Source organism: Streptomyces sp. NPDC002787, from assembly GCF_053592095.1.
The window spans coordinates 114,572-171,410 of the sequence record NZ_JBSFVC010000014.1 but is presented as its reverse complement, the minus strand read 5'-3'; the positions used below and the strand labels follow the sequence as shown (position 1 = coordinate 171,410).

Below are 56,839 nucleotides of genomic sequence, written 5' to 3'. Positions count from 1 at the left end.
CTCCGCTTGGTCGCCACGAACAGGAACTTGTTCTCCCAGTCGAAGGCGAAGCTCTGCTGGACCCGCGCTCCGTGCGTGTCCTTGGACCGGAACAGGTCGTACGACGGCTGTGTGAGATCGAACCGCTTGGTGGCGGCCACCGCGGCGGAGGCGGTCTGCGCGCCGACGCCCAGCCCGAGCGCCGCGAGCGAGGCGCCGGCGCCGGTGCGTATGAGGCCGCGGCGGGAGAGAGGGAAGCCGGGGGTGCGGTTCACGGGGGGACTCCAAAAGCGTAGGTGGGGGGCAGGGACAGGAGATGCTATCCACCGCGGGGGCCGTGGGACGTGCCGGGTCCCGGGGACAGCTGGGTCTCGGCTTCCCAGGGCCACGGGAGCGAAACGGTGTCGTCCGGGACCGTGCGCAGGTCATCTGCCGCCTGCCGAACGGTTCCTAGCCGCGCAGGTCCACCCGTACCGTCAGCAGCCGTGACCCCAGCACCCGTACCGCCGCGCTGTTCATACGGGGCAGCGTCCGCAGGCGGGCCACCGGGTCGTCGTCGGGGAGCAGGTGGGCCGTGCCCTCGTGCCAGCGGCCCCGGATACGGAGCCGCACCGAGGGGTCGGCTTTGATGTTCCGTACGTACTGGGACCTCTCGCCGTACTCCGAGACCAGCCAGAACGTGTCGCCGACGCGGCGCCCGCCGATCGGGGTGCGGCGGGGGAGGCCGGAGGCGCGGCCGGTGGTCTCCAGGACGGTCTGGAGCGGGACGCGGCGCAGGACCGGGTTGGCGACGTGGCGTTGGAAGGCCGTGACGACCCGTTGCTTGAGGTCCGTATGGCGGGACATCGGAGTGGTTCTCCTCGGGGTGTGGGAGGTACGGGTTACAGGATCGGGTACGCGGTGAAGGCGGTGGGTGGCCGGTGCGGGTCGTGACGTGGAACCTGTGGTGGCGGTTCGGGCCGTGGCAGGAGCGGCAGAAGGCGATCCTCGCCGTGCTGCGTGAACTGCGGCCCGACGTGGTCGGGTTGCAGGAGGTGTGGGAGCAGGACGGCGAGGACGGGGCGAACCTGGCCGCGTGGCTCGCCGGGGAGCTCGGCATGCACTGGGCCTGGGGCGCGTACGGCGATCCGGAGCGCTGGCAGCGGCGGATCGGGGACCCGACCGTCGGGATCGGCATCGCCGTGCTGAGCCGGTGGCCCGTCCTGGAGCGGGATGCCATCGGGCTGCCGACGGGAGAGGGACAGAGCGGGCGCGGCGCGCTCTACGCCCTCCTCGACGTGCCGGACGCGCCCGTCCCCTTCTTCACCGCCCACCTCAGCTCCGAGACCGGCGCGTCCGCGCTGCGCTGCCGCCAGGTCACCGCGCTGGCCGGGTTCGTGGCCCGGCACCGGGGCGGGGGCATCCATCCGCCCGTGATCACCGGGGACTTCAACGCCTGGCCCGACTCCGACGAGATCCGGCTGTTCGGCGGCTACAAGACCGCGCCCGTCGTGCCCGGGCAGTGCCTCTTCGACGTCTGGGAGTATGCCGAACCGGGCGCGCCGTCGGCCACGTGGGACAAGGGGAACCCGTACGTCGCCGGGACGTTCGGGCCGAGCGTACGCGTCGACTACATCCACGTCGGACCGCCCGGCCCCGGCGGGATCGGCCACGTCCGTGCCGTACGGCGTGCGGGCGACGGCCCCGTGGACGGCGTATGGCCCTCCGACCACGCGGCGGTCGTCGCCGACCTGGCGGCCGGGACCAGCCCGGAGAGGGCGGCCGGGACCGCCCCGGAGAGGGGGGCCGGAGCCACCTGAGGTCCCGGCCGCCCGCCCACGTGGCCTACGGCTTCCGGCCCACGCCCCCGTGCTGACCGATCGGCTTCGGCTCGCCCTGGGCCGTGTCGTCCGGGTGCCACAGCGGTACCGACACGATGCCCGGGGCGATCAGGTCCAGGCCCTCGAAGAACCCGGCGATGTGGTCGACCGGGCGGAGGAAGTACGGGACGGCGCCGGTCTCGTTGTAGGCGTCCTGGGCGCGCTCGTAGTCCGGGTCGGTGCCCCGGGAGCCCTCGTTGATGTTGAGGTAGCTGCCGGAGGGGAGACCGGCGAGGAGACGGCGGACGATGTCGCGGGCCTCCTCGTAGTCGCCGACGTGGCCCAGGATGCCGCTGAGGATCAGTGCCGTGGGCCGGGACAGGTCCAGCGTCTCGGCGGCGGCCTCCAGGATGCGGTCCGTGTCGTAGAGGCTGGCGTCGACGTACGCCGTGGCGCCCTCGGGGGAGGAGTAGAGCAGCGCGCGGGCGTGCGCGAGGACCATCGGGTCGTTGTCGACGTAGACGATCCTCGCCTCCGGCGCGCTGCGCTGGGCGACCTGGTGGGTGTTGTCGGCCGTCGGCAGCCCGGTGCCGACGTCCAGGAACTGCCGTACGCCCTCCACCTCCACCAGGTGCCGGATGCTGCGCCGCAGATACGCGCGGCTGCTGCGGGCGATGGTGACGATGCCGGGGAAGGCGCCGGCGTACGCGTCACCGGCCGCCTCGTCCACCGGGTAGTTGTCCTTGCCGCCCAGCCAGTAGTTCCAGATGCGGGCGGAGGCGGGCACCGAAGTGTCGACCTTCTCCTTCGCCGCCGGAGCCGCCGCCGGGTCTGGCGTGGTCGCGTGATCGGTCATGGGCGCCGTCTCCTCCACCGTGCCTGTGCGTCACACATACGTACGCACGTGTCGAGCCAAATTTAAGCCCCAACCGGCTTGTTCCGTACGCCGGTTCCCGCAGGGCTACCGCCGCCCCAGGAAGATCGGGTTCGTGAAGGCCGCCATCGGGCCCGGGTAGCCCGGGATCACGGGCGGCCGGCGGACCTCGGCGCGTACGTACGCCGCGTACGAGGCCGTCGTACGCCACTGAGCCGAGCCGGTGCCGGACGCCGGGATCTCGGCGGAGGTGAACAGGACGCCCTGGTCGGTGACGAAGCGGATGGTGCAGCCGGCCGAACCCGTCGCCTCCAGACGGACGGTGACCGGGGTGTCCGGGGCCACCTTCAGCCGTTCGCCGATGCCCGCGTGCTCGCCGCGCGCCCCGGACGCCGTGAAGGTCACGGAGACGTCCTTGGACTCGGCGACGTACGAGCGGCCGGCCCGCAGCCCCTCCTGGATGGCCTCCCTGGTCAGATCGTCGGCGAGGACGACCGTCTGGGGGCGGCCGACGGGGTCGGGGTCGCGGTGGGCGTCGCTGTTGCCCATCGCCGGGATCCAGTCCTGGCGGCCCTCGCGCACGGCCGCGACGAGCATGCCGTCCCAGTCGGCGAGCGCCACCTCGTCCTCCGGCGAGTACGCGCCGTTCCACACCTCCACCGCGTCCGCCTCGCCGAAGCCGAACTTCCAGTTGCAGCCGATGCAGGTGGCGTGCGGGTGGGCCGGGACGACGAGACCGCCCGCGCGGCGGATCTGGCGGGCGTACTTGCCGAAGCGGTTGTCCCGGGCGCGGTAGCGCCAGTCGACGAACGTGCCCGGGTCGACACCGAGCGCCACCACGTGACCGTTGCGGGTGGTGACCTCCTCGCCCAGCAGGATGAGGAGGTCGTCGCCCGCGTGCTCGGCCCAATGGGCGTGCGCGGACTGGGTGTTGTGCTCCGAGCTGTTGATGAAGTCCAGACCCGCCGCCCGCGCCAGCGCCGCCAGCTCGGCGAGTGTACGGCGGCCGTCGGAGTACCAGGAGTGCAGATGGCAGTCGCCCCGGTACCAGGCCCGGCCCCGCCCCTTGGCCCGCTCCGGCGGGTACACCGGCTTCACCGCCGCGGCCGGCCTGCCGTAGGTGAGGGTGATCGTGATCTCGTACGGCAGCCCTTCCGGCGCCACCGTGTACGGGCCCAGCGCGATGTGCCAGGTGCCCGGGCGGACCGGGCCCGGGATGTAACCCGGGGTCGCCTCCTCCGCCCGGATGAAGAACTCCGTGCGGGCGCCGCCCGACCAGCCGCGGAAGCCCTTGCCGCCGAGGTCGGTGCCGCGCTCGTCGAAGACACCGATGTCGAGCGCGTTGCCGGCGGTGCCGGCCGGGACGGTCGGTCTCCCGTAGCTGTACGAGACCCTCAACTCCCGTACTCCATACGGCACTTCGACCGGCAGATACACGAAATCGGGGGAGCCGGTGGGCAGGGTCCCCCGGATCGTCTTCGTCTCCTGGTCGCCGTCCGCGGCCTCGGCGCCGCTCGTCCCAAAGGTCACGCTTCCCAACGTAAGCGCAGCCGCCGCCGACGTCACGAACAGCGCGCGCCTTCCCATTCCGTTCCCGTCACCGTGGTGGTCGTCGCACATGCTGCTGCTCCCCAGGTCGGTCGTGAGTGACATGGCGTGGGTGGTGCGGGGTGGTGCGGAGTGGTGCGTGGGTGGTGCGTGCCACTTTCGTATTCGGTTGTGAACTGCGGGGCAAGGGAAGGGAATCGCCAGATTTCCGCACGGCGTTGCTTACGGCGTGCGGAGACGGCCGCCAAGTCGTCGGCGGCCGCGTCGATCTGTCCGCTACACGTCGTCCCGTCGTCCTGGTGTCCCGGTGTCGCCGTACGGTGATCATTTGTGACGGGCGGGACCTCGCCCTGACCCGAACTCGTCCGACAGGAGAGAAAGAACGTGCGGACACCGACCTGCCTGCTCGGCGGAGCGGGCATCGACGACCGGGTCGCCCACGGCCACGACGCGGACCGGTACGTGGAGATCGGCTCCGTCACCAAGGTGTTCACGGGCACCGTCCTGGCGCGGTTGGCGGCGGAGGGGGCCGTCGGGCTCGACACCCCGCTGGAGGAGTACGTCGACGTGGTGCCGAGGGGGACGGGCATCACCCTGCGGCACCTCGCCGAGCACACCTCGGGTCTGCCCCGCCTGCCCGCCGGGCCGACGGGTCCCCCGGACGACCCGTACGCCGACTTCACGGAGGCCGCCCTGAGGGAGACGCTGCGCGAGCTGGACCGGCTGGCGGCCGGGCGGCTGGGGCAGGAGGAGTACTCCAACCTCGGCTACGCCGTCCTCGGGCACGCGCTCACGACGGTCACGGGACGCTCGTACCAGCAACTGGTGGACACGTACGTCCTGTTGCCGCTCGGGCTGGAGGCGGGGGTGGTGACGGCGTGTCCGCCGGAGGACCGACGCCTCGTGCCGCGCGGCCTGTTCGGCCGGCCGCGGCCCCTGTGGACGCTGACCGGGCCGATCCTGCCGGCCGGCGGGCTGTGGTCCACGTGCCGGACGCTGGCGGACATCCTGGTCGCCCTGCTCGTCGAACGCCGGCTCGGCGAGCCCGCGCCCTCCTGGCAGCGCGGCCCCTCGATCCTGTGGCAGAACGGCGCCACGCGCGGCTCCTCCGTCGTGGCCGCCGCGCACGACGACGGCCGGTGGATCCTCCTCCACCGCCTCGGCGACAGGGACCGCACGGACCGCCTGGCCAAGCGGGCCCTCCTCGCTGCCGCCCCGCCGGAGGGCGGGTTGAGAGGGGAGGGGGTGAGCTGAGGGCGGCGTCGAGAGGGGCGACTTGAGGGCGGGCTTGTGGACGCCCTTTGACGGGGCGTCGTCGTGGGGCGGCGTGTTGAGCGGAGGCGTCGCGAGGGGTGTGTTTTGAGGCGCGTGCTTTGAGGGGCGTGTTTTGACGGGGTGTCTGGAGGGCGGTCTCGAGGGGCGGGGACTTGAGGGGCGGGGTCTTGAGGGGCGGGGTCTTGAGGGGCGGGGTCTTGAGGGGCATCGTCGTTGGGCGGCGTCTTGAGAGGCGGCGTTGTGAGGGCCGCGTTTCGACGGGGGCGTCTGGGGGCGGCGTCGCGTGGGCGTGCCTTGAGAGGTGGTGTCGAGGGGGTGCCTTGAGGGCCGCGTTTGAGGGGCGTGTTTTGACGGGGGTGTCTGGAGGGCGGCGTCGAGAGGGGCGACTCTTGAGGGGCGGCGTAACAAGGGCAGCGTCTTGAGGGGCGCGTTTCGACGGGGGCGCCTCGACGGGGGCGCCTCGACGGGGGCCCCCTTGAGGGCCGCGTTGCGTGGGTGGCGTCCGAGGGGTGCGTTCGGTGGGCATGCCGACCGGTCGGTATGGACATCCTCGTTCCGAGCGGCTACAGATGACCCATGCGCATCTCCGTGACGATCTTCCTCACCGACGAGACGATCACTCCGACCCGGCTCGCCCGCGAGCTGGAGCAACGTGGTTTCGCGGGGCTCTACCTCCCCGAGCACACGCACATCCCCGTCGAGCGGACGACCCCGTACCCGGCCGGCGGGGAGCTGCCGCGCGAGTACGGCCGTACGCTCGACCCCTTCGTCGCGCTCGGCCAGGCCGCCGCCGTCACCGAGCGGCTGGGGCTCGGCACCGGCATCACGCTCGTCGCCCAGCACGACCCGATCGACCTCGCGAAGCAGATCGCGACCGTCGACCACCTCTCCGGCGGGCGCCTCACCCTCGGCCTCGGCTACGGCTGGAACGTGGAGGAGGCCGCCGACCACGGGGTCGAGTGGCGTACCCGGCGGGAGCTGGTGCGGGACCGGATGGCGCTGATGCGGGCGCTGTGGGCGGAGGAGCCGACGGCGTACGACGGGGAGTTCGGGAGCGTACGGGCCAGCTCCGCGTACCCGAAGCCGGTGCGGAAGGCCCGTGGGCCGGTGGTGGGGCCGCGCACGCTGATCGGCGGGGCCGCAGGGCCGAAGCTGTTCGCGCACATCGCCGAGTACGCGGACGGGTGGCTGCCGATCGGGGGGCGGGGGCTGAGCGAGGCGTTGCCGGTGCTGCGGACGGCCTGGGCGGACGCGGGGCGTGACCCGGCGGCCCTGCAGGTCGTGCCGTACGCGGTGCAGCCGAGTGCGGGGAAGCTGGCGTACTACGCGGAGTTGGGGATCGAGGAGGCTGTGGTGCAGTTGCCTCCGGCGGGGGAGGCCGAGGTGTTGGGGCTGCTGGACGAGTACGGCGTGTTTTTGGGGGAGGGCGCCTGACAGCTCGGGGGTGCGGGGGTCTTCGGCGGGTGCGGGTCCGGTGGGGCTTCTCGCGCAGTTCCCCGCGCCCCTGAAAAGCAGGGGCTGCGCCCCATGCTTTCCAGGCCCCCGGAGCCGTCGCCTTCCAGGCCCGCGGAACCGTCGCGCTTCGAGCCCGCGGACCCATTGCCCTCCGCGCCCCGGAGCCGTCGCCTTCCAGGCCCGCGGAACCGTCGCGCTTCGAGCCCGCGGGCCCATCGCCCTCCGCACCCCCAGAACCGTCGCCTTCCAGGCCCGCAGGGTCTGGTTTTTCAGGGGCGCGGGGAACTGCGCGGCCAGCCGCACACCACCCGCGCCCGCCGACGAAACCCGCACGCCCGAGCTGTCAGGCGCCCGGACCACGCCCGGCCCGTTCGCGGAGCCAAGCCGCTCGTATGCTCGAAGGATGACGACTTCCGCGACCTCCGGGACCGGCCCGACCGAGAACTCCATGCGGCGTGCTCTCAAACGCGCGCGGGACGGCGTGGCGCTCGACGTGAGCGAGGCGGCGGTGCTGCTCCAGGCGCGCGGCGCGGATCTGGAGGATCTGGCCGCGTCGGCGGCGCGGGTGCGGGACGCGGGGCTCGCGGCGGCCGGGCGGCCCGGAGTGATCACGTACTCGAAGAGCGTTTTCATCCCGCTCACCCGGCTGTGCCGGGACAAATGCCACTACTGCACCTTCGTCACCGTGCCCGGCAAGCTGCGCCGGGCCGGGCACGGGATGTTCATGTCGCCCGACGAGGTGCTGGACGTGGCCCGCAAGGGCGCCGCGCTCGGCTGCAAGGAAGCACTGATCACGCTCGGCGACAAGCCGGAGGACCGCTGGCCGGAGGCGCGCGAGTGGCTCGACGCGCACGGGTACGACGACACGATCGCGTACGTCCGGGCGATCTCGATCCGCATCCTGGAGGAGACGGGGCTGCTGCCCCACCTCAACCCCGGCGTGATGTCCTGGACGGACTTCCAGCGGCTCAAGCCGGTGGCGCCCTCCATGGGCATGATGCTGGAGACGACCGCGACCAGGCTGTGGTCCGAGCCGGGCGGCCCGCACCACGGCTCCCCCGACAAGGAACCGGCCGTCCGGCTGCGGGTCCTGGAGGACGCGGGCCGGTCCTCCGTCCCCTTCACCTCCGGCGTCCTCATCGGCATCGGGGAGACGTACGAGGAGCGCGCGGAGTCCCTCTTCGCCCTCCGGAAGGTCTCCCGCGCCTACCACGGCATCCAGGAACTGATCATCCAGAACTTCCGCGCCAAGCCGGACACCGCGATGCGCGGCATGCCGGACGCGGAACTGGACGAGCTGGTCGCCACGGTGGCCGTCGCCCGGCACCTCATGGGCCCCGCCGGCTGCATCCAGGCCCCGCCGAACCTCGTCGACAGCGAGTACGAGCGGCTGATCGGCGCCGGGATCGACGACTGGGGCGGGGTGTCCCCGCTCACCATCGACCATGTGAACCCCGAGCGCCCCTGGCCGCAGATCGAGGAACTCACCGAGCGCTCCCGGGCCGCAGGGTTCGAGCTGCGCGAACGCCTGTGCGTGTACCCGGAGTTCGTCTCGCGCGGCGAGCCCTGGCTGGACCCGCGTCTGCTGCCGCACGTGCGGGCCCTCGCCGACCCCGAGACGGGCCTCGCGCTGCCGGACGCGGTCGTCGAGGGCCGTCCGTGGCAGGAGCCCGAGGAGGTCTTCGTCGCCGCCGGGCGTACCGATCTGCACACCTCCATCGACACCGAGGGCCGTACCGGCGACCGCCGGGAGGACTTCGACTCCGTCTACGGCGACTGGGGTGCCCTGCGCGAGGCGGCGGCACCGGGCATGGCCCCCGAGCGCATCGACACGGACGTACGGGCGGCGCTGGCCACGGCGGCGGACGACCCGACGAAGCTGACGGACGCCGAGGCCCTCGCCCTGCTGCACGCGGACGGACCGGCTCTCGACGCCCTGTGCCAGATCGCGGACGACGTCCGCAGGTCGGCCGTCGGTGACGACGTCACGTACATCGTCACCCGGAACATCAACTTCACCAACGTCTGCTACACCGGCTGCCGCTTCTGCGCCTTCGCGCAGCGCCGCACGGACGCCGACGCGTACACCCTCTCCCTGGACCAGGTCGCCGACCGGGCGCAGCAGGCGTGGGAGGTGGGCGCGGTCGAGGTGTGCATGCAGGGCGGCATCCACCCCGACCTGCCGGGGACGGCGTACTTCGACATCGCACGGGCGGTGAAGGAGCGGGTGCCGGGCATGCACGTCCACGCCTTCTCGCCGATGGAGGTGGTGAACGGCGCGACCCGCACCGGGATGTCCGTCCGCGAGTGGCTGTCGGCCGCGAAGGAGGCGGGCCTCGACTCGATCCCCGGCACGGCGGCGGAGATCCTCGACGACGAGGTCCGCTGGGTCCTCACCAAGGGCAAGCTCCCCACCGCCACTTGGATCGAGGTGGTGACGACCGCCCACGAGCTGGGCATCCGCTCCTCCTCGACGATGATGTACGGCCACGTCGACCAGCCCCGCCACTGGCTCGGCCACCTGCGCACCCTCGCCGGAATCCAGCAACGCACCGGCGGCTTCACGGAGTTCGTGACGCTCCCCTTCATCCACACCAACGCGCCCGTGTACCTGGCGGGGATCTCCCGCCCCGGCCCGACGATGCGCGACAACAGGGCGGTGACGGCGATGGCCCGTCTCCTCCTGCACCCGTGGATCCCCAACATCCAGACCAGTTGGGTGAAGCTGGGCACCGAGGGAGCGGCGGAGATGCTCCGCTCCGGCGCAAACGACCTGGGCGGCACCCTCATGGAGGAGACGATCTCGCGGATGGCGGGGTCGTCGTACGGCTCCTACAAGTCCGTGAAGGACCTGATCGCCGTCGCCGACGCGGCCGGCCGCCCGGCCAGGCCGCGTACGACCCTCTACGGCGAGGTCGCGGAGGAACGGCAGCGGGCGGCGGCCGTCTCGGACGGCCATCTGCCGCAGCTGCTGCCGGTGTTGGACTGACGTGCAGGAGGGCGGGGGCCCGGCCTCACCGCTTGTCGCGACGGCTGAGGGGTCGCCCGGGGGAGCGGTGCGCCGGTGCACGGAGGTCTCGTCGCGTCAGTGCGGGCCGGCGGGACATGACCCGGGCTGGGCGACCAGGCCCGGTCATGTCCTGCCGTGAACTCACCAGGCGCGGGCGCCTGCCCGGACCCCCGGTCTGCCAGGCGACCTTCCCGCCCGCACCGCGAATCAGCCGCTGGAGCACCTTTTCAACCGGCCGTCGGCCCGGCACCCGTGAAGTCGTACGTGGCCCAGTTCGTGAGGGGGCGGTAGCCGAGGCGTTGGTAGAGGGCGTTGCTGGTGGGGTTGGACAGGTCCGCGAAGAGGACGACGTCCTTCGCGCCGGCGGTCAGGGCGGCTCGGCTGACCTCCGCCGTCACGGCGGCCGCGTAGCCGTGACCGCGCAGGTGGGCCGGGGTGTAGACGACGTCCACCTGGATCTGGCCGCCGATCAGAGGGTTCATGCCCGCGACCGAGACGGCGGTGCCGTCCGGGGTCTCCCAGAGGGTGTAGCGCTTGTCGGCGTAGCGGGTGTGGGGCCAGGAGCCGGCGTCGATGGTGATGTCTTCGCCGACGGCCTTGGCGAACTCGCCGCACCAGAACATGACTTCCTCATGGTCCTGCTCGCCCAGGAGGCGGGCCCGGCCCGCCGGGGTCGGCTCCGGTGGGGTGAGCGTGTCGAGGCGGTACAGACAGAGCCGGGTGTCGCGGAGTTTCGGCGTCGCGCCGGTGTGCCGCTGCCAGGCCTCGGCGAACACGGTGGCGGTGTCGTGGTCGGCGCTGACGGAGGGAAGGGCGTGCCCGAGGGCGGCCAGGTGGGCGGCGAGACCGTCGGCCTCCTCGGGCGTGAGCGGGGTGGGGGACAGAGCGCGGGGCGAGAGGCGGTGGAAGGTGGCGCGGACCTCGCCCGCCCGCTCCAGCACACCGAAGACGGCGGTTTCGGCGCCGAACGCCTCCGCCCCCCGTGTGCGTACTCTCTCGGCCCACGTCAGCGCCATGACGTGCGCGCCGGGCCGCGAGCGCAGGAAGTCTCCGGCGCGGGCGAGGAAGTCGCCGACGTCTTCGGTGAGGTGCCAGTCATCCAGGGGCATGGCGCGTCATCCTTCCCGACGGACTCGGCCACGGGCAACGCGGAAACGGAGATGAGCCACCGGCCCGCCTGACGTGGCCGGATGAGCCCGTTCGCCCTTCGCCCCGCGTCCACGTGCGCGCCTGCTGCGGTACCGCCAGGGCCTGTTGCGAAAGTGGCGCGGCAGCCTGAAGAGCGGGCCACGCGGCAGGCGCCGCTTGGTATCAGGCTCTGGAGGGTTGCTGTCCCTGGGAGCCGTCGGCCGCGAGCGGGAGACTGCGCAGCGACAGTGCGCTCGGCGCCGGCAGCGCTCCGTGGGCCGCCTCGGCGCGGAACGACTGGAGCAGGTACGCCACCAGACGCCGGGACGCCGCACGGTCACCCGGCAGTGCGGTGACCAGACCGCAGTGGGACAACAGGGCTACGGCGAGGTCGGAGGGGTGGAAGTCGGCCCGCAGCGCGCCCGCCGCCTGAGCCCTGCGGACCAGGGTCATGAAGTCCCGCTCGGCCTGTTCCCGTACTCGCGCATGGTCTCCCGTGCTGTCCGGAAAGGCCGCGACGAACGCGGCCGGGAAGCCCCGTTCCTCCCGTTGCAGTTCGCAGACCGTCTCGACCAGCCGCTGGAAGCCGTGCCACGGATCGGGGTCGGCCAGCGCCTCGGTGAGCGCCCGAGCACAGGTGTCCATCTGGTGCGCGAATGTGGCCCGCACCAGGGCGTCCCGCGTCGGGAAGCGCCGGTACAGCGTCGCCACACCCACCCCCGCCCGTCGGGCCACGGTCGCCATGGGCGCGTCGATGCCGTGCTCGGCGAAGACCACGCGGGCAGCCGAGAGGATGCGCCGCCGGTTGCGCCGGGCGTCCGCACGCAGACCGTCCTGCCCCGCGATCCGAGAGGAATCCCCCACCGTTGTCTCTCACCTCCGGTCAAACGGACGATCTCGTCCGTTTGCCAGCCTACGCTCGGCGCCACGATCCCCCGCACGGCCACTGGTGGTGAAGGTGAGAACGCAGGCGATGGACGACCGCACGATGAAAGCCGTACTGTTCGACCGCTTCGGCGGCCCCGAGGTGCTGTATGTGGGGCGGGTGCCACGCCCCGGACCGGCACCCGGCGAGGTCCTCGTGCGCGTGCGCGCGTTCAGCGTGAACGGCGGCGAACTGGCTGCCCGTTCCGGTCGGGTCCGCCTCGTCACCGGCCGAAAGTTCCCGCAGCGCATCGGGTTGGACTTCACCGGCGAGATCGCCGCACTCGGCGCCGGCGCGACCGGCGTGGCGGTCGGCGACCAGGTGTGGGGCGTCCTGGGCCGCGGCTCCGGATTCGGCAGCGCCGCCGAGTACGTGACGGTACGGCCCGAGCGGCTCGGCCGGGTCCCGGCCGGGCTGGACCTCGTGGCCGCCGCCGCGCTGCCGGTGGCCACCACGGCCGTCACGGCCCTCCGCGACAAGGCCGCACTGAGCCCCGGCGAACGGCTGCTCGTACGGGGCGCGGCGGGCGGCGTCGGCAACGCCGCCGTCCAGCTCGGACAGGCGTACGGCGCCGAGGTCACGGCCCTGGCCCGCGCCGCCAACCTCGACTTCGTCCGTACGCTCGGTGCCCACCACGCCGCCGACCACCGGACCGTGTCCCCCGCAGAACTGGGATTGCTCGACGTGGTCCTCGACACGGCGGGCACCGACCTGCGTACCGTACGGCGGATGCTGAAGCCCGGCGGACGCATGGTCACCATCGCCCTCGACCTGACGCGGCCCGTCGCCTCGCTGGGATACATCGCGGCCAGCGCCGTCCACGGACGCGGCCGGGTGCGCTTCTTCAGCGGCAACCCCGGACGGGCGCTCTTCGACGACCTCGCCCGCCAGGTGACGGAGGGGAATCTGCGACCGGCGGTGGACACGGTCTTCCCGCTGGAGGAGACAGCGGCGGCACACCGGGCACTGGAGGCGGGCGGGGTGCGGGGCAAGTACGTGGTCAGGGTCGACTAGGTTTTGTTGGGAAGGTGCTGGTCACAGCCACTCGTTGAGGACTGCGACCAGCACGGTCGCCCCGTGGCGGACGGCGAGACCACGACAAAGATCCACTTTCCCGGCGGGCCCTAGCCGGCCGCCCGGTCGTTCGTCGGCAGGTAGGTCACCACGAGCACCACGCCGCTCAGCAGGAAGACGCGGAGCGCGGCGTCGAGGCCGTTCCAGTCGGCGGACTGCCACATGACGAACCACTCGCCGCCGATGGCGATGAAGCCGGCGCCGAAGAGGAGGAGGACCATCAGGAGGCCGAGGGTGCTGTAGCGGCGTGCGGTGTGGAAGGCGCGGTCGCGGAGGGCTCTGGCCCAGAAGTAGGTGGCCGCGACGAGTATCAGGGCGGACACGGTCTCCCAGATGATGATGAGGACGTAGGCCGCGTCCTGGATGCCCTTCGACTCGATGGCCCGCCACATGAGGTCCTCGTCCTTGAACGTGGTGTCCATGGCGAAGACATGGCGGACGAACTGCTGGTTCGTGCCGAAGTCGGTGATGTTGCTGAACGCGACGAGCGCTATGTAGAGGGCGACCGTGCCGACGAGCAGCGTGGAGGCCAGGGGGAGGAGTGAGCGGGGGGTCCGGTTTTCAGCCATGGTCCAACTATGTGCATGAGCATGGGTCAACCCCAGGTGTTTTTCGGCGTGTTGGATCACAATGAGAGCCGCGATGGCGGAAAACCGAGGATGGCCGGAGGGGTACGCATGGGGCGCGCGCAGTCGTCGAATCCGCCGATTCCGTCGATGCAGGAGCTGATCCTGCGGCGTACCCGCCAGGGCTTCGTCGGCCGGAACACCGAGCGGGCCGCCTTTCGAGCCAACTTCGATCTGCCCGTCGAGGACGAGCGGCACCGCTTCCTCTTCCATGTGCACGGCAACGCGGGGATCGGAAAGACCTTCCTCGTGAGGGAGTTGGAGCAGATCGCCCGTGAGCGCGGGGCGCTCACCGCGTACGTCGACGACGGCGTCGGCAGCGTGCCGGAGGCCATGGCGGTGATCACCGACCGGTTCGCCCGGGAAGGGCGCCGGTTCAAGGAGCTGGAGCGGCTGCTGGCCGCGCACCGCGCGCGGCGGTACGAGGCCGAGCTGGCGGCCGTGGCCCTGTCCGAGCCGGAGGCGGAGCCGGGGGTCACCGGCGCCGCCGAGCCGTCGGCCGCGAGCATGGTCGCCGCTCGGGCCACCCTCGTCGCGCTCGGGCTCGTCCCCGTGGTCGGGCCCTTCGCCGGTGCCGTCGATCCGGCCCCACTCGCCCGCAACGCCGACCGGTTGCGCACGGGGCTCGCCTCCCGTGCGCGCGGTGGGCCGGAGGACGCCGAGCTGGTGCTCGCACCCGAACTCGTCCTCACCCCCGTGCTGTTGGAGGAGCTGGTCCGGGCCGCGACCGAAGTGCCCTGGCTGGTGCTGTTCTTCGACACGTACGAGCGGACGGGCGCCTTCCTCGACCCGTGGCTGCGCGACATCGTCTCCGGCGACCGGTACGGCCCCCTCCCCGGCAACCTCGTCCTCGTCACCGCCGGACAGCACCCCTTCGACGCCGCCCGCTGGGGCGGTCTCACCGACTTCGTCCTGGACATGCCCCTCCGGCCGTTCACGGAGGTCGAGTCACGCGGGCTCCTCGCGGCCAAGGGCGTGCTCGCCCCGCCGGTCGTGGAGGAGGTCCTGCGGCTCACCGGCGGGCTGCCCGTCCTCGTCTCGACCCTCGCCGAGGCCCGCCCCGGTGACCTCGACGACCTCGCCGAGGCGGGCGACCCCAGCGCCACGGCCGTCGAGCGCTTCCTGAAGTGGGAGGGGGATCCGGTACGGCGGGCCGCGGCACTGACCTGCGCGCTGCCCCGGTGGCTGGACGCGGACGTGTTCCGGGTGGCGGTGTCGGGCACGGCGGCCAGCGGCGGGGACAGGGCGGAGGGTGCGGGCACGGCTGGGGGCGCGGCCTCAACCGACGATGCGGCCTCGGCTGTCGGTGCCGACCCAATCGCCGGCGCGAGCTCGGCCGCCGGGGACGTCGAAGGGCTGGTGCGCGGTGCCGGGGACGTCGAAGGGCTGTTCGGCTGGTTGCGGGCCCTGCCGTTCGTCACCGATCGCGGCGACCGGGTGGTGTTCCACGACGTCGTACGGGCGCCGATGGTGCGGTTGCAGCGGCTGCGGTCGCCCCGGTCCTGGAGCGAGCGGCACCGGCTGCTGGCGGAGGCGTTCGCCGGGTGGCGGGCGGAGGTCGAAGCCGACGTGGCGGACGCGGAGTTGTGGGGCGACGAGCGGTGGCGGGAGCTGCGGCTCGCCGAGGCGTACCACCGGCTGTGCGCGGGGGAGCGCGGGGCGCTCGCCGAAGTGCTGCGGGATGTCGTGGACGCGTGCGGGGAGGGCACGGCCGTGGCCCGGCGGTGGGCGGAGGCCCTGGCACAGGCCGGGCAGGACGCCGACGACGACGCTGCGGGCCGGTGGGGGCGCGAGCTGCTGGGCGCGCTGGAGCGGGGCGGCGTCCACGACGTGCTGGGGGCGCTGCTGCTCCGGGCCGGCTTCGACGCCCGGCGGGAGGCGTACGCGCGCGCCCTGCGGGGGCGGGCGCTGCACCGGGACGGGGCGCACGAGCGGGCGGTGTCCGAGTACGACCAGGCCCTCGCCCTGGACCCCGGGCTGGCCACGGCCTGGCAGGGCAGGGCGGTCACGCGGGCGCGCACCGGTGACTACGCGGGCGCCGTCGCCGACCTGGACCGGGCGGACGCGCTCGCGCCCGACGACGCCACCACCCTCGTCCTGCGCGGCGACTACCACCGGCTCCTGGGGAACGCCGACGCGGCGGTCGCCGACCTCGACCGGGCGGTCGCCCTCGACCCCGTACGCCGCTCGACCTGGGCCTCCCGCGGCGCCGCCCGTCACGCCCAGGGCCGCCTGGACGAGGCCCTCGCGGACCTGGACCGCGCCCTGGAACTGGACGGGAAGTACATCTGGGCCCTGATGCGCCGGGCGCGCGTACGGCGGTCGAGGGGCGAGCACGAGCGGCAGTTGGCCGATCTGCACCACGCCGTCGCCCTCGACCCGGACGACCCCTGGGCGCGCTGCGAACGCGGCGACGCCCTCCGCGCCGCCGACCGCGACGAGGAGGCCCTCGCCGACTACGACCGGGCCCTCGAACTGAATCCGCTCTACGCCTCCGCGTACGCCAGCCGAGGAGTCTCCCGCTTCAAACTGGGCCGCCACGACGGAGCCCTCGCCGACCTCGACGTGGCCCTCACCCTTCTCCCGGACTACCCCTGGGCCCTGCGCCACCGCGCCGCCCTCCACCTCGAACTCGGCGACCCGGCCAAGGCGTTGGCCGACGCGGAGAGGGCGCGAGCGCTGAGCCCGGGCGACCCGTGGATCGCGGACGTACACGACCGGGCCGCGGGGGCGGCGGCCCGGCACCCGGACCGTACGGAATAGGCGGCCGGGGCAGGGAGCCCTGTGCGCGGACTCCCCGGCAGTTGCCTGGAATCCGTTGCCTGTTCACATCCGATCGTTTGGCGGTCAAAGTGTCATCACGGGTGTGTCCGAAGAGACGTTTGGCGCTCGTCAAGAGCTCTGAACCGACCGTTCCCATTCGATTACAGTGCTGGACTGTCGAGCCGTACGGGCGTACGGATGTGCTGACGTACTGACGTACTGACGTACGGGTCGGGTGGGCTGTGAGGAGGCCGGGGTGGGTGCGACAGCCGGTGCTGTCTGGGGGCGGGCCGAGCAGCAGGACTTCCGCAGCCGGGTGCGCGGCACGCTGCTGGGCGCTGCCGTCGGCGACGCGCTGGGCGCGCCGGTCGACCAGCTCACCCTGGCGGAGATCGGCGAGGCGTACGGCCCGGAGTGGCTGACCGATCTGGCGCCCGCGTACGGCAGACGCGGCGCCATCACCGACCTCACCCAGCTCACCCTCTTCACCGTCGACGGCCTGATCCGGGCACAGGTCCGCCGTGACACCGGTGTCTGGCACCCGCCGACCGATCTGCACCGGGCGTATCTGCGCTGGGCGGCGACCCAGCGGGACTGGGGCCCCGACGAGCGCCGCAAGGACGACGGCTGGCTCGCCCGCGAGGAGTGGCTCTACGCCCGCCGCGACCCCTCCCACACCTGTCTCCTCGGCTTCGCCGACGAGACCATGGGCACCCTCGACGCCCCCAAGAACCCCGGCGACGCCGGCGCGGAGGCCGCCGCCCGCTCCGCCCCCTTCGGCCTCCTCGTCGGGTGGGAGCCCCAACTCGTCTTCCAGCTCGCCGTCGAGTGCGCCGCCCAGACCCACGGCCACCCCACCGCGTACCTCGCCGCCGGCTCCTACGCCGTCATCGTCCACAGCCTCGCCCGCGGCGAGAGCCTCGACGCCGCCGTCCAGAAGACCCTGGTCCTGCTGGCCGCCCGACCCGGCCATCAGCCCGTCGCCGACTCCCTCCAACAGGCCGTCACCGCCGTCCGCCAGGGCACCCCCTCCCCGGCCGTCGTCGAGCGGCTCGCCGGCGCCGGCACGGCCGAGGGCATGCTGGCCGTCGCCGTGTACTGCACCCTGGTCGGCGAGGACGTCCGCCACGGCCTGTGCCTCGCCGTCAACCACGGTGGCACGTCCGGCGCGACGGGCGCCCTGACGGGCGGCCTGCTCGGCGCCCTCCACGGCGAGACGGCCCTGCCACCCGCCTGGCTCGCGGAACTCGAAGGCCGCCCCACGATCCTCGTCCTCGCCGACGACTTCGCCCTGGAGATGACCCAGGGGCCCGCCCTGCACGGCCCGGGCGGAGCGGTCCCGGGATGGCTGACCCGGTACCCACGGGCCTGACCGCCGCCAGAGAGGCAAGGAGGGGCGGAGGGGCGCGGAGGGGCGGAGGGGCGAGGAAGAACGACCAGAGAGAAGCGGAGACCATGGCGGACTGGACCCTACGACCGGCCTCGACGGCCGACATCGAACCCGTGGCCGAACTGCGCGCCGTCGTGATGCGCCCGGACCTCGAACGCCTCGGCCGCTACGACCCCCACCGCGTCCGCCAACGCCTCCGCGACGCCTTCGACCCGTCCCACACCTGGGTCATCGAGCTCAGCGGCACCTTCGCCGGCTGCGTCGCCCTCCGCCCCTCCCCCGAGGCCCACTGGCTGGAGCACTTCTACCTGGCCCCGCACCTCCAGGGCAGCGGCATCGGCACAGCCGTACTGCGCGACCTCCTCGACCGCTCCGACCGCGACGGCGTCCGGATCCGCCTGAACGTCCTCCAGGGGAGCCCGGCCCGGCGGCTGTACGAGCGCCACGGCTTCACCCTGGAGAGCGAGGACCCGGTGGACGTGTTCCTGGTGCGCGAGCCCGGCGGCGGATGAGACGGTCACCGCTCCGCCTACGTGGGCAGCGCGCCGCTCTGTGCCGCCTTGTGGTGGCGGGCGGACAGGCGGGAGCCGGACTCACGGCGGGCGGTGCGGCGCAGCAGGGGTACCGCGAGGAGGAACCCGAGGACCGCCCAGGCGGCCAGGACCAGGGCGACCATGGGCAGCTCCCACGAGCCGGCCGGCTCGGCGGCACGGGCCGCGTCGGGGAGCAGCGCCGAACGCAGGCCCTGCGCCATCCACTTGAGCGGGAAGACCGCGGCCACCTGCTGGACCGGCACGGGCATCGAGGTGATCGGGAACGCGATCCCGGAAATCACCAGGAGCCCCATCACCGGCAGCATGATCAGCCCCAGCGCCTCGCGCGGGTTGGGCAGGACCGCTCCGATGGCCGCGCCCAGCGGTACGACGGCGAGCAGTCCGAGCGTGGTGACCCACAACAGCGTCAGCCAGGCGCCCGGCCCGTGCGGCAGTGGCCCGTCCACCAGCAGCGCCCCGGCCGCCAGGAGCAGAGCCAGGGTGCCGACCGCCAGGACGACCACCAGCACGCACTTGGCGACGAGGTAGGCCGGTATCCCGCCGGGCGTGGCACGCAGCCGCAGCAGGGCACCCTCCTCCCGCTCGGTCACGAGAATCTGCGGGAGGTTGAGCAGTCCGACCTGGAACAGCAGGTAGGCGGCGAAACCGGCCAGCACCAGATGGGTCATCGGGGTGTGGGTGCCGGGCACGTCGTCGTCGATGTAGGCGGCGACGAGCAGCGCGACGACCACGTTGGTCAGATGGCCGGCCATCTCCTTGCCGTTGCGCAGGAGGTGCCGGATCTCGATGACGCCGCGCTGGAGCCCGGCGCGCCAACTGTTCGTCAGCGGTGTCCTTTTCATGCGGTGCGTGCCTCCTCGTCCGTGCCCGTGCCCGTGCCCGTGTTCGCGTCCGAGGCCGCGCCGGCGCCCTCGTCCGTGCCGTCGGCCGCCCGGTTCACCATGTGCAGGTAGGTGTCCTCCAGCGTCGGGCGGCGGACCTCCAGGCCGGCGATCGGGCCGTCCGCGTGCCGGTGGAGTTCCCAGACCAGCCGTGAGGGGTCCTCGGTGCGTTCGCGGCGGGCCGTCCCGTCGTCGGCCGTCCAGCGGACCTCGGCCCGGGCGGCGGCCCGCCGGGCCAGTTCCGCGGGCGTGCCGCACGCCCGGATCCGGCCGCCGACCAGCATGGCGATCCGGTCGGCGAGCCGCTCCGCCTCCACCAGGTCGTGGGTGGTGAGCAGGACGGTGACGCCCTCGTCGCGGGCCAGCCGTTCGACCAGGACGTGGAACTCGTGCCGCGCCTCCGGGTCGAAGCCGGTGGTCGGCTCGTCCAGGAAGAGGAGTTCGGGGCGGCCGACGATGCCGAGCGCGACGTCCAGGCGCCGGCGCCGGCCGCCGGACAGCCGCTCCACCTGCCGGTCGGCCTGGTCGGTGAGACCGACCAAAGCCAGCAGTTCAGCAGGGTCGCGCGGATCTGGGTAGTACGTGGCGAAGTGCGTCAGCAGCTCGGCGACCCGCCAGCGGCGGTGGTCGCGCCAGGACTGCAGGACCAGCCCGATCCGGCCGCGCCACGCGTCGTCGCCCCGCTCCGGGTCCATGCCGAGGACGCTCACCTCCCCGGCGGAACGCCGCCGGAAGCCCTCCAGGATTTCGACGGTGGTGGTCTTCCCGGCGCCGTTGGGTCCGAGCAGCGCGAAGACCTCGCCGCGGTGGATGTCCAGGTCGACGCCGTGCAGGACGTCGATGTCGCCGTACGCCATCGTCACGCCGCGCGCGTGGACGACGGGTTGGGCGGATATGCGCGTCGGTGTCATCGTCCTGCCCCCGAGTGGTGTGACGGTCGTGGCGTCGTCCCGGCCGCCGGGGGACCGGCGCCCTCGACGATCGCCCGGAGTGCCGCGACGTGCCCCTCGAAGGCGGTGCGGCCGCGGTCGGTCAGCCGTACCCTGGTGCGCCGCTTGCGGCCGCCGCCCTCCTTGTGGAGCTCCAGGTATCCGGCCTCCTCCAGGGTGTGCAGTTGCTTGGAGAGCGCGGAGTCGCTGAGCGAGAGGCTGTCGCGGACGAACGCGAAGTCCGCCCACTCGGTGGCGGCGAGCAGCGCGACCACCGACAGCCGGGTGGCGGGGTGGATCAGCTCGTCGAAGCCGGCGGGGGTGCTCATCGGTCCGCCTCCTCGTCGACCGCCGGTTCGCCGCCGCTCCGCACCGAGTCGGCCGCCCAGCGGTTGGCGGGACCGAGGGAGAGCAGGTAGACGGCCACCGCGGCCGTGGCCTGGATGGGGCCGGCGTAGATCGGCTCCAGTGGCTCGGTCAGGTGGTCCGACAGCACGATCGTCCCGCCGACCAGCACCGCCGCCGCACCGAACGCGGCCCACGTACGCCCGGGGCAGCGAGTGTGGTGCAGTCGCATCCGGCTCCTGCGGCTGCTCATCACGACCAGCACGCTCAGCAGGCCGGCGTAGGCGGCCATGAACAGTCCGACGCCCCACGGGGGCAGGTCCATGCCCACGCCGGCAAGGAACACCCACATGAGCGCGGCGATGCCGTAGGTCATGCCGCGCCCGCCGGACACGGAGCGCTCGAACTCGTCGTACACCCGCTCCTGCGGCACTCGGATGCGCTGGAGATCCTTCCATGCCTGTTCGGCATCCACCGGCGTGCTCATGGCCGTTGCCTTCCTGTGCCCCGCTTCACTTTCCTGGAAGGAAAGTTATCGCTGACTTTCCTCCCAGGCAAGTCAAAGGGGCGTACGCCGGCGTCAGCCCCCGCCCCGGAGCATGTCGAGGATGTGGGGCCAGGCGGTCGCGCCCAGGCGGGCGTCGGCTTCGGGGGTGCCGCCGTACCGGAAGCGGGGGGACGCCGGCGCGGGGCTCTCGCCGGGGAGGCGGGGGCGGTGGCCGGCCTCGGGGTGGGTGATGAGCCGCACGGGGACTCCGGCCGAGCGCCGGCGTTCCGCCAGGTGTGCGGCGAAGGGCAGGGAGGGCCACATCTCGTCGTCGCCGCCCGCGACCAGCAGGAGGTCGGCGCGGGCCCTGTCCACGGGGATGTCCGCGGGAGGGAGCGACTCGGCGAACGTACGCTCGCTGCGTTCGTACCACCCCCGCACGGCGACGGGCCCGCCGTCCGACTCCTCGGGTGTCCAGGCGTCGTCCAGCGGGACGAAGGGCAGTGCCCGCCCGCGCCAGGTCCAGGACGACCGATAGGGCCACGCGGCCCCGTCCCGTCCCGGCCCGACGTTGCACCAGACCCGGGACGTGGGCGACAGCGCGACGACGGCGTCCACGCGCGGATCGCGTACGGCGGTGAGCAGGGCCGCCTCGGCCCCCTTGGAGGCGCCCAGAACGCCCACGCGCGCCGCCGCGCCGTGCGCGCGGAGGAAGTCGACCGCGGTGGTGAAGGTCTCCAGGGGGATCTCACAGATGCCGGGCGACTGCCCCGCCCCACCGAACCACCGGATCGCCAGCGCGATCACCCCCTGCCGGGCGAGGAGACACGCCCTCTCCCGTTCGACGCGCCCACTGGACCCCGCCAGGACGAGAACACCGACATCACCGCCCCGGGCAGGAGCGACAAGGACCCCTTCCCAGGGTTCGGCCACCTCGTGCTCGATGACATCTATGCCGTCCATGCCGTCCGTCCCGTCCATGCACTCCATGCACTCCATGCCGCCAAATAAGTTTCGTGCCGTGTGCGGGGCGCCGTACCGTGCCCCTCGTGGCGACTCAGATGATCATTCTCAACGGCGGTTCCAGCGCGGGGAAGTCCGGGATCGTACGGTGTCTGCAGGCCGAACTCCCCGACCAGTGGCTGGCGTTCGGGGCGGACTCCCTCATCGACGCGATGCCCGCGAGGATGCGGACGGGGGACGGCGGTATCGAGATCTCCGACGACGGCGAGGTGACCATCGGCGCGGACTTCCGCGCGCTGGAGCAGGCTTGGGCCCAGGGCGTCGTGGCGATGGCCCACGCGGGCGCGCGCATCATCATCGACGACGTCTTCCTCAGCGGAGCCGAGGCCCAGGAGCGCTGGCAGAAACTCCTCGGCGGCCTCGACGTCCTCTGGGTCGGCGTCCACTGCGACAGCACCGTCGCCGCCGGCCGCGAGATCGCCCGAGGAGACCGTGTTCCGGGAATGGCCGCAGCCCAGGCGGACATCGTCCACAGGGGTGTGCGGTACGACGTGGAGGTCGACACGACCCACAGCGAGTCCCTGACGTGCGCCCGCGACATCGCGGCCCACCTCGGCATCGACTGAGGGGTTTCCTTGAGCTGGAGTCCGGTGATCCTCAAGTTCGTCGACGGCGGTGAGGTGCCCGTCCGGCTGGACTTGGCGCTGATACGGGCCGTTCTGGAGCCTCACGATGTCGGCGACCCGCGCCTCACGGTGGGCGAGGACGGAAGCCTCGCGTTCTGGGTGCGGGCTTCCGACGGCAGCGAGGCGGAGATCTTCGCCGGTGGGCAGGACATCGCGGTGCACCGTCCGCACGCCGGAGGCGTCTGGGACATCGTCGCGGAGCTGGTCTCCCGGCTCGGCGCCGTCGTCTTCGAGCCGAGCCGGGGCGGGATCGTGTGCCGGGCGGAGGAACACGCGCACCTTCCCGCGGACATGAGGGACGACGCCATCGTGATCGAGACGATGACGGGTGAGGCCCTGGAGGCGGCCCTCACGGGGAGATGACGGCGAACCGAACCCATGGCGCCCTACCGGCCCGATTCCAGGTCGTACGGCTGGACCGTCGCTCAATCCAGGAACGCCGCGAGGGTCTTTACGAAGCGGTCGGCGTCGTCGAGCCATGGGTAGTGCCCGGCTCCGGGCTGGATCACGAGCCGGGCATCTGAGAACAGCTTCGCGTACTCGGCGATCGCGGGGGGAGGGGAGTTGAGGTCGTACTCGCCGGCGAGGAGCAGCACCGGCCGGCCGAAGTCCGTGAGCCCGGCGCGAGTGGCGTCCGGCACGAATGCGCCCTCGGCACCGAAGACGGCGGCGGCCTCGTCGTTGCGCTGCCCGTCCTCCGCTGCCTTGTGGGCCCGCGCCGCCTCGTCCCAACGGCCGTAGTAGAACGGCGCGATGGCCTGCCACGAGGCGGCGGTCGCCTGTCCGGCGGTGATGGCTTCGAGGGCCGCGAACGCCTCCGGGAACCACGGCTCGTTCCGGCGGAGCCGGGCTGTCTCCCGCCGCGTGTCCCCGGTGATCGTGATGCCGACGGCCATGGTGCTGGGCGTGATCAGCGCGAGCCTGCCGACCCGTCCGGGATGGTGTTCCAGGTAGCGCGCGGCGAGGTTGGCCCCGCCGGAGTGCCCGAGCAGGTCCATCCGGTCGAGGCCCAGATGCTCGCGCAGGGCTTCGACGTCGGCGACGAGCCGATCGCAGCGGTAGGAGGCCGGGGTGTCGGGCACCGCCGACCGGCCTGTGCCCCGGAGGTCCAGCCTGACCACGCGCCGGTGCGCGGACAGACCACCGAGGTCGCCGAGGTAGGCGGAGTCCTGCATCGGCCCACCGGGCACGCAGATCAGCGGTGGACCGTCTCCGGACACGTGGTAGGCGAGCTTGGTTCCGTCAGGAGCGGAGAAGATCGGCATGCCCCAGACCCTGACAGGCACACGAAGGCCGAGCAACAGAGTTGATCCGACGACCAGCCGCGCTTTCGCGCAGGGCGGCGCGGGAATTCCCGGGTGCGCCGACGTCATTCTGTCGCGCCGGTCTGGCCGTACGATCCCCCTGCTCTCAGTCCTCGAACAGCGGATCGTACGGCTGGTTCTCCGGTGTGAAGACGAGGACGTAGTCCTTTCCGGGGCCGACCGCCACCTCGTGAAGGCATGTCAACGCCTCGATCGTGGTGGGCAGTTCGAGACGGAGGGCCGCGGCGGCGGAGTCCCGGTCGGCCACAGGTCCGGGTGGTCCTCCAGGTACTCGGCGGCCAACTCCCGGCTCCTCCGCCGTGAAGGCGTGGCAGTCACGCCACCACGGGGCCACCAGGAGGAGGCGCAGGAGTTCGGGCAGGCCGATGGCCATGAGGGCGGCGCGGCCTTCGGAGTCCGCGTAGAGGACGGGGCGTTCCTCGCCGCCCTCGCCGAAGAAGAAGAACGTGCCGCCGGCGTCGTCCCCCGCGAAGCTGTCCAGCGCGGCGCCCGACGCGAGGTGGACCTCCTCGCCGTGGTCACCCAGGCCCAGGTCGGGCCCCCGCCCGCTGTCCGCAACCTGCGGCCTGCCCTCCCCGGGAGCTAAGGACTGTTGAGCGCCGAAGCCAGGGCGCTCAGCTGCCCGGACACCGGGCCCAGCGTGAGCAGGCCGCTGCCCGCACCGGCCAGTTCGGCGGAAGCCGGTTCCAGCTGGGCGTGGGCCCGCCGCATTGTCGCGCGGTCGCCGACCTGGATCGCCGCCTTGGCCACGAGGCACCACAGCGCCTCGAAGAGAAGGTCGCGTGGTGGGGAGACGAGGGAGCGCAGGGCTTGGCGGGCGGAGTCGTGGGCGCCCTGGGAGGTGAGCAGGAGGGGGCGTACCCAGGGGGCGTAAGGGCCCCAGTCCGTCTGGGGGGTCAGTACGTCGTCGGGGGCCGGGCGGTCGTGGTGGGTGTACAGCGTCAGCCGGGCCAGGGGGAGCAGGCCGTTCCGCAGGCCGGGCATGCCCGCGTCCTCCAGCGTGGCGGAGGCCTTCTCGTAGGCGGACTCGGCCGCCGGCAGGGGCTGGGTCAGCGCGGTGCGCAGCGCTTCGTACCACGTCGTGAAGACCTGGACGAGGGGGAGTTCGTGGCGTTCGGCGAGGGTGTTCGCGGCGGCCGCGTGGTGGTCGGCTCCGGTGAAGTCGGCGAAGGCGCAGTGGGACTGGAGGCGGATGAGGTGGCCGAGGACCTCGTACGTGACGAGGTTGTGGCGGCTGGACAGGGCGACCACTTCGGCGCCGATGGCGTCTCGGGCGGGGGCGAGGCCGGCTCTGTGGAACGTCTGCATGAAGAGACCGTTCAGGGCGAAGGCGAGGAGTGAGGCGTCGTTGAGCCGACGGGCGATGCGTACCGCCTGCCGCGCGGCCTGGAGGGCGCGGATGCCGGGTACACCGGGTACGGCGGGTGCTCCGGACACCACCGGCTCGGTCGGCAGGGTGCCACGGGACTCCACGGCGATGGTGGCCAGCAGCCGCCCGTACATCGCGCCCTGAGGTGCCGGTGCCGGTGTTGGTGCCGGTGCCGGTGCCGGCAGCCGCCGTAGCGTCCGTTCCGCCACCCCCACCAACCACTCCGCCTGGCGGGGGTCGTCCGAGCGGGTCCAGATCGCGGGTACGTCGTAGATGCCGATGACGCGGGCCGTGAGTTCGGGGTCGCCCAGTTGTTCCGCCGCGGCGACGGCGGCGACGCGGTGGCTGCGGGCGGCCCGCAGACCGCCGCCTCCGGTGACGGCCAGGTCGCGCATGAGACCGGCGGTGGATTCCAGGCGTGTGCGGGCACGGGAGGCCACGGCACCCTCGTAGGCCGCCGCGGCCTGTGCCCAGACCTGGTCGGCGGTGCCACCGGGGCCGGGGTCCAGGTGTTCCGCGTGGCGCAGTACGTCCGCTTCCAGGCGGCGCAGCCTCGGGCCGGGGTCCACGCCCAGGTGCTCGCGGAGCATCCGCTCCGCCCGGCGGACGACGGAGAGCGCGTCGGCCTGCCGCCCGGACCGGTACAGGGCCAGCGCCAGCAGGTGCCAGGCGTCCTCACGCCAGGGGTGTTCGGCCACGTGCGCGTCCAGATCCGGTACGGCTTCTGCGGCCGCGCCCAGCGCGATCCGTGCCTCGGCACGGCGCTCCACGGCGTGGAGGCGGAGTTCCGTGAGGCGGGAGCGTTCGGCGCGGGCCCAGGGTTCGTCGGCGAAGTCGGCGTAGGCGGGGCCTCGCCACCAGCCGAGGGCTTCGGTGAGCCGGGCGACGACGTCCGCGGGGCGGAGAGCGGCCGTAGGAGCCTCCACCGCCGCCTCGAACCGCCACGCGTCGACGTCCTCGGGCGCGGCCCGGAGCGCGTATCCGGGGCCCTCGGTGACCAGGAGGCGGGCCGGGGCACGGGGTGGCCGGTCGGGTTCGAGGGCGCGGCGCAGGCCGCCGACGAAGGTACGGACAGTGCCGACCGCGACCGCCGGCGGGTCCTCCCACAGGTCCTCCACCAGCCGCGACACGGGGACGACGCGTCTGCGGGCCAGGATGAGCCGGGCCAGTACGGCACGATGCCTCGGTCCCTTGAGCGGGACGGTCTCCCCGTCCTCGTCCCAGGCCTGGACGGACCCCAGGACCCCGAACTCCACGCGCATGCAGCCGCCGTTCCGCTGTCCGTCCACCCCGGTCTCTGCCACCCCGCCTCAACGTACAGCGGGTCCGCCCCCGTCGTTCATCGGCCGCTGATCGGAAGCCCGCACGGTGGAACCACCACCACGACCGACCGGAACGAGAAGAGAGCGGCCATGAAACCCACGATCCCGGCTGCGGCATCCGCGACGCCCACCACCCCCGCCGCGGAACCCGCCATCCCCGCCGGAGCACCTGCCATCCCCGGCTTCGACCGCCGCCGCGTCGCAGTCGCCGACGGCGTATCCCTCAATGTCGCCACCGGTGGCTCCGGAACCCCCGTCGTCCTCCTCCACGGCTTCCCCCAGACCCACCTCATGTGGCGCCACGTGGCCGTGGACCTCGCCGCCGATCACGCCGTCGTCTGCCCCGACCTGCGCGGATACGGAGCGAGCGACAAACCCGCGGCGGACGGCCCCGGCGGCCCCGACACCTACTCCAAGCGGACCATGGCCCAGGACATCGTCACGCTGGCCCAGAGCCTGGGCCACGACCGCTTCGCCCTCGCCGGTCACGACCGCGGCGCACTCGTCGCCTTCCGCGCGGGCCTCGACCACCCGGACGTGATCACGCACCTGGCCTGCCTCGACGTCCTGCCCACGCTCGACATGTGGGACGTCCTGCGCGGCACGACCGCCGCCGTCGCCTTCCACCTCTACCTGATGGCCCAACCGCCCGGCCTGCCCGAGGAGTTGATCGCCGGCGCGCCGGACGCGTTCTTCGGCCACTTCCTCGACACGTGGACCGACGACCCCGAGGCCATCCCGGACGACGTCCGCGCCGCCTACCTCGGGGCCTCCCGCGCCGCCGTCCCTTCGATCGTCGCCGACTACCGCGCCTCCGCCGGCATCGACGTCCGCCACGACCAGGCCGACCGCGCCGCCGGCAACCGGCTGGCCATGCCCGTCACCGTCCTCCAACAGGACTGGGGCGCCGCCCTCGGCCACGACGCCGGCGCGGTCTGGCGCGCCTGGGCCCCCGACCTCCGGCACTCCACCGTCCCCTACGGCCACTTCATGGCGGAGCAGGCCCCGGCCGACATCACCAAGGCCATACGGGACCTCCTCACCCGGTAACCACGCAGCCGCCCGACAGCCGTGAGGGCCGCCCCCGGTCACCCGGGCGCGGCCCTCACCGCCAAGTCGGAGCCCCCAAGCCGGAGCCCTCAAGTGGGGGCCCTCAAGTCGGAGCCCGTGGGCTCACAGCCCCGTCGGCCCCGCCCCTCACACCCCCGTCGGGCTCGACGCGTCCTTCTCCGGAGTCGGCACCGCGGCCGCGGCCCCCGCTCCGCCCTTGCCGTCGTCGTCGCCGTCCGTGTTGATCTTTTCGATGATGGCGAGTCGCTCAGGCGTGTCCTCCGGCTTGATGAAGCCGATGACGATGTAGAGCACGAGCGAGACGGCCAGCGGGATGGAGACCTGGTACTGCAGGGGCACCCCGCCCTCGACGTTCCAGTGGATCGGGTAGTTCACGAGCCAGAAGGCGAAGAGCCCGCACGCCCAGCTGGTGAGCGCGGCGGTCGGCCCGGAGCGGCGGAACGGGCGCAGCAGACCGAGCATCATCGGGATGGCCATCGGGCCCATGAGCCCGGCGACCCACTTGATGACGACGGTGATGATGTCCTTGAAGGCAGGGGAGTTGACCTGGGTCGCCGCCGCCATCGACAGGCCCAGGAAGACGACCGTCGTGATACGGGCGACCCGCAGCCCCTGCCCCTCGCTCCACGACCGTGCCCGCCGCCAGATCACCGGCGCGCAGTCCCGCGTGAAGACGGCGGCGATGGCGTTCGCGTCGGAGGAGCACATGGCCATCGTGTGGGAGAAGAAGCCGACGATCACGAGGCCCAACAGGCCGTGCGGCAGCAGCTGTTCGGTCATCAGGGCGTAGGTGTCGGAGCCGTCGCCCTTCTCCGACGTCACCAGCAGAGGCGACATCCACATCGGGAAGAACAGCACCAGCGGCCAGACCAGCCACAGGATCGCCGAGAGCCGGGCGGAGCGCTCGGCCTCGTAGGGGGTGGCCGTGGCCATGTAGCGCTGGGCCTGGTTGAGCATGCCGCCGTTGTACTCGAAGAGCTTGATGAAGAGGAACGCCAGCAGGAAGACCGTCCCGTACGGGCCGACGAGGGGTTCTTCGTGGCCTTCCAGCTCCGGGCGGTCCCAGACCCCGAAGAAGCCGCCGTAGTCGTCGAGTTTCACGAAGACGGCCACGAACATCGCGATTCCGGCCAGCAACTGGATCACGAACTGGCCCAGCTCGGTCAGCGCGTCCGCCCAGAGGCCGCCGATCGTGCAGTAGACGGCCGTGATGCTGCCGGTGATGAGGATGCCCTGGTTCAGGGAGACGCCCGTGAAGACCGACAGCAGCGTCGCGATCGCGGCCCACTTCGCGCCGACGTCGACGATCTTCAGCAGCATGCCCGACCACGCCAACGCCTGCTGGGTGCCCAGGTTGTAACGGTTCTTCAGGTATTCGAGCGGCGAGGCCACATGCAGTCGTGAGCGCAGCCGGTTGATGCGCGGCGCGAACAGCTTGGAGCCGATCGCGATGCCGAGGGCGATGGGGAAGGACCAGGTCACGAACGACGTGACGCCGTATGTGTAGGCGATACCGGCGTAACCGGTGAACATCACCGCGCTGTAGCCCGACATGTGGTGCGAGATGCCGGAGAGCCACCAGGGCATCTTGCCCCCGGCGGTGAAGAAGTCGCTGACGTTGTCCACGCGCTTGTGCGACCAGACGCCGATCGCGACCATCACACCGAAGTAGCCGATGAGCACGGCCCAGTCGAGACTATTCATGGGCCCCCTTCCAGGGTCCGCCGCCAGGTTCAGACTTGGGTCAGGCATGTGAACTCTGAGTTCGGCGGCATGTCCACGGCAAGGAAGTGGAAGGTCAAGAGGGGGTAAAATAGTTCCGAGCGATGACTTTGGTTTATGTATGTGAATCGGGAGTTGGCCGAAAAGGATCACCTCCCGCCCGTCGAGAGGCCGGCTGGCCGTCTCGGTTCCCCGGTGCTCAAACGACCCGGTTCCCCGGCGCTCAGCGCATCAGCTCCCCGGCGTTGACCAACAGCGACTGGCCGGTGATCGCCCGCGCGCGGTCGGAGGCCAGGAAGGTCACCGCATCGGCGACATCCCCGTCCGTGGCCAGCTCGGGCAGCGCCATCCGCCGGGTGAGCCGGGCCAGCACCTCCGCCTCGGACACGCCCTCCCCGTGCGCCGTGAACCGGACGTACGCCTCCACCGGCGGCCCCCACATCCAGCCCGGCAGAACGGTGTTGACCCGTATCCGGTGCGGGCCCAGCTCCCTGGCCAGCGAGTACATCGCGCTCGTCAGCGCCCCCTTGGACGCCGCGTACGCCGCCTGCCACACCTGTGAGGGCGCGGCCACCGACGACTGCGTGCCGATGATGACGACCGATCCCCCGCCCGCCGCCTTCAGGGCGGGCAGACAGGCCCGGGTCATCCGCAGGGTGCCCAGCAGGTTCACGTCGAGGACCGCCTGCCAGGTGGCGAAGTCGGCGTCCTCCAGGCCGCCGAAGTAGCTGTCCCAGGCCGCCACATGCACCACCGCGTGCACGCCCCCGAACCGCTCCCGCGCGAGCGCCGCCAGCTCCGCGCACTGCGCCTCGTCGGTGATGTCGGCCGCCCGGTACGCCGTACGCGCGCCGCCCGGGTCCACCTCCGCCGCGGCCTTGGCGAGATTCGCCTCCGTGCGCGCCCCCAGCACGGCGTTCCCGCCCTCCCGTAAGACCGCCGCGGCGACCCGGTGACCCAGCCCGGCCCCGACTCCCGAGACGACGACGGTCTTGCCCGTGAGCAGTGACATCGGAAGCCTCCCGGCTCTGGCGCATTATCTGACGGAGCGTCAGAGTATGGGCGACCGCAGGTGGACGGAAGGGGAAGACGCATGAGCGAGGAGACCCGCAGCGCCACGTACGCCGAACTGGCCGCCCTCGGCCCGTACGGCGTCCGCCCGGGGCACGCCCTGATCACCATGGTCGAGCCGCATCCAGGCCACGAGTACGCGTACAACCGCTGGTACGAGGACGACCACTACTACGCGGGCGCGATGGCGATGCCCTGGATGTTCGCGGGCCGCCGCTGGGTGGCGACCCGTGACCTCCAACTCCTGCGTACGCCCGAGAAGTCGGCGATCGCCCAGCCGGTCACCGCCGGCTGCTACCTCTCCACGTACTGGATCACCGACGGCCGCTACGACGACCACATGCGCTGGACCGTCGCCATCAACAAACGGCTGAATCGCGACGCACGCGTCTACCAGGACCGTACGCATGTCTTCACCGCGTTCCAGGACCACGAGGTGACCGTCTACCGCGACGGGGCCGCCGGGCCCCGCGACTTCCACGCCCTCGACCACCCGTACGCGGGCCTCGTGCTGGAGGTCGTGGACGCCGAAGGGCCGGCCGAGCGGGGTGAGTTGCTGGAGTGGCTGCGGGCCCGGCACCTGCCCAAGCGGCTCGCCGGGTCGCCGGCCGCCATGGTCACGGTCTTCCGCCCCACCTCGCTGCCCCTGGACCGTATGTCGTACGTGAAGCAGGTCGAGGGCGTCGACACCCGCCTCACCCTGCTGTGGTTCCTGGAGGCCGACCCGCGCGAGCACTGGGAGGCGTACTTCGGCGGGCTAGGGGAGGCGATCGCCGAATCGGGGCTGGGGAGGCAGGAGTTGCTGGCGCCGTTCGTTCCCACGGTGCCGGGGACGGACAGGTACGTGGACCGGCTGAGGTGACCCGCGGGGTGAGGTGAGGACAAGGCCGAGCCCCCTCGGCCAGGACGGCGGGCCGGTCGAGAGGGCTCTGTCAGTTGGTGAGTGTGAATTTGTCGTGGTGGTGATGATGGTCGGGGTGAACCATGGTCACACGAGGTCGAAGGCTCCCCGGCTGACCTGCGCCACGAACGCGTTCCACGAGTCGGCGGGGAACGCCAGCGTCGGACCGTCGGAAACCTTGGAGTCACGCACGGACAGGGCCGCGACGACGGGGGACTTGACCTCGACGCACGCGCCGTTGCCCGTGGAGTAAGAGGACTTGACCCACGTGTCCGTGGCGCCTTGCTGAATTGCCATTTCTGCTCCGCTTGCCGGTTGGTCGTTGAGTTGCAGTCACCGAGCCGTGGACGTTGCTGACCCCGTTTCCGGAATCCACGTTCGGATTGCGCCAAGGTCGTTGATTTCCTTGGCGTGATCGACGCTACTCGCCAACATCGGCCGACGAAGCGACTATTCACTCGAGTGGGTGGCATATTCCATGCGGGTCTTCCCTTCGAGTGTGTCGAGGGTGTATCTTCCCGCCCCTTCAGCCCCCGCTGGCGCTTGAGGCAAGGGTTTCAGTGCGGCCGGAGGTCGGCGTACTCCTTGGCGATGCCCGCGATGAACTGGCGGGATTGATCCACGTTCAGCGCCTGTGCCCTCAAGTGCTCGTACATGACGCTGTACTTCTGGACGTCGGCCGGCTTCTCCAGATACAGGTCGCTGGTGACGCCCTCGATGTAGACGACACTGGAATCCGACGCGTCCGGGAACTCCAGAATGGCGTACTGCCCGTTCAGACCGGGATGCGCGCCCAGATCGAAAGGGATCACCTGCACGGTGACGTGCGGGAGTTGGGACTGCTCGACCAGGTACTCCAACTGCTCCCGCATGAGCGAGCGATTGCCCACGACCCGGCGCAGCGCGGCCTCGTCGAGGACCGTCCACAGCCGCAGGGGGCTCTCCGGCGCGGAGATACGTTCCTGTCGCCTCATCCGTACCTGGACCCGTTTGTCGATGTCGCCGGGCGTCGTCTCGGGCAGCGCGCCCGCGATGAGCGCCTCGGCGTACGGGCGGGTCTGCAGCAGCCCGGGGACGACCTGGGGGTCGTAGACGCGCAGGCTGGCCGCGTCCGTCTCCAGGCCGATGTAGACGCTGTACGGGACGTCGCCGAACGCGTGCCACCAGCCCTGCTGGCGCGAGTCCTTGGCCATCTGCATCAGGGAGTCGACGACACGCTGGTCCTCGACCTCGTAGACCCCGCAGAGGTCGCGGACGTCGCGCTGGCTGATGCTGCGGCGGCCGTTCTCCAGGCGGCTGATCTTCGACTGGGAGACCAGCAGCCGCTCGGCGACCTCCTCGGCGGTCATGCCCTTGAGCTCGCGGAGCCGACGCAGCTCCTGGCCCAACCGGCGTCGCCTGACAGTGGGATTGACATTGGACGCCACGGGACGTGCACCTCCGGCTGCGTGCCTCTACTTCGCGTATCTGCTGTTGAGCAGATTGCCACCAAGGTGCCGAGTACCGCTGGAAAACAGCGGATATGCGCTGCGCATGCGCCGTTTGCGCCGGTGTTTTTCCGCCGTGGAGGGATCTCCGCCGGATGTACGGCCCTTGAGGGCCCCGGCGGGTGTCCCCGTCGCCCGTCGCCGGGCATGCGGCCGCGCGGGGCGGTGCGGTCGTGTCGTACGGGCCGCGCCGGTCTGTCGCCGGTCGGTCGTACGTACGGCCGCACGCGCCCCGCGCGAGCCGGCGGCTCCCGAACCGGGTCCTTGGGGTCCCTACGGCGGTCCGGTGCCGGCGGTGCAGGCGGTGCGTGCGGTTCACGCGCCGCGGCCCGCTCGCCGCGTGCCGTCCCGGCGGGCCGCGCATGCGCTGCGAGTGGTGGTGCGTGCAGCGTGTGCGGTGCCGCTGTGGAGCGTGCGCAGCGGGTGGAACTCATGCGGTGCGTGGAGCGTTTGAAGCGTGTGGAGCGTGTGGTGCAGGTGGAACGTTCGAAGCGGTCGAAGCGGTCGAAGCGGTCGAAGCGGGTGACGCGCGTGGTGCGGTGGGTGTCGGGGCCCGCGGCTCTGGGGCCCGGCGCCCACACGCACCTCGGTGCCCCGGCGCTCCGTGCTCCGCGATCCTCAGTGCGCCACGACGCGTGCCATGGAGCCGCGGCGTGGCTGCATCGGAACACCGCGTGCGGGTTCCGGTGCGGGTGGCCTGGCGCCGGGGGCGGCCTGACGGCCGGCCGGTGCCGGGCTGCGACGCGGCTGTGCGGCCACGCCGTTCTGCACGTCCATGACGGCGTGGGCCACCAGGCCGCCCATGGGGTCGTGCCGGATCAGGTCCCGCAGCCGGGATCGGGACGAGCGTCCCTCGTTCCCCGGATACAGGTGCTTGCCGAGGCCGACCGCGTGCGCCAGGGCGGCGAGCGCCGCGGTCCGCGGGTCCGGCGGTACGCCGGTGCGGATCGCGGAGTCCAGCCGGGCGCGTATCTCCCGGCTGATCTCGGTCTGACTCGCCTGATAGCGAGTCGTCGGCAGCACTCCGCACATCTGGCCCGCCACGGCATGCACCATGCCGCACCGCTCCAGATGCGAGAGGTAGGTCTGGCGGAGCCCGAGACGGGGCCCGCCAATCCAGTGGACCGCCCGTACGGGAGCGCCACGCCTTCGCAGCAACTCCAACGCGCAGTCCAGCGTCGGATCTCCAGTCGGCCGTGGGGACACCACGGCGATACGATCCCCGTCCGGGGCTATCCGTCCGGCCAGCGCCAGCTCCACTAGCTGTGCTCCGGCCAGACCAAGGTCGAGCGACTGCGGCTGTGCGGTGGTACCCGTGGCCGGGTCCAGCGCCAGCAGTAGAAGCTCTTCCGGAATACTTCTGCGGCTCCTGCCCATCCATGCCTCCCCGCGTGGATGAATGACAGGGTGACCCCTCTCACATTGGTCTGTCGAGAGTGCGTGACCGGAATGTAGTGGAACCAGTAGGTATGTCGTTCTCGTCTACCGCAGGGGTTAAGCCCGCACACAGGACACTGGTACATGGTTCGGACAGCGGCGCGGCGCGGTGATGCGTGCGGTGGCTAGTGTCCGGGCGGCGGGTTTCACGGATCCACGGTTTCACGGATCCACGGTTCGGTTGGGCGCGCGCTCCGAGGACGGGCGGCGCGCGGGAGGAGGCATCGGTGGCGGGCACGTCCCCCGACAGGTCGAAGCGGTACGAGTCGTCGACGGAGTCGACGCCGGGGAACGAGCCACCGGTTCCGGACGCCGGCGCCCTCCCGGGGCAGTCCTCCGGCTCCACCGCGCCGTCCCAGGACCCGCGCGTCGCGATGTCCCGCGACCGCTCCCCGAAGCCCGACCAGGCGACGGCGGTCTTCTCCCGCCGGGCGCTCCTCGAGGCGGCAGACGCGGAGGGCCTGAAGCGGGACACGGAGGATCCGGAGGGGACGGGCAACGAGGCGGCGGATACTGCCGGTTCCGGGGCGGCGGCTTCGGGGGCCGGTGGCTCGGGCCCGACTGGTGGTTCGACGACGGCTGGTTCGAAGGCTGGCGGTTCGAAGGCTGGTGGTTCGGGAGCCGGTGGTTCGGGAGCTGCCGGTTCGGAGGCCGGGGGCTCGAAGCTGGCCGGCCCGAAGACGGTCATCCTGCGGACATCCGGTTCGGAGGATGGCGGTTCGGAGACTGCCGGGGCAGCGAGCGACGAGCCGGAGGCCGACGCGGAGGACACCGGTGTGGCGGACACCGGTGCGGCGGACACCGGTGCGGCGGATGCCGAGGGCTCGGACGCCGCTGGGGCGGACGCCGGCTCCGATGCCGGCTCGGGCGGCGGTGACGGGCCGGACGAGGCCCCTGAGGGCCCTGCAGAGGCCCAGGCCGACACCGACGACGCCGAGGACGAGCCGAGCGCGGACGTCGACCAGGCGGCCGACACGGAGCCGGAGGCCGGGGCTGGGGCGGAGGCCGAGGGCGGTGACGCCGGCCCGCGTCGCGAGCGGAGTGCCGCAGGGGAGGACGCGAGCCCCGAGACCGACGACGGCAAGGCTGCCGCAAGTACTGGCGCTACCGCTGACGCCGATGTCGACGCCGAGCCGAGTGCCGAAACCGGCGACGGCAAGGCTGCCGCAAGCTCTGACGCCGATGCCTACGCCGACGCAGCGGGCACGGAAGGCAACGCCGACCCCGACGCGGCCGCAACGGGCCCGGTAGGCGACGCTGACCCCCACGCCCGCGCCGACGACGGCAAGCCTGCCGCAAGCGACGCCGACGCAGCCGCAGGGGGCCCCGCGGCGGGCCCCGAAGCCGAAGCCGAAGCCGACCCCCAAGCCCGCGACGGCAAGGTTGCCGCAAGCTCCGGCGCCGATGCGGCCGCAGCGGGCCCCGAAGCCGAAGCCGACCCCCACGCCCGCGACGGCAAGGCTGCCGCAAGGTCCGACGCCGACGCAGCGGGCCAGGACGCCGACGCCGACGCCGACGCAGCGGGCCCCGAAGCCGAGGCCGCCGTCGACGGCGACGACGCGTCCGGGTCCTCCGCAGGCCGCGGTGACTCCGGCTCGGCGGAGAGCGATGCGGCGGAATCAGCCGTCGCCCCGCATGTCGATCAGCCGACCGCGATCTTCCGGGCCCCGCGCCCGCCCGCTGTCGATCAGCCCACGACCATGCTCAAGCTGGGCGGGGCCGCCGCCAAGCCGGTGGACGACGCCGATGAGGAGGCGCCCGAGGGGGACAAGGCGACCCCCGAGCCCCCTGTCGAGCGCACCAGCAAATTCGTGGCCTTGAAGCCGTTGGACGAGCCGGCGCCGGCCAAGGCACCGGCGGCGGACGCCGACGCGCCCGCCATCAGCCCGGCGGAGGCGACGCGGGCCATCCCCCAGGTGGGGCCGGAACGGACGACGCAGCAGCCGTTGCCGCCCAAGCCGCCGCTGGATCTCCTGGCGGAGCTGACGAACACACCACCGCCGCGCCAGACCCCGGTGCGCACGATCATCCGCCGGGTCAAGATCTGGACCCCGCTGGCGATCCTGCTCGTGATCGTGTTCGCGATCGCACAGGCCGTACGCCCGCTCCCCACCCCGACGCTCGCGCTGACCGCCGAGGAGTCGTACGCCTTCGAGGGCGACAAGGTCTCCCTGCCGTGGCCCGACGAGGGCCAGGGCTGGATGGACGTGAACGGCATCGGCACGATGGACAGCTTCGGCGAGCAGAAGCCCGTGGCCATCGGCTCCGTCGCCAAGGCGATGACCGCGTACGTCATCCTCAAGGAACACCCGATGAAGCCCGGTTCGAAGGGCGAGACAATCCCCGTCGACGCGAAGGCGGAGACCGAGGGCGGTTACGACAAGGACGGCGAGTCCACGCTCAACACCGTCAAGGAGGGCGACCAGCTCTCCCAGTACGACGCGATCGCGGCCATCATGATCCCGTCCGCGAACAACATCGCCCGGCTGCTCGCCCGTTGGGACAGCAACGGTTCGGAGGAGGAGTTCGTCAAGAAGATGAACGCCGCCGCCAAGGACCTCGGCATGAAGAACACGACGTACACCGACCCGTCCGGCCTGAAGGAGACGACCGTCTCCACCGCCGAGGACCAGGTCAAGCTCGGCAACGAGCTGGTGAGGATGAAGGCCCTGACGGACATCACCAGGCTCCCCGAGTGGAAGGACCCCTCCGGTCTGAAGCACCGGAACTACAACACCCTCGTCCCCTACAACAACGCCATCGGCATCAAGACCGGCTCCACCACGGCCGCCGGCGGCAACCTGCTCTTCGCGGGCACGAAAGAGGTCGGCGGTGAGACGGCGATCGTCGTCGGCGCGATCCTCGGCCAGCACACGCCGCCGATCATCGACACGGTCAACGCGGTCAGCAAGACGGCCATGCTCGCCGCCCAGGACGCGCTGACGTCTAACACGGTCCTGAAGAAGGGCGCCGTCGTCGGATACGTCGACGACGGGCTCGGCGGACAGGCCCCGGTCGTCGCCACGAAGGACGTCTCGGCGGTCGGCTGGGCCGGCAAGACCGTCAGGCTCGAACTCGACGCGAGCGAGGCCGTGCCGCACGAGGCGAAGGCGGGCACGAAGGTCGGCTCGCTGATCGTCGGCGACGGCTTCGGTGAAGGCGTCGAGGTGCCGGTCGCCCTCCAGAACGACCTCACCGAGCCCGGCTTCGGAGCGAGGCTCACGCGGGTGAGCTGACCGAGTGAGCCGGTGGCGGCCCGCGCGGGCCGCCACCGTCGGACGACCGGCGGACGACCGGTCCCTCACGAACGAAAGCGCCCCTTCCGACCTCACGGACGGAAAGGGCGCTTCTCATCGGTTCTCGGTATTCGCCCGGCCTACGGCTCGTCCTGGTCCGGCGCCTTCTCGTCCGCTTCCTTCTCGCACTCCAGCGCCGTAGTCCGCGAAGGCCCGCCGTACTGGGAGCTGATGCGGACGTCGCCCGCCTCGTGGACGGTCAGGCGGGTGAACTCGGTGAGGTCGCCGTTGGACTCGCGGTCGGCGGTGAGGCAGCCGTTGTCGGCCCAGAGCCAGGGGGAGTAGGCGACACGGACGATGACCTCGCCGGGCTTCGGCATGCGGACGACGAGGTTGGCGCCGTCGGCGCTGACGACGGAGGCCGGCTCGTCGACCAGCGGGGTCGCGTTCTTCACCCGGTAGATCTTCCAGTTGGCGTCCTGCCAGACACGCTCCAGATAGTCCGGCTCGCTGCTCACCAGCGCGTGTTCGAGCTCGGCGGGCCCGTCCGGCTCGCCGTTGACGAGGACGACGAAACCGACCGCCCACTGCGAGAGCCAGGCCTTGTACGCGGCCGGGGTGAAGGCCCCCTCGGGCACCTCGGTCCCGCTGTGACCCTCGTAGAAGAGCCGGCCGCGCTCGACGTCGGCCTGCCGGTTCCAGCCGCGCGCCATGTTGATGTACGGGGCGAGGATGGCGGCCTCGCGGTGGTCGCGGGCCGGTACCACCTCGACGCGGGTCTTCCAGGCGCCGAGCCGCTTGAGCTCGTTCACCACACCGTCGGTCTTCACGGCCCACTCGGGCACCTTGGTGTTGGTGACGATGTCGGCGGTCGTCTTGCCGGTCAGCCAGGTCACGGAGAGCACCAGGGCCACCGCGCCCGCCACCGTGCGCCGCCGGGCGGTGAACCAGGACAGGGGGAGACGGGAGCCGGCCGTACGCTCCTCACCCCGGTACAGGCAGATCGCCAGGGCCGCCGCCGGGCCCGCGAGCTCCAGGAGGCGTTCGACGTTGGTGCCGATGGGGGTGGGGATCAGATAGCAGAGGACCACGCCGAGCGCGTAGATCGCGGCGCTCAGGCGGAGCACCCGCCAGGCGCTCGGCGCGACCAGCACCACCACCGCGCACAGCACGACCGGCGGCCATATCCGGCTGAATGCCATCGGCTGCTCGCCCTCGAAGGGGAACAGCAGCGTGGTGACGGCGACGACCGTCACCGGCGGCACGAGCAGCGCCGCCGCCCGGCCCCACTCACGGCACAGCAGGTACGCGGCGCCGACCACGAGGAGGAAGAGACCGGAGACGGGGCTCCCCAACGTGGACAGCGTCGCGCACACCGCCGCGACGGCGAGCTGCCGCCCGCCGCGCCCGCTCACCACCGCCAGCAGGGCCCCCATCGCGAAGGCCGTGCCCAGCATGAACGTGGAGCGCCCCGACACCACCTGACACCACAGCGAGAACGTCGCCGCCAGCGCGACCGGCACCGGGGCACGTACGCCCGTTCGGGTGACGACCTCGCCGGCCAGCCAGGAGGCCGCGAGTCCCGAGACGAGCGTGACGGGTACGACGCCGAGCGCGGCCATCAGATACGGCGAGAGCACGCTGTAGTTCGCCGCGTGCAGCCCTCCGTACCAGAACAGGTTGACCGCGGAGTCCGGGTACGTCTTCGCGAACTCCGCCCACGCCACCTGGGCCGCCAGATCGCCGCCGCCGGTCGCGAAGACCGCCCACCACACGATGTACAGCGGCACGGCGCACAGGGCGGCCGTGAGCGGCACTCGGTGGCGCTGCCGCCACGACTCTCGCGGGGGCGACGGTTCGTCGGCGCGCGAGACGGGTCGTCGTGGGCTCAGTTCGGCAAAGGCCACTGCGGCTCTTCCGTTCCGTTCGACTCGTGCGGGCGGGTGTTTTCCGATTGTTGGTGTAGACGCTAATCACCCGCTGACAGTTGGCTGACAGGACCCGTGCGATCCGGTACGGCCGTAGGGAAACCCCTCGGCCGTACCCGTACTACACGGCTCAGGATGCGACCGGGAACGCCACGTCGCACACCGGGTCCTCGGGGCCCGCCGCGTCCCAGTCCGCGAAGTAGATCTCGCGGCACGGGCCGGTGGCCCGCAGGCCGTGCTCGGCGATCCACCGCTCGACCGCCTCGAAGGCCGCGAGGATCTGCGGATGGGCCACCTGGGCCTTGCTGATCCGGGTGTACGCGAGCCGCCCCGCCGGCTCCACGCGCACCCCGGTCTCCCAGGCCCGCCCGTGCTCGGCCGCCCAGGCGCGGGCGGCACCCTCGTCCGCCACCGGCACACACGACTCGGCGGGGCCGTCGCTCTCCATCGACACCTCGGAGTGGTACACGACGAACGGCGCGCCGGTGGTCCCGCCGCAGGCCGCGGCGCCCTCCTCCAGCCGCCCCAGCGAGGCCCCGATCCACGCGGGCAACTCGTCCGCGAGGGTGTGCCGTGACTGCGTCAGCAGCACCTGAGGAGCGATATCGACCGTTTCGACAGTGAACTTCCCGTAGGTCTCCGTGAACGTCCCGTACGTCTCTTCCATGCCTGACTCCGTTCCCGACAACCGTCCACGGAGGTAGGCGACCAGGGTCCGCTGGGACGCGAACCGTTCCTCGGCCCCGGCCCAGTACGCGCCCAGCCGGTCGGCGGCCAGCGTGCCGTCCAGCTCGACGACGTCCACGATCTCGGCGATCCGCGCGAGAGGCATGTCGAGCTGCCGCAGCAGGGCCACGAGACGGGCGCGTTCGACCTGTTCGGCGCGGTAGTAGCGGTAGCCGTTCACCTCGTCGACGTACGCCGGCGGGAGCAGTCCCAGCCGGTCGTAGAGCCGCAGTGCCTTCGCCGACAGCCGTGCGCGGGCGGCGAAGGCACCGATGGTGAGCAGGTCGTCCAGGTCCACTGGGGCATCCTCCGTCGCCGGGCGCCCTCCGCCCGGCGAGAGGGACGGTGCCCCTTGCCCCTGGGGCAAGGTCAACGGCGGCCCTCCGGGCGTCAGCCGAGGGCCTTCTCCACGGCGGCGACCAGTTCCGCCGACTCGGGCTCGGTCTGCGGGGAGAAGCGGGCGACGACCGAGCCGTCACGGCCGATCAGGAACTTCTCGAAGTTCCAGCGGATGTCGCCGGTGTGGCCCTCGGCGTCCGCGTGGTCCACCAGCCGCTCGTACAGCGCGTGCCGGCCGTCGCCGTTGACCTCGATCTTCTCGGTCATCGGGAAGGTCACGCCGTACGTCGCCGAGCAGAACTCGGCGATCTCCTCCGCCGAGCCCGGCTCCTGGCCGAGGAACTGGTTGCAGGGGACGCCGAGCACGGTGAAGCCCTGGGCGGCGTAGCGGGCGTGCAGTGCTTCGAGGCCCGTGTACTGGGGGGTGAGGCCGCACTTGGAGGCCACGTTCACGACGAGGACGGCCTGACCGGCGTACTGCGCGAGGTCCGCCGGGCCGCCCTTGAGGGCGCCGATCTCGACGTCGAGGACAGAGGTGCCGGTGTTGTCTGTAGTCATAAGCGGATGCTATCTCCGGAAGAGTTTTCGCCCCCGCCGCCCCAGGGGGAACGCATCAGCACCTCACCGGCCGCCGTCCGCGCGTACAGCACCGAGCGGCCCGCGCGTCCACGCCGGACCAGGCCCGCGTCCAGCAGGACCTTCAGATGGCGGCCCACGGAACCGAGGGCCTGACCGGTGACCGCGCACAGCTGCGTCGTGCTCATGGGGGAGTCGAGGAGGGCGAGGACGCGGGCGCGGGCGGGACCGATGAGGGGGCCGAGCGCGGCGGGCACGGCGGTGGTCCCGCTCGCGTCGGCGAGGACGCCCGAGCACGGGTAGACGACGGCGTACCGCTCCCGTTCCTCCCAGGCCACCCACCCGGTGCGCTGGGGGGTGACCGGCACGAAGAGCAGTCGCGCGCCGGAGATCTCGCGTGGCGGGTACTCGTGGAGATTGACCTGAAGCCGGTTCTCGCCGAGCCACCGCATGCCCGGTCGCAGCGCGTCCAGGACGGCCGTCCACCCGCCCTGCCCCAACTGCGCGGTGCGGGCGAGGACATCGGCCTCCAGTACGCGCCGCCGCCGCTCCCAGTACGGCCGTACGGCCTCCTCCCACACGTACGTCAGGAGGTCGGCCGCGCGGCCCGGCAGGTCGTCCCGGCGCAGGGTGGCGGGCAGCGGGCCGCGCAGGGAGACGGCGAGGTGGTCCCGGGCGGCGGCGGGGTCGGCGTCCCGGACGCGGGCGACCTCGTCCGCGAAGGTCTCGTCCTCGCGTGGCGTGGGGGTCAGGAAGTCGGCGATCCACTCCTTCCCGAGTCCCGAGCGGATCAGCAGGGCGGTGACGGGATCGCGGGCCAACTCGGCCCGGTACGCGGGCAGATGGGCCTCCAGCCAGGTCCGCTCACCGGGGTGGGCGCCCGCCCCCGCGTGCAGCATCTTCAGGCTCGCGAACGTCTCCGCCAGCGGCGAGACGACGAAACGGCTGCCCGCGAGGGTGTCGGCGTTGACCTGCCACCAGCCCACGGGGACACCTCCAGGTTTCGCGGGTGCGCGAAACATTAACGGCGGGCCGGGGAACGGGGCGACCGTCCCTCCCATGCGCTCCTACAAACTCCTCTTCCGCACAAGGGAGTTCACCCCTCTCTTCCTCTCCTCCTCCCTCCAGGTGGCCGCCTCCACCATCGGGGGCCTGGCCCTCGGCACGTCCGTGTACGAGGCCACCGGCTCTCCGCTCCTGTCGGCCCTCAGCATGTTCGGCCAGTCCCTGGCGCAGATGGTCGGCGCGACGACCCTCCTCTCGGCCGCGGACCGGCTGCCGCCGAGGGCGACGATGACGGGTCTGGCCGTGGTCTTCGCGGCGAGCACGGCGCTGCTGGCCCTCCCCGCCCTGTCCCTGTGGACGGTGTTCACGGTGATCGCCGCCCAGGGCCTGGTCGCGTCACTCGGCGGGGGAGTCCGCTGGGGCCTGCTGACCGAGATCCTGCCGAAGGACGGCTATCTGCTGGGCCGCTCGCTGTTCAACATGACGCACGGGCTCATGCAGATCGCCGGTTACGCGATCGGCGGCGCCCTGGTGGCCCTCCTGTCCCCGCACGTCACCCTGCTGGTGTCGGCGGCCCTGTACGCGACGGCCGCCCTCTGCTGCCGCGCGGGCCTGTCCCGTCGTGCTCCGCGCGCCTCCGGCCGCCCGTCCGTCGCCGAGACCTGGCGCACCAACGCCCACCTGTGGTCGTCGGCCCCGCGCCGCCGCCTCTACCTGGGCCTGTGGATCCCCAACGGCCTCGTCGTCGGCTGCGAGTCCCTGTTCGTCGCGTACGCCCCCGACCGCGCGGGCCCGCTGTTCGCCTGCGCGGCGCTCGGCATGCTGATCGGCGACGTGACGGTCGGCCGCCTCCTCCCTCCCCACGTACGGGACCGCCTGGCCACGCCCCTGCTCCTGCTCCTGGCCGTCCCGTACCTGGTCTTCGCCTTTGACCCGGCGACCCCGGTCGCGGCGGCCTGCGCCGCCCTCGCCTCCGTCGGCTTCGGCGCGAGCCTGGTCCAGCAACAGCATCTGCTGGCCCTGACCCCACCCGAACTGACGGGCCACGCCCTGGGGTTGCACTCGGCGGGGATGCTCACGCTGCAAGGGGTGAGCGCGGGCCTGGCGGGCACGATCGCCCAACTGACCTCCCCCGGCACGGCGATGGCGGCGATGGCGACGGGCTCGGTGACGGTGACCCTGGCGCTGTGGACGACGGGCCGGAACAAGCGGGCAGCTCTCTCGTCACCGGCTCCCCGCCGCACGAGCCCCTCCGAGCGCCGCAACGAAACCGACGCGAATCAGCCCTGACCGCAGGCGGGTCGCACAAACGAAGCCCGCCCCGACGTCCCGGCAGAGCGCGTCCACCTGCCGGAGAACTGGAGGGGAAGTCGTCGCCGGCTACCAGTTGAGCGCCCCCGGCCACCGGCTCAGCCGGTCGCGGCGCCGGGGAGCGCGGACGACGCCGGCCTGCCGGTGCGGCCGGCGGCGGTCCAGACGGACGGCGTGGAAGCAGGGGGCTCGCCCACAGCCAGGGGGATGCTCAGACCGTTCTCATGACTGGTACGGCTGCTGCTGCGGCTGGCCGTGAGACTGGCCGCTGTGGCCGCCCGCGCCCTGCGCCTGGAGCCGTTCCGCCTGCTCGGCGCTCACCTTCTGCTCCGCGCCGCAGAAGGTGCACTGCGTCTGGTACTTCGTCGAGATCGGGATCAGCGGCACGAAGAACAGCGTGAACTTCGTGACCCGCTTCCGGAGCGTGTGTGCCGCGGGGTTCCCGCACTGACCGCACACCAGCGTCAGTATCGCGAGCTGGTACAGATATCCCTTGGTGCCGAAGATGATGAACATCTGATCCTTCCGGGGGTGCTTGTCGACGCACCGCACGCACTGCGCGCACCGCACGCTCTGCCCTCAAGTGTGCCTGTTGCTCACTTCTTCACGTCGCCGGTGAAGACCGCTGCCTCGGATTCGTAGTCGGGGAGACCTCGACCTGGAGGAACGTCTCGTTCTTCGGGAGCTCGCAGGCCCACGGCACGGTGAGGGAGCGCCCGGCGAGGATACGGGTGTCGGGGAGCCCGTCGAGGCAGGCCGGGAAGGGCGGAGGCAGCCGGTAGCGATGGGAGCCGTGCCGCTCGACGAGGTGGACCTGGGTCAGTTCGCTCTCGCCGCACCCGGCGGTCCGCTTCAGCAGCCGACGCCGCTTCCACCCCTGTCCCGCCTCGCGGTCTGGCGCCGCCCGGCCTGGCTGACCCCGAGGACACTCGTGTAACTAACATCAATGTTGCTAACTGCAATGTTAGTATCTGCGGCATTGGGTGATGTCGGGGAGGTGCCGGTATGGCGGATTTCGTGGGCAGGCGGCACGAGCTCGAGACGCTGGATCGCGAGCTGGCCAAGGTGACGGCCGGGGTCGGCGGGGAGCGCCCCGGGCGGTGCGTGATGCTTCGAGGACGCCGCCGGGTGGGTAAGTCGCGGTTGGTGGAGCGGTTCGCCGAGCGGTCCGGCGCGCCGTTCCTCTTCTATGCCGCCACAGGGGCGTCGCCGGGGGCGGACCTGGAGCGGCTCAGCCAGGATGCGCGGTCGTCCAGCCTTCCGCTGGCGAATCTGCTGTCCGCGGCCCGCCCGGCGAGTTGGGATGCCGCCTTCGACGTCCTGGCGGCGGCACTTCCGCACGACCGGGCGAGCGTCGTGGTCATGGACGAGGTGCCCTACTTGATGGATGCGGAGGGCGCCTTCGAGGGCATGTTGCAGCGGGCCTGGGACCGAGTGCTGGAGAAGTCGCCGGTTCTGCTGGTTCTCATCGGTTCCGACCTGTCGATGATGGAGGCGCTGAACAGCTATGGACGCCCGTTCCACCAGCGCGGACGGGAGATGGTGCTGGGTCCGCTCAACCCGGCGGAGGTGGGCGAGATGCTCGGCCTCGATCCCGCCTCGGCCTTCGACGCGGCCTTGATCACCGGTGGACTGCCGCTGATCTGCGCGGAGTGGACGCCCGGTGCCGGGATGTGGGAGTTCCTGCAGGCGGCGCTCAGCGATCCCGTCTCGGCCTTGCTGGTGTCGGCGGAGCGCTCGCTCGCCGCGGAGTTCCCCCAGCAGGTCCAGGCCCGCACCGTCCTCTCGGCGATCGGCAGCGGTGAGCGGACGTTCTCCAACATCGCCCGCGCCGCCGGCGGGATCGGGGCGACCCCGCTCCAGCGGTCGCTGGGGATCCTCGCGGACAAACGGGTGATCGCGGCGGAGCTGCCCGTGTCCACGCGGCCTTCGAAGGACCGTCGCTACCGGGTCGCGGATCCCTACCTCCGCTTCTGGCTGAAGTTCCTGGGTCCAGCTATGGAAGAGATCGAGCGGGGCCGGGGTGACCTGACTCTGCGGCGCGTCCGTGAAAACTGGACCAGCTGGCGTGGCAGGGCCATTGAACCTCTGGTGCGCGAGGCGCTGGCACGGCTGCTGCCCGACGCGAACCTCCCCGCCGCCCCCGCCCTCGGCGGCTACTGGACCCGTACCAACGATGTGGAGATCGACGTCGTGGGAGCGGACCGCGCGCCGATCGCCAAGGAGCTGTTGTTCGTCGGCTCGGTGAAGTGGCTGGAGCACTCCCCGTTCAACCGCCACGATCTCGCGGCGCTGCACCGGCACCGCGCCGCGCTCACGCCTGATCCCGTGCCGGTGATCGCCATCTCACGCAGCGGGACCGACTGCACGGGCCTCGACGCCGCGTACGGCCCGGCGGAACTCCTCGCGGCGTGGTCCGCATGAGCATGCTGGGACACGGACACGTGGGGTGCCAGGTCTCTATGGCCCATCGCCCCGATTCGGGTCGGCCGAGCCTACGGCGCCCCGATCGCGCCGACCCGCGAAGCCACCGTCAGCGGGAGTCACCCGCATCGGCGGCGCGAGGGGGCGGCCGGCGCCGGTGACGGGACCGTACGTCCGTACTTCGCCCGGGAACTCGTCCACCTCGGGTATCTCCGCCGGTCGGCGGCGGCGGTGGCCGGTGCGGCCCGTCGAAACGGGAGGCCGGGGGATCGCCCCATCGTGCCGAGAGGCGCGGCACATGGTCCACCCACGCCATGTCGGCCGCCGCGACGAGCGACTGGCCGGCCACGGTCGCGGGAGTCACACCGGTGAACGCCACGACGTCCCGGTGCAGATGCGACTGGTCGGCGTAGCCGCAGTCGGCCGCGACCCTGGCCGCCTCCTGGCCCCCGGCCAGGCGGGTGGCCGCCCAGTCGAAGCGGACGAGCTTCACGGCGCGCTTGGGCGGCAGGCCGAGCTGCGCGTGGAAGCGGGACCACAGGCGCTTGCGGCTCCAGCCCAGCTCGTCGGCCAGCTCCTCGACCCGCACCTGGCCGTGCCCGGCGACGATACGGTCCCAGGCCCAGGCCAGCTCCGGCTCGATGGCGGGTCCCGCGGCCAACGGCCGGGCGAGGAACGCTTCGACGAGCGCGAAGCGTTCCTCCCACGAGGCGGCCTGGGCCAGCAGCTCGCGCAGCCGGGCCGCCCGCCGCTCTCCCCACAGGTCGTCCAGGGTCACCACGGAGCTCTCCAGCTCAGCGGGGCCCACGCTCAGCACGGCGCGGGCGATGGCGGGGGACAGGCGCACCTGCATCCACTCGACGTTCGCGGCCCGCACCCGCGCCGCGCCGCCGGCGCCGAACCCGAGCCCGGTGACAAGGCTGCCGCGGTGCCGCCGCCCCGTCGACTCATCGATGCCGAGCGCCGCCTCGCCGCAGGCCAGCGCCAGCGTCAGCACGGGGTGCGGGTCGAGCCGGTGGTCGACCGGAGCCGGGCCGCGGTCGCGCAGCCCCGCCAGGACGACGCCGGGCAGTCGGCCGGGCCGGGCCGGGCGCGTGACCTCCCACACGGGGGTAACGACGCGCTGGCGCACGGCAGTTGACATACCTCCATGCTACGGGCCCGCCCGGACAGAACATCCGGACGCAACGTCCGGACGCAACATCCGGACGGAACATCCGGAGGGAACATTTCTTCAATCCAGCGGGCCGCGGCCGCGGCGAAGGTGAGCGCATGACTTCCACCGGAACCACCGCGCCGCCACCACCGGGCGTGGCCCGTCTGTTGTGCCCGTACGCGGGCGGCTTCGCCGCCGTCGTCGTCCTGCAGGTCATCGGCGCCGTCGCCGGTCTGGCGCCGCTGCTCGCGGTCGTCGAGCTCGGCCGTACGCTGCTGGCGCCGGGGCCGGCCGACGACGGGCACGTGCGCGACGTCGTGATCGCGGGCGCGGCAGGGCTGCTCGTACGGCTGCTTTTCACGGCCGCCTCGTCCGGCCTCGGACACCTCCTCGACACCCGGGTGCAGCTGTCGCTGCGCCGTCAACTCGCCGCGCAGCTTGGGCGGGTGCCGATCGGCTGGCTGGCGCGGCGGCGCAACGGGGAGCTGGCGAAGCTGGTGGGCGAGGACGTCAGCGCCGTGCACCCGCTCATCGCCCACACGCCGGGCGAGCTGGTCTCCGCCTTCGTGGTGCCGCTGGTCTCGCTCGGCTACCTCCTCACCGTGGACTGGCGGCTGACGCTGATCACGCTGATCCCCGTGCTGCTGGCGGTCGCGCTGGTGCCGCTGATGATGACCCCCGCGCGGCTGCGCGAGCAGAAGGAGTTCGACGCCGCGATGGGGCGGATCTCGGCGTCGGTGGTCGAGTTCGTGCAGGGCATCGCGGTGGTGAAGGCGTTCGGCGGGTCGGAGCGGGCGCACGGCAGGTTCCGTACCGCGGTGGACGACTTCACCCGGAGCTTCTACCGGATGGTGCACGGCCTTTCCGGGCCCGCCGCCGGGATGCAGGTGGCGCTGTCGCCGCCGTTCGTGCTGCTGGCGGTGCTGGTCGGCGGGGCGTACCGGATCACCGGGGGCGGGCTCGCCCCGGCGGACCTGCTGCCTTTCATCCTGCTCGGCCTCGGGCTGACCGCACCCGTGGCCGCGCTCGGGCACGGCTTCGACGACCTCCAGGCCGCGCGGCGCGCCGTCGGCCGCATCCGGGACGTACTCGCCGAGCCGTCGCTGCCCGAGCCCGTACGGCCGGTGGCGCCCGAGGGACACCGGGTGGAGCTGCGGGACGTCCGCTTCGGGTACGGGGGTCGCTTCGGGTACGAGGGGGCCGCGGGCGGGCACGAGGGTGGCGCGGCCGGGCGCGAGGTGCTGCGCGGTATCGACCTGGTGCTGGAGCCGGGGACGATCACGGCCGTCGTCGGGCCGTCCGGCAGCGGCAAGTCCACGCTGGTGCAGCTGCTGCCGCGGTTCTACGACCCGACGCACGGCTCCGTGCTCCTCAGCGGCGTCGACCTGCGTGAGGTGGGCAGTCAGGAGCTGTACCGGCGGGTGTCCTTCGTCTTCCAGGACGTCCGGCTGCTGCGCGCCTCGGTCGCGGACAACATCGCCCTCGCCGTCCCGCACGCCGACCGCGACGCCGTCGTCCGCGCCGCCCGCCGGGCGAGCATCCACGACCGAATCCTCGAACTGCCCCGCGGCTACGACTCGGTGATCGGCGAGGACGCCCGCCTCTCCGGCGGCGAGGCGCAGCGCGTCTCGATCGCCCGCGCCCTGCTCGCGGACACCCCCGTCCTGGTCCTCGACGAGGCCACCGCCTTCGCCGACCCGCAGACCGAGCAGGCGGTGCGCGAGGCGCTGGCGCGGACCCGCGAGAAGCGGACGACGCTGGTCATCGCCCACCGCCTGGAGACGATCGCCGACGCCGACATCGTCGTGATGCTGCGCGACGGCGAGATCGTGGAGCGGGGCACGACCGCGGAACTCCTCGCGCGGGACGGCGCGTTCGCCGAATTCTGGAAGATCCACGCCGGTGCCGGTGCCGGTGCCGGTGCCGGCGTCATGGAAGAGGAAGAGGCCCGATGATCAGCACACTGCTGCGCGTGCTCGGCCACGAGTACGCCGGGCCGGTGCGCCGCACCGTCGCCCTGATGACGGCGACCGCCCTGGCCGAGGGACTGTCGTACGCCCTGCTGGTGCCCGTGCTGCGCGCGCTCCTCGGCAGCACACCCGAGGACGCCCGGCCCTGGCTGACCGCCTTCGGCGCGGCGGTCGCGGTCTACGCGGTGCTGCGGTACGTCAGCGACCGCTCCGGTTTCCGCGTGGGCACGACGATGCTGCACGGCATGTACGAGCGCCTCGGCGAACACCTCGCCCGGTTGCCCATCGGCTGGTATCAACCCGGCCGCACGGGCGAGGTGTCCGTCCTCGCAAGCCAGGGCGTGCTGCAGGCAATGAGCGTGATCGCCCACCTGCTGGCGCCGTTCATCTCCGCTTGCGTGACGCCGCTGACGATCGTCGCCGTGATGCTCGCCTTCAACTGGCAGCTGGGGCTTGCCGCCCTGGCCGCCGTGCCGCTGGTGGCCGCGGTCCAGCTGCGCACGGCCCGCGCGACGACGGCGACCGACGCTGAGCGCGTGGAACGCGAGCGCGCGGCCACCGGCCGCGTCATCGAGTACCTCCAGGCCCAGCCGGTACTGCGCGCCGGCGGCCGCACGGGCGAGCGGTTCGGTCTGCTGGACGACTCCCTGAAGGAACTGCGCCGCGCCTCGCGCCGCTCCACCCTTTCGGCGCTGCCGGGTGTGCTGGGTCTCGCGGTCACCGTGCAGGCGGTGTTCACCGCGCTGCTCGCGCTCGGCGCGTACCTCGCCCTCGGCGGGGACATCGGCGCGGCCGAGGTGCTCGCGCTCCTGGTGCTCGCCGCCCGCTGCGCCGACCCGCTGCTGTCCCTCGCCGAGATGAGCGGTGGCATCCGCGCCGCCCGCGCCGAACTCACCCGCCTCGACGACGTCCTCACCACCGAGCCGCTGCCGGAGCCGCCCGCTCCGCGCGAACCGTCCCGCCACGACATCGAGTTCGACGCGGTCACCTTCCGGCAGGGCGACCGCGCGGTCGCCGACGGGGTGACGCTGTCCGTACCCGAGGGCCGGCGGCTGGCCGTCGTCGGGCCGTCGGGCGCGGGCAAGACGACGCTGCTGCAACTGCTCGCCCGCTTCTACGACGTCGACGCGGGCGCGGTGCGGATCGGCGGCGTGGACGTACGGGAGATGGACACCGCGGCGCTGATGGCGCGGATCGCCATCGTCTTCCAGGACGTCTACCTCTTCGACGGCACGATCGAGGAGAACGTGCGCCTCGGCCGTCCGGACGCCACCGACGCCGAGGTACGGGCCGCGGCCGCCGCGGCCCGTCTCGACGAGGTGATCGAGCGGCTGCCCGGCGGCTGGTCGGCGGAGGTGGGCGAGGGCGGGGCGCTGCTGTCGGGCGGCGAGCGGCAGCGCGTCTCCATCGCCCGCGCGCTGCTGAAGGACGCGCCGATCGTGCTGCTCGACGAGATCACCTCGGCCCTGGACCTGGTGAACGAGGCGGCCGTGCACGCCGGCATCGAGGAGCTGATGGCGGGCCGGACCGTGGTGCTGGTGGCGCACCGCATGGCGACCGTGCGCCGGGCCGACCACGTCGCCTTCCTGGACGCCGGGCGGGTGGTCGAACAGGGCACCCACGAGGAGCTGCTGCGCCGCGCCGGCCGGTACGCCGCGTACTGGGACCTGTCCCTGGCCGGGCCGGCGCGGGACTGAGACGGCCGTGCGGGTTGCCGCCCGGGCAGGTGGCGGTAACCCCGCGCAGGGTGTGTCATTCGGCAGGGGGTCACCGCGTGCCGGTGTGTCATTCGGCCCTGATGTTGTCCACGTAGACGATGCCCTTGGTCGCCGCGCCGCTCGCATGGACGAGGTACAGATTGAACGCCGTCACCTTGGCGAGGTGAGCCGCGTCGAGCACGGCTCCGGCGTGTGCGGTGTCCCAGGGAGCGGGCGTGAACTCGCTGAAGGGTGCCCTGACCTCCTGCCCGCTCGTGTCGGACAGCGGAACCTGGTACCAGAAATCGACTCCGCCGGCGACGATCTGGAGCGCCCCGCCGTTTGCGGAACCGTCGCCCTGCAGCCACAGCGCAAGGGACGTGAAGGCGGACCAGTCCGCGTCGACCGGCTTGCCTGTGCCGGTGTACTCGGCGCCGGTGAAGTCGTACGCGTAGGCCAGTCCGTAGGAGCCCGAGGACTTGTGTTCGGCGGACAGGGTGAGGGTGTGGGAGTTGACGTGGGTGTATGCCTGGCTCAGGGCGGTGTCGTCTCCGGCGTATCCCTCGAAGTCGTCGACCCAGCCGGCAGGCAGGGGTGCGACCTCGCCGAGGAGGACCACGGCCGAGTCGGTGAGCGTCTTGCCGTCCGCCCGCGCGCTCACGGTGAGGGTCACCGAGCGGTTGTTCCGCGTGGCCGGGTCGATCGACCAGTCGCCCGAGTAGAAGCCGTCGGCGTCGAGGCGCAGCCGTCTGGCGCGTCCGCCGTTCACGGAGTAGGTGACCCGGCTCGCCCTCGCGGGTGTGACTCGCACCCGGACGGTGGTCTTGGAGGCCGCTATGCGCTGCCGGTCGGTAGGGGTCACGAGGTGCATGAACGGGGCGTTCCTGACAGCGGTGGCGCGAGCGGAGTACACCCCCCGGAGATCGGCGGCGAACAGGGTGTAGGGGTCCTGGTGGTAGGCGACGAAGTCCGGCTGCAGGGCGTGGCCCGGGTACGGGACATAAGCACGCTTGGTGCCTCCGAAGTTGGCCCAGGTGAGCATGTACGTCATCTGGCGGGCCAGCGGGTCCGCCTGGATGGCCTGCGACAGCCGGGTGAACCACTGAGGGTCGCGGACCTCGGTGCCGCCCTCCCCGAACTCGGTGAAGGCCGGAGCCTTGCCCCGCTCGTTCGCCAGCCGGACCACCATCGCCAGATCCTTCACCACACCGTCCAGCCAGGGGGTCGGTCCGGCGTTTTCGTCGTAGGAGTCGTAGCCGAGGATGTCGACGAAACGGTCGCCAGGGTAGGTCTTCAGGTAGCCGGTCGGGTCGCCTCCGAAACTTGAGTTGGGCGAGTAGGCGTAGAGCAGGTTGTGGACGCCCCTGGTGTCGCGCAGGTACTCGACGGTGTAGCGGAACAGCTCGATGAACTCGGCCGAGGTGGCGTGGCCGGCGCCCCACCAGAACCAGGCTCCGTTGTTCTCGTGGAAGGGGCGGAAGACGACCGGGATCGCGGTGCCGTCCGGCCGCCGTGCGCCCTTGACCGCCTTCGCGATGCGGTCGAGGAAGGCGTTGAAGTCCGCGTGTTTCGCGCCTCCGGGAAGGATCTGGCTGACCACTCGTCCCTTTGTGTCGTAGAAGTTCTCGCCGGTGACGAAGTTCGGCATGTGAGCGCTGAGGGTGTTGATCCCGCCGCGTGCGTCCCCCTGCCGGATGCACCGGCTGAGCGCGGCGATGTTCTCGGCTTCGGTCCCGCCCTCGACGCCGGGGCGTTCGTCGCCGTCGAGGATGAGGGTGTCCCAGCCGAAGACTGCGGGGTAGTCGCCCACCGCCGCCCTGGTGTCGGACGCCTTGCCGTCGGGGGTGGTGAAGGTGAAGCCGTAGGTGAGGTCGTGCTGGTGACCGAACAGGATGCCTTTGCCCTGCTGCCGCTTCAGGTACGCGAACAGCGCGCGGGTGGCGGGGGTCGCCTTGTCGTCGACGATCCGGACCGGCGTCGGCGCGCCGGCGAGCGCCGTGCGGGAGGTCGCCGCGGCGGCCACCGATGTTCGGGCGCCGGCTGCCGCGGCGACCGTGGCACCGAGGAGGATGAACGTGCGACGGTTCAGGGGAGAGCTGGGCATGTGTGTCTCCGTTTGACGTGGCGATCTCTCGCCAAGGGGAGGTGACCCCCCGGGGGCCGGGGTGCCCCGCCCCGAGGGGTGTCGTGGGCCGTTCCGTCGGCGGCGCCAGGTGTCGTCGGGCACGGCGGCTGGTCGCCGTAGTCGTATGCCGGGCCGGGGGCGCTCAGACAGCTTTGGACAGGCGGCTGCTCGGCCTGGGCCTGCTCAGTCGGCCGTCGAACAGTCGTCGCACTCCGGGGGACGAGCCGTCTTCCACTCGCAGGTCCGCGACCCAGAGCCGTGATCCCGGCCCGGACTGCTTCGTGGCGCCTCGCGCGGACCCGTTGCAGGTACAGCGCTGGAGGAAGAGGAAGAGGAAGAGGAACAGGAAGACGACGAGCGTGGGCACGATGCGAGGACTGCCTCGGCCGTGAGGTCATCCCCGTGGGCTCCGAAGGGGATGAGGAGTCGGAAAGGGGGTGGCCAGGGTCCCGGTGATCGGGTTGCCGTGGGGACCGGCCACGGCCTTTGTCCGAGGTTGCGGCGTCGTGGCTTCTCCGGTCGGAGTGCGTACTTCGCCGCGGGGCCGACCTTGAGCAAGATCGTGGAGCCGTCCCTGGACTCCTTGACGATCTCGATCTTGATGTCGGCGCCAAGTCGTGGTCGCGCCTCGGCGTGGTTCATCGGATCGTGCCGGTCCGCGGCCGCCGTCGGTGCACCCTCGTGGCCTGCGCCACCGCGAAGGCCGAGAACGTGGCTGCCACCGCCACAAGGGCGACACTGGTCGCCGCTGCCCTGAGCATCCAGGTCTGTAGGTCACTTGTGGGGGCCCTTCCCGTGACGCGGTCGGCTGCAGGTAGATGGGGTCCTGGTCAGGGACATCCGCAACGCACGACACACGTGTGCTTCAAGTGGCGCTATTTGACTAGAGGTTGAGGAAAAAAGAAAGGCTAAGCGGCTCGCGAGACCCAGGCGCACCCTCTGTTCACCGCGATTGCTACGGAGCGGCAAGCGCACGACTGCCGCGCTCTGGTGGATGCCTGCGCCCTCGGCGCAGGGGGCATGCCGGGCTGTAGGAGAACTGGCGTCGGCTTTGCGCGCCAGTGACAGCGTGATCCGGACGAGTCTCGCGAGATCGGCCGATCCCGGACGCATACCCCCTCTGGAGAGATCCTCATGAACGCGTGAGTCCGGGAGTCCGTCGTGCGGCTGCCGTACTGGCTGGATGCGCGAGCCCGGTGATCGGCGACACCACGCGGCGCGCCCCCACGTTGCCCGTGGAGTGGTGATCAGCGGCGCCGTGCTTGCGTCGGCTGCGGAGCCGGAACGGCGGCTGCGTGACGGACCGGAGCGTTGGGGCGCTGGGGTGCCGGCCGGGCGCTGAGGCGCTGGCTGCGCCAGGGAGCGCGGCTCGTCCCGCCCCGTCCGCTCACACAAACGGCCCCGGACGATGAGTCCGAGGCCGAGTAAAGCGCCTCCTTGGGGGAGAAACCCCAGTTCAGCGGCTTAGCGCGTTGTGCCCCCGGCAGGATTCGAACCTGCGACACCCGCTTTAGGAGTGGGATTGAATCCTTGCCGGGTGGTGCTCGGCGCTGCCGGACGGTGCTGTCTCCACTGGTCAGGACTACACGGCGAGCCACTTGATCCGGCCTGTGCCGCCCTGTATCGGGCAGTCCGCTCACGCATCGCTCACGCACTGCCGACTGCTGAGCAGTGCGTGGGTCAGATCTGGCCGAGGTCGATCTCCACCGGGAACGGGGCCACTACCTTGAGGACGCTCGTGAACACGTCTCCGTCCCGGTACGTCTTCGTCGCAGGGTCGAGAACGTAGGTGTACACGAGAGGAACACCTGTCGCCGCCTGCTCGATCCGCCAATAGAAGCCGATGCCTGCCTTGGCGTACTGGTCGACCTTCACGATCCGGTCGGTGGTCTCCGAACCGGGCGACACCACCTCCGCGACCAGCAGCACGTGTTCGGGGCGGGCGGGGGTGATGTCGATCGTGTCTGCGCGGTACACGACGACGTCCGGGCGGCGATTGGTGAGCGGGACGTCCTGAAGCCGGACGTCGAAGTCTGGAGAACTGGCGGGCCCTGGCCCGCCACCTCGGCCGCCGCGAGCACATGAGCGACACCGTCCAAGCGATCGCCGGCCTGCTGTCCCACCAGCAGACGGTGGACCTGAGCCGAGTCCGGTGTCTTCTTCTAGCCACCAGTGGTGCTGGTGCTGAGTTCGGGAATGATGTGGAACCTCCCATCCCGGTTCAGGGCTTGCCGAGGAAGTCCAGGAGCATGCTGTTGAGTGCGACGGCCCGGGCGAATGGGGCGCTGTGGTGCGACAGGCCGGGGAGTACTGCGGTCTCGACGTGTGGCAGGTACAGCCGTGCCGCCGCCTCGACGAGCCGAATGTCGTGCGCCCTGCTGTCCCCGGCAAGCAGCACCAGCGTCGGGATCGTCGAGCTCCGCAGTTGCCGGGACCTCGGGCGTTTGCCCACGACGACCTTCGTGCGCGGGAATTCGGCAGCGAGCCCGTATAGGTCCAGCCATGCGGGGTCGACTTCCGCGCCGCGGGTTTCCCAGGCGAGGAACGCACGGGCTCGTTGGGCGGTGGGCCGCATGAGCATGGGAAGGGCGCGTAGCAGGTACCCAGCCTTGAACCCAGCGAAGCACTGGGTGGGATCGAGGAGAGCGAGCTTGCGGACCCGCTGCGGCGTGCGCAGCGCATAGGTGAGGGCGATCCATCCGCCATATGAGTGCCCGCACAGGTCGGCGCGGCCCTGGCCCAAGCCGTCGAGTACACCGTCCAGCCAGTCGAGAAGGTCGTCGACGGACTGGACGGGGCGGCCCCCGCGCAGGCTGCGGCCTGCCTCGCCGATCCGGTCGACGGCGTAGACGCGCCGAGTGCGGCTCAGATCGGTTACGTTGGCAAACCACACGGCCGAGGTGGCGCCGCCGCCGTGCAGCAGCACCAGAGGCTCCCCGTCCACGGGGCCGCACGCGGTGACCCGAGTTGTGCCGTACACGGACGTCAGGTCCATCCGGTCGACGGGCACGGGCCAGCGGTCCAGGACCGTGGCGTACGCCGCCAGAAAGCGAGTCAGGTCTTCTGTCATGGGACGCCCTCAGAGAAATAGGTCGCTGAGCAAGTATCTCGTCGAACGAGATACTATGCAGGCTGGATCGATCACGGAGGGCGGAATGGCATGAGTGAAGGAGAGCCTGGACTGCGGGTCGTGCATCAGCTGCGTACCATCACCATCGAACTCGACCTGCTCGGTGCCGAGTTCGCCCATCGCAACAGCCTGCACCCGACCGACCTGCGCGCCCTGATCTGCCTGTTGGATGCCGCTCGGGCGCACACGCTTGCGACGCCCGGCTGGCTCGGGCGGCAGCTCGGCTTGAACTCCGCGGGCACCACGGCCCTTGTCGACCGGCTCGAGAGGCTCGGCCACGTGCAACGCACACGAGACAGCCGCGACCGACGCCGTGTGCTGCTCGAGGTTGATGAACGGGCAGTCACCCTCGGACAGTCGTTCTTCGGACCGCTGATCACGGAGGTCGTCGCTGCGACGCGGACCTTCTCCGACACGGAGCTGGCAACAATCCAGCGCTTTCTACTGAACGTGCACGAGGCCGTTGCCGCACAGCGAGGCCCTTCGAGCACCCGAAGTCCCGGGCCGCAGAAGAAGCGAGAGACTCAATGATCTGTCTGTGACGACAGACCTCGAGACCCCTGGCCCCAAAGTGCCGGCGTCGCCGTCGGCGGAGAGGTGCGGTCACCCGGCCTGATGCCGAAGGCGCCGGATTCCCAAACCCGGCTCGGGATCCGGTGAAGGCAGGACACCTTCCCGATCCGCGTGATGTCCCTGGGCGTCCCTCCATACCGGAGGGGCGCCCTCGTTACGGAGGATGAGGCCGTGCCCGAAGCAGAACGCGAACCCCGTATCGGCGAACGCGTCATGGCCGTGATCAACCGCGACCCGAGCACCGCCC

General features: G+C 71.9%; 47 protein-coding genes and 3 pseudogenes (2 of these 50 cut by a window edge). 21 read left to right on the top strand and 29 right to left on the bottom strand.

Features of this window, described 5'->3' with window-relative positions:
- Window positions 1-254 carry the beginning of a phage baseplate protein gene (locus ACWD26_RS21095; RefSeq protein WP_451272171.1) on the bottom strand. The gene continues 724 nt to the left of window position 1, outside the view, so only the first 254 of its 978 coding nucleotides appear in the window; the start codon lies at window positions 252-254; its stop codon lies off the left edge, out of view.
- A gap of 175 nt (window positions 255-429) precedes the next feature.
- Window positions 430-825: a nitroreductase/quinone reductase family protein gene (locus ACWD26_RS21090; RefSeq protein ID WP_451272169.1), complete on the bottom strand. Its 396-nt coding sequence runs from the start codon at window positions 823-825 to the stop codon at window positions 430-432.
- Window positions 826-899: 74 nt separating this feature from the next.
- On the opposite strand from ACWD26_RS21090, the gene ACWD26_RS21085 reads away from it, so the two are divergent.
- Window positions 900-1,778, top strand: coding sequence for an endonuclease/exonuclease/phosphatase family protein (locus ACWD26_RS21085; protein WP_451272167.1), 879 nt, complete (start codon window positions 900-902; stop codon window positions 1,776-1,778).
- Between the two features lie 25 nt (window positions 1,779-1,803).
- On the opposite strand, the gene ACWD26_RS21080 is transcribed toward ACWD26_RS21085, so the two are convergent.
- Both ACWD26_RS21080 and ACWD26_RS21075 read right to left on the bottom strand, forming a co-directional pair.
- On the bottom strand, window positions 1,804-2,634 hold the full coding sequence (locus ACWD26_RS21080; protein WP_451272165.1) for an SAM-dependent methyltransferase: 831 nt from the start codon (window positions 2,632-2,634) through the stop codon (window positions 1,804-1,806).
- A gap of 105 nt (window positions 2,635-2,739) precedes the next feature.
- Window positions 2,740-4,272, bottom strand: a complete 1,533-nt coding sequence (locus tag ACWD26_RS21075; RefSeq protein ID WP_451272340.1) for a CehA/McbA family metallohydrolase — start codon at window positions 4,270-4,272, stop codon at window positions 2,740-2,742.
- A 312-nt stretch (window positions 4,273-4,584) separates the two neighbouring features.
- Here ACWD26_RS21075 and ACWD26_RS21070 point away from each other — a divergent pair, with 312 nt between their 5' ends.
- From ACWD26_RS21070 to ACWD26_RS21060, 3 genes are all read left to right on the top strand, one after another.
- A complete protein-coding gene (locus tag ACWD26_RS21070) occupies window positions 4,585-5,454 on the top strand; it encodes a serine hydrolase domain-containing protein (protein WP_451272163.1) in 870 nt (289 codons plus the stop codon).
- Between the two features lie 597 nt (window positions 5,455-6,051).
- Window positions 6,052-6,909, top strand: coding sequence for an LLM class F420-dependent oxidoreductase (locus ACWD26_RS21065; protein ID WP_451272161.1), 858 nt, complete (start codon window positions 6,052-6,054; stop codon window positions 6,907-6,909).
- Between the two features lie 424 nt (window positions 6,910-7,333).
- Window positions 7,334-9,919: a bifunctional FO biosynthesis protein CofGH gene (locus ACWD26_RS21060; protein ID WP_451272159.1), complete on the top strand. Its 2,586-nt coding sequence runs from the start codon at window positions 7,334-7,336 to the stop codon at window positions 9,917-9,919.
- Between the two features lie 248 nt (window positions 9,920-10,167).
- Here ACWD26_RS21060 and ACWD26_RS21055 read toward each other — a convergent pair whose 3' ends face one another.
- Window positions 10,168-11,049, bottom strand: coding sequence for a GNAT family N-acetyltransferase (locus ACWD26_RS21055; RefSeq protein WP_451272157.1), 882 nt, complete (start codon window positions 11,047-11,049; stop codon window positions 10,168-10,170).
- A 202-nt stretch (window positions 11,050-11,251) separates the two neighbouring features.
- Window positions 11,252-11,932 (bottom strand): TetR/AcrR family transcriptional regulator, encoded by a 681-nt coding sequence (locus ACWD26_RS21050; protein ID WP_451272155.1) that lies wholly within the window; start codon window positions 11,930-11,932, stop codon window positions 11,252-11,254.
- A 109-nt stretch (window positions 11,933-12,041) separates the two neighbouring features.
- Between ACWD26_RS21050 and ACWD26_RS21045 the strand changes: the two genes are divergently transcribed.
- Entirely contained in the window at window positions 12,042-13,007 is a 966-nt protein-coding gene (locus ACWD26_RS21045) for an NAD(P)-dependent alcohol dehydrogenase (RefSeq protein ID WP_451272153.1), read from the top strand.
- 110 nt (window positions 13,008-13,117) lie between these two features.
- On the opposite strand, the gene ACWD26_RS21040 is transcribed toward ACWD26_RS21045, so the two are convergent.
- A complete protein-coding gene (locus tag ACWD26_RS21040) occupies window positions 13,118-13,636 on the bottom strand; it encodes a DUF2165 domain-containing protein (RefSeq protein WP_451272151.1) in 519 nt (172 codons plus the stop codon).
- Window positions 13,637-13,744: 108 nt separating this feature from the next.
- On the opposite strand from ACWD26_RS21040, the gene ACWD26_RS21035 reads away from it, so the two are divergent.
- From ACWD26_RS21035 to ACWD26_RS21025, 3 genes are all read left to right on the top strand, one after another.
- The gene (locus ACWD26_RS21035; RefSeq protein WP_451272149.1) at window positions 13,745-16,456 is read left to right on the top strand and encodes a tetratricopeptide repeat protein; all 2,712 of its coding nucleotides are present in this window, start codon (window positions 13,745-13,747) and stop codon (window positions 16,454-16,456) included.
- Between the two features lie 256 nt (window positions 16,457-16,712).
- Entirely contained in the window at window positions 16,713-17,828 is a 1,116-nt protein-coding gene (locus ACWD26_RS21030) for an ADP-ribosylglycohydrolase family protein (protein ID WP_451272147.1), read from the top strand.
- An 83-nt stretch (window positions 17,829-17,911) separates the two neighbouring features.
- On the top strand, window positions 17,912-18,358 hold the full coding sequence (locus ACWD26_RS21025) for a GNAT family N-acetyltransferase (protein ID WP_451272145.1): 447 nt from the start codon (window positions 17,912-17,914) through the stop codon (window positions 18,356-18,358).
- A 17-nt stretch (window positions 18,359-18,375) separates the two neighbouring features.
- Here ACWD26_RS21025 and ACWD26_RS21020 read toward each other — a convergent pair whose 3' ends face one another.
- The 5 genes from ACWD26_RS21020 to ACWD26_RS21000 form a co-directional block, all read right to left on the bottom strand.
- Entirely contained in the window at window positions 18,376-19,242 is an 867-nt protein-coding gene (locus ACWD26_RS21020; protein WP_451272143.1) for an ABC transporter permease, read from the bottom strand.
- Window positions 19,239-20,192, bottom strand: a complete 954-nt coding sequence (locus tag ACWD26_RS21015; RefSeq protein ID WP_451272141.1) for an ABC transporter ATP-binding protein — start codon at window positions 20,190-20,192, stop codon at window positions 19,239-19,241. The genes ACWD26_RS21020 and ACWD26_RS21015 overlap by 4 nt, the downstream gene beginning before the upstream one ends.
- Window positions 20,189-20,539 (bottom strand): transcriptional regulator, encoded by a 351-nt coding sequence (locus ACWD26_RS21010; protein WP_451272139.1) that lies wholly within the window; start codon window positions 20,537-20,539, stop codon window positions 20,189-20,191. Before ACWD26_RS21010 ends, ACWD26_RS21015 begins: the two co-directional genes overlap by 4 nt.
- Window positions 20,536-21,042, bottom strand: a complete 507-nt coding sequence (locus tag ACWD26_RS21005) for a hypothetical protein (protein WP_451272138.1) — start codon at window positions 21,040-21,042, stop codon at window positions 20,536-20,538. Before ACWD26_RS21005 ends, ACWD26_RS21010 begins: the two co-directional genes overlap by 4 nt.
- 93 nt (window positions 21,043-21,135) lie before the next feature.
- Complete coding sequence (locus ACWD26_RS21000) at window positions 21,136-22,023, bottom strand: acyl-CoA thioester hydrolase/BAAT C-terminal domain-containing protein (RefSeq protein ID WP_451272136.1); 888 nt, start codon at window positions 22,021-22,023, stop codon at window positions 21,136-21,138.
- An 80-nt stretch (window positions 22,024-22,103) separates the two neighbouring features.
- Between ACWD26_RS21000 and cpt the strand changes: the two genes are divergently transcribed.
- Window positions 22,104-22,631: a chloramphenicol phosphotransferase CPT gene (gene cpt / locus ACWD26_RS20995; RefSeq protein ID WP_451272338.1), complete on the top strand. Its 528-nt coding sequence runs from the start codon at window positions 22,104-22,106 to the stop codon at window positions 22,629-22,631.
- A gap of 9 nt (window positions 22,632-22,640) precedes the next feature.
- A complete protein-coding gene (locus tag ACWD26_RS20990) occupies window positions 22,641-23,054 on the top strand; it encodes a hypothetical protein (RefSeq protein ID WP_451272134.1) in 414 nt (137 codons plus the stop codon).
- 62 nt (window positions 23,055-23,116) lie between these two features.
- Here the strand turns inward: ACWD26_RS20990 and ACWD26_RS20985 are convergent, their stop codons facing one another.
- Both ACWD26_RS20985 and ACWD26_RS20980 read right to left on the bottom strand, forming a co-directional pair.
- The gene (locus ACWD26_RS20985) at window positions 23,117-23,956 is read right to left on the bottom strand and encodes an alpha/beta fold hydrolase (RefSeq protein WP_451272132.1); all 840 of its coding nucleotides are present in this window, start codon (window positions 23,954-23,956) and stop codon (window positions 23,117-23,119) included.
- A 145-nt stretch (window positions 23,957-24,101) separates the two neighbouring features.
- Complete coding sequence (locus ACWD26_RS20980) at window positions 24,102-24,263, bottom strand: hypothetical protein (RefSeq protein WP_451272130.1); 162 nt, start codon at window positions 24,261-24,263, stop codon at window positions 24,102-24,104.
- 60 nt (window positions 24,264-24,323) lie between these two features.
- On the opposite strand from ACWD26_RS20980, the gene ACWD26_RS20975 reads away from it, so the two are divergent.
- Window positions 24,324-24,602, top strand: a complete 279-nt coding sequence (locus tag ACWD26_RS20975) for a hypothetical protein (protein ID WP_451272128.1) — start codon at window positions 24,324-24,326, stop codon at window positions 24,600-24,602.
- Here the strand turns inward: ACWD26_RS20975 and ACWD26_RS20970 are convergent.
- On the bottom strand, window positions 24,599-26,647 hold the full coding sequence (locus ACWD26_RS20970; protein ID WP_451272336.1) for an AfsR/SARP family transcriptional regulator: 2,049 nt from the start codon (window positions 26,645-26,647) through the stop codon (window positions 24,599-24,601). The genes ACWD26_RS20975 and ACWD26_RS20970 overlap by 4 nt on opposite strands.
- A gap of 150 nt (window positions 26,648-26,797) precedes the next feature.
- Between ACWD26_RS20970 and ACWD26_RS20965 the strand changes: the two genes are divergently transcribed.
- Complete coding sequence (locus ACWD26_RS20965) at window positions 26,798-27,757, top strand: alpha/beta fold hydrolase (RefSeq protein WP_451272126.1); 960 nt, start codon at window positions 26,798-26,800, stop codon at window positions 27,755-27,757.
- A 147-nt stretch (window positions 27,758-27,904) separates the two neighbouring features.
- Here the strand turns inward: ACWD26_RS20965 and ACWD26_RS20960 are convergent, their stop codons facing one another.
- Window positions 27,905-29,482: a sodium:solute symporter family protein gene (locus tag ACWD26_RS20960; RefSeq protein ID WP_451272124.1), complete on the bottom strand. Its 1,578-nt coding sequence runs from the start codon at window positions 29,480-29,482 to the stop codon at window positions 27,905-27,907.
- 241 nt (window positions 29,483-29,723) lie between these two features.
- Window positions 29,724-30,512 (bottom strand): SDR family oxidoreductase, encoded by a 789-nt coding sequence (locus tag ACWD26_RS20955; protein ID WP_451272122.1) that lies wholly within the window; start codon window positions 30,510-30,512, stop codon window positions 29,724-29,726.
- 81 nt (window positions 30,513-30,593) lie between these two features.
- Here ACWD26_RS20955 and ACWD26_RS20950 point away from each other — a divergent pair, with 81 nt between their 5' ends.
- Window positions 30,594-31,433, top strand: a complete 840-nt coding sequence (locus tag ACWD26_RS20950) for a hypothetical protein (protein ID WP_451272120.1) — start codon at window positions 30,594-30,596, stop codon at window positions 31,431-31,433.
- A 126-nt stretch (window positions 31,434-31,559) separates the two neighbouring features.
- Here the strand turns inward: ACWD26_RS20950 and ACWD26_RS20945 are convergent, their stop codons facing one another.
- From ACWD26_RS20945 to ACWD26_RS20935, 3 genes are all read right to left on the bottom strand, one after another.
- On the bottom strand, window positions 31,560-31,769 hold the full coding sequence (locus ACWD26_RS20945) for a DUF397 domain-containing protein (protein WP_451272118.1): 210 nt from the start codon (window positions 31,767-31,769) through the stop codon (window positions 31,560-31,562).
- A 260-nt stretch (window positions 31,770-32,029) separates the two neighbouring features.
- Window positions 32,030-32,899: a helix-turn-helix domain-containing protein gene (locus ACWD26_RS20940; RefSeq protein ID WP_451272116.1), complete on the bottom strand. Its 870-nt coding sequence runs from the start codon at window positions 32,897-32,899 to the stop codon at window positions 32,030-32,032.
- Window positions 32,900-33,577: 678 nt separating this feature from the next.
- Entirely contained in the window at window positions 33,578-34,336 is a 759-nt protein-coding gene (locus ACWD26_RS20935; protein ID WP_451272114.1) for a GOLPH3/VPS74 family protein, read from the bottom strand.
- 287 nt (window positions 34,337-34,623) lie between these two features.
- Here ACWD26_RS20935 and ACWD26_RS20930 point away from each other — a divergent pair, with 287 nt between their 5' ends.
- Window positions 34,624-37,632: a D-alanyl-D-alanine carboxypeptidase gene (locus ACWD26_RS20930; protein ID WP_451272112.1), complete on the top strand. Its 3,009-nt coding sequence runs from the start codon at window positions 34,624-34,626 to the stop codon at window positions 37,630-37,632.
- A 140-nt stretch (window positions 37,633-37,772) separates the two neighbouring features.
- Here the strand turns inward: ACWD26_RS20930 and ACWD26_RS20925 are convergent, their stop codons facing one another.
- The 4 genes from ACWD26_RS20925 to ACWD26_RS20910 form a co-directional block, all read right to left on the bottom strand.
- Window positions 37,773-39,449, bottom strand: coding sequence for a hypothetical protein (locus ACWD26_RS20925; protein ID WP_451272110.1), 1,677 nt, complete (start codon window positions 39,447-39,449; stop codon window positions 37,773-37,775).
- Between the two features lie 241 nt (window positions 39,450-39,690).
- The gene (locus tag ACWD26_RS20920) at window positions 39,691-40,584 is read right to left on the bottom strand and encodes a MerR family transcriptional regulator (RefSeq protein ID WP_451272108.1); all 894 of its coding nucleotides are present in this window, start codon (window positions 40,582-40,584) and stop codon (window positions 39,691-39,693) included.
- Window positions 40,585-40,676: 92 nt separating this feature from the next.
- Complete coding sequence (locus ACWD26_RS20915) at window positions 40,677-41,183, bottom strand: glutathione peroxidase (RefSeq protein WP_451272106.1); 507 nt, start codon at window positions 41,181-41,183, stop codon at window positions 40,677-40,679.
- Window positions 41,180-42,187 (bottom strand): helix-turn-helix domain-containing protein, encoded by a 1,008-nt coding sequence (locus ACWD26_RS20910; RefSeq protein WP_451272104.1) that lies wholly within the window; start codon window positions 42,185-42,187, stop codon window positions 41,180-41,182. The genes ACWD26_RS20915 and ACWD26_RS20910 overlap by 4 nt, the downstream gene beginning before the upstream one ends.
- A 73-nt stretch (window positions 42,188-42,260) precedes the next feature.
- Between ACWD26_RS20910 and ACWD26_RS20905 the strand changes: the two genes are divergently transcribed.
- Complete coding sequence (locus ACWD26_RS20905) at window positions 42,261-43,496, top strand: MFS transporter (protein WP_451272102.1); 1,236 nt, start codon at window positions 42,261-42,263, stop codon at window positions 43,494-43,496.
- 243 nt (window positions 43,497-43,739) lie between these two features.
- Here ACWD26_RS20905 and ACWD26_RS20900 read toward each other — a convergent pair whose 3' ends face one another.
- Window positions 43,740-44,033 carry a zinc-ribbon domain-containing protein gene (locus tag ACWD26_RS20900; protein ID WP_451272100.1) on the bottom strand — a complete coding sequence of 98 codons (294 nt, stop codon included), beginning with the start codon at window positions 44,031-44,033 and terminating at the stop codon, window positions 43,740-43,742.
- 489 nt (window positions 44,034-44,522) lie between these two features.
- On the opposite strand from ACWD26_RS20900, the gene ACWD26_RS20895 reads away from it, so the two are divergent.
- Window positions 44,523-45,941, top strand: a complete 1,419-nt coding sequence (locus ACWD26_RS20895; protein ID WP_451272098.1) for an ATP-binding protein — start codon at window positions 44,523-44,525, stop codon at window positions 45,939-45,941.
- Between the two features lie 109 nt (window positions 45,942-46,050).
- On the opposite strand, the gene ACWD26_RS20890 is transcribed toward ACWD26_RS20895, so the two are convergent.
- A complete protein-coding gene (locus tag ACWD26_RS20890) occupies window positions 46,051-47,085 on the bottom strand; it encodes a helix-turn-helix domain-containing protein (protein WP_451272096.1) in 1,035 nt (344 codons plus the stop codon).
- Window positions 47,086-47,213: 128 nt separating this feature from the next.
- Between ACWD26_RS20890 and ACWD26_RS20885 the strand changes: the two genes are divergently transcribed.
- Together ACWD26_RS20885 and ACWD26_RS20880 are read left to right on the top strand one after the other, a co-directional pair.
- The gene (locus tag ACWD26_RS20885) at window positions 47,214-49,052 is read left to right on the top strand and encodes an ABC transporter ATP-binding protein (protein ID WP_451272094.1); all 1,839 of its coding nucleotides are present in this window, start codon (window positions 47,214-47,216) and stop codon (window positions 49,050-49,052) included.
- Entirely contained in the window at window positions 49,049-50,764 is a 1,716-nt protein-coding gene (locus ACWD26_RS20880) for an ABC transporter ATP-binding protein (protein WP_451272092.1), read from the top strand. The genes ACWD26_RS20885 and ACWD26_RS20880 overlap by 4 nt, the downstream gene beginning before the upstream one ends.
- 88 nt (window positions 50,765-50,852) lie before the next feature.
- On the opposite strand, the gene ACWD26_RS20875 is transcribed toward ACWD26_RS20880, so the two are convergent.
- Window positions 50,853-52,868: a glycosyl hydrolase gene (locus ACWD26_RS20875; RefSeq protein WP_451272090.1), complete on the bottom strand. Its 2,016-nt coding sequence runs from the start codon at window positions 52,866-52,868 to the stop codon at window positions 50,853-50,855.
- A gap of 933 nt (window positions 52,869-53,801) precedes the next feature.
- On the opposite strand from ACWD26_RS20875, the pseudogene ACWD26_RS20870 reads away from it, so the two are divergent.
- A pseudogene (locus tag ACWD26_RS20870) lies at window positions 53,802-54,027 on the top strand (hypothetical protein); the annotation flags it as partial.
- A 542-nt stretch (window positions 54,028-54,569) separates the two neighbouring features.
- On the opposite strand, the pseudogene ACWD26_RS20865 reads toward ACWD26_RS20870, so the two are convergent.
- Window positions 54,570-54,926: pseudogene (locus ACWD26_RS20865) on the bottom strand (Uma2 family endonuclease); the annotation flags it as partial.
- Between the two features lie 184 nt (window positions 54,927-55,110).
- Complete coding sequence (locus ACWD26_RS20860) at window positions 55,111-55,959, bottom strand: alpha/beta fold hydrolase (protein WP_451272088.1); 849 nt, start codon at window positions 55,957-55,959, stop codon at window positions 55,111-55,113.
- Window positions 55,960-56,049: 90 nt separating this feature from the next.
- Between ACWD26_RS20860 and ACWD26_RS20855 the strand changes: the two genes are divergently transcribed.
- Both ACWD26_RS20855 and ACWD26_RS20850 read left to right on the top strand, forming a co-directional pair.
- Window positions 56,050-56,550 carry a MarR family transcriptional regulator gene (locus ACWD26_RS20855; RefSeq protein WP_451272086.1) on the top strand — a complete coding sequence of 167 codons (501 nt, stop codon included), beginning with the start codon at window positions 56,050-56,052 and terminating at the stop codon, window positions 56,548-56,550.
- Between the two features lie 156 nt (window positions 56,551-56,706).
- Window positions 56,707-56,839, top strand: a pseudogene (locus ACWD26_RS20850) (sensor histidine kinase); it runs 1,136 nt beyond the window's last position.

Coding starts and splice junctions, on each gene's coding strand:
- ACWD26_RS20875 (WP_451272090.1), bottom strand. CDS start 52,868: ATGCCCAGCTCTCCCCTGAACCGTCGCACGTTCATCCTCCTCGGTGCC.
- ACWD26_RS21020 (WP_451272143.1), bottom strand. CDS start 19,242: ATGAAAAGGACACCGCTGACGAACAGTTGGCGCGCCGGGCTCCAGCGC.
- ACWD26_RS20965 (WP_451272126.1), top strand. CDS start 26,798: ATGAAACCCACGATCCCGGCTGCGGCATCCGCGACGCCCACCACCCCC.
- ACWD26_RS21000 (WP_451272136.1), bottom strand. CDS start 22,023: ATGGACGGGACGGACGGCATGGACGGCATAGATGTCATCGAGCACGAG.
- ACWD26_RS20915 (WP_451272106.1), bottom strand. CDS start 41,183: ATGACTACAGACAACACCGGCACCTCTGTCCTCGACGTCGAGATCGGC.
- ACWD26_RS21090 (WP_451272169.1), bottom strand. CDS start 825: ATGTCCCGCCATACGGACCTCAAGCAACGGGTCGTCACGGCCTTCCAA.
- ACWD26_RS20890 (WP_451272096.1), bottom strand. CDS start 47,085: ATGTCAACTGCCGTGCGCCAGCGCGTCGTTACCCCCGTGTGGGAGGTC.
- ACWD26_RS21080 (WP_451272165.1), bottom strand. CDS start 2,634: ATGACCGATCACGCGACCACGCCAGACCCGGCGGCGGCTCCGGCGGCG.
- ACWD26_RS20885 (WP_451272094.1), top strand. CDS start 47,214: ATGACTTCCACCGGAACCACCGCGCCGCCACCACCGGGCGTGGCCCGT.
- ACWD26_RS20855 (WP_451272086.1), top strand. CDS start 56,050: ATGAGTGAAGGAGAGCCTGGACTGCGGGTCGTGCATCAGCTGCGTACC.
- ACWD26_RS20955 (WP_451272122.1), bottom strand. CDS start 30,512: ATGTCACTGCTCACGGGCAAGACCGTCGTCGTCTCGGGAGTCGGGGCC.
- ACWD26_RS20970 (WP_451272336.1), bottom strand. CDS start 26,647: ATGCGCGTGGAGTTCGGGGTCCTGGGGTCCGTCCAGGCCTGGGACGAG.
- ACWD26_RS21060 (WP_451272159.1), top strand. CDS start 7,334: ATGACGACTTCCGCGACCTCCGGGACCGGCCCGACCGAGAACTCCATG.
- ACWD26_RS20860 (WP_451272088.1), bottom strand. CDS start 55,959: ATGACAGAAGACCTGACTCGCTTTCTGGCGGCGTACGCCACGGTCCTG.
- ACWD26_RS20905 (WP_451272102.1), top strand. CDS start 42,261: ATGCGCTCCTACAAACTCCTCTTCCGCACAAGGGAGTTCACCCCTCTC.
- ACWD26_RS21010 (WP_451272139.1), bottom strand. CDS start 20,539: ATGAGCACCCCCGCCGGCTTCGACGAGCTGATCCACCCCGCCACCCGG.
- ACWD26_RS20895 (WP_451272098.1), top strand. CDS start 44,523: ATGGCGGATTTCGTGGGCAGGCGGCACGAGCTCGAGACGCTGGATCGC.
- ACWD26_RS21035 (WP_451272149.1), top strand. CDS start 13,745: ATGGGGCGCGCGCAGTCGTCGAATCCGCCGATTCCGTCGATGCAGGAG.
- ACWD26_RS20945 (WP_451272118.1), bottom strand. CDS start 31,769: ATGGCAATTCAGCAAGGCGCCACGGACACGTGGGTCAAGTCCTCTTAC.
- cpt (WP_451272338.1), top strand. CDS start 22,104: ATGATCATTCTCAACGGCGGTTCCAGCGCGGGGAAGTCCGGGATCGTA.
- ACWD26_RS21045 (WP_451272153.1), top strand. CDS start 12,042: ATGGACGACCGCACGATGAAAGCCGTACTGTTCGACCGCTTCGGCGGC.
- ACWD26_RS20935 (WP_451272114.1), bottom strand. CDS start 34,336: ATGGGCAGGAGCCGCAGAAGTATTCCGGAAGAGCTTCTACTGCTGGCG.
- ACWD26_RS21075 (WP_451272340.1), bottom strand. CDS start 4,272: ATGTGCGACGACCACCACGGTGACGGGAACGGAATGGGAAGGCGCGCG.
- ACWD26_RS20960 (WP_451272124.1), bottom strand. CDS start 29,482: ATGAATAGTCTCGACTGGGCCGTGCTCATCGGCTACTTCGGTGTGATG.
- ACWD26_RS20950 (WP_451272120.1), top strand. CDS start 30,594: ATGAGCGAGGAGACCCGCAGCGCCACGTACGCCGAACTGGCCGCCCTC.
- ACWD26_RS20985 (WP_451272132.1), bottom strand. CDS start 23,956: ATGCCGATCTTCTCCGCTCCTGACGGAACCAAGCTCGCCTACCACGTG.
- ACWD26_RS21055 (WP_451272157.1), bottom strand. CDS start 11,049: ATGCCCCTGGATGACTGGCACCTCACCGAAGACGTCGGCGACTTCCTC.
- ACWD26_RS21025 (WP_451272145.1), top strand. CDS start 17,912: ATGGCGGACTGGACCCTACGACCGGCCTCGACGGCCGACATCGAACCC.
- ACWD26_RS20880 (WP_451272092.1), top strand. CDS start 49,049: ATGATCAGCACACTGCTGCGCGTGCTCGGCCACGAGTACGCCGGGCCG.
- ACWD26_RS21040 (WP_451272151.1), bottom strand. CDS start 13,636: ATGGCTGAAAACCGGACCCCCCGCTCACTCCTCCCCCTGGCCTCCACG.
- ACWD26_RS20900 (WP_451272100.1), bottom strand. CDS start 44,033: ATGTTCATCATCTTCGGCACCAAGGGATATCTGTACCAGCTCGCGATA.
- ACWD26_RS21015 (WP_451272141.1), bottom strand. CDS start 20,192: ATGACACCGACGCGCATATCCGCCCAACCCGTCGTCCACGCGCGCGGC.
- ACWD26_RS21005 (WP_451272138.1), bottom strand. CDS start 21,042: ATGAGCACGCCGGTGGATGCCGAACAGGCATGGAAGGATCTCCAGCGC.
- ACWD26_RS21065 (WP_451272161.1), top strand. CDS start 6,052: ATGCGCATCTCCGTGACGATCTTCCTCACCGACGAGACGATCACTCCG.